The sequence below is a fragment of the Streptomyces sp. NBC_00376 genome (genome assembly GCF_036077095.1).
Taxonomy (GTDB): Bacteria; Actinomycetota; Actinomycetes; order Streptomycetales; family Streptomycetaceae; genus Streptomyces.
In genome coordinates this window covers 860538-918061 of record NZ_CP107960.1, presented here as the reverse complement: position 1 = coordinate 918061, position 57524 = coordinate 860538, and the positions used below count along the sequence as shown (strand labels likewise).

Here is a 57524-nt window from a genome sequence, read left to right as displayed (position 1 = left end):
CTCGTCGTGTTCATTGCCACGGCCGCTCTCGTCGGCACGGCAGCGGGAACGGCTGCTCGGCGCACGCACCAGGCCGTACGTGCGACATCCGAGGCGAGGGCGCTGAGCCGCCTGGCCGCCGCCATGATGCGTGGCCAGGATCTGACGGAATTGGTGGAGCAGATCCGGGAGAATTTCGGTCTCAGTGCGATCAGCCTGCTCGAAAGGGATCCGGAAGCATCTCCCGCGCCCCGTTGGTACGTGGTCGCCAGCGCAGGGGAGCGGCCACCGGAAAAACCCTATGAGGCGGATGCGGAAAGCCCCGTCGACGACAACCTCACGCTGGCCGTGCGTGGGTCAGGGCTGAGTACGGAGGACCAACGCGTCCTCGCTGCATGCGCCGCCGAACTGGGGCTGGCACATGCCCGAGGGCGGATCGCCGGATGTTCCGACGGCACGGACATCCTTGCCGACGCCGAACGGACCCGGGCATCCCTGCTTCTCGCGGCGGGGCGCGATCTGCGTGCTCCGCTGCATACGGCCGAAGAAGCGCTCGTGCGCCTGCGGAGCCGACGCTCCGGCGAGACTGTCTCGGAGGAGGCACAGTTGTTGGACTCTGCACGCGCGGCGGTGCACCGTGCGGCGCAGCTGGTCACTGATCTCGACGATGTGAGCCGTCTGCATGCCGGGGCACTCGATCTCTACCTCCGCCCGGTCGACCTCAACGAGATGCTGGCCGCCGCCTTGGACGACCTGGGGCCCGGCGGCCACTCGATCACCCTGCGCCTGCCGGAACAGCTGCCCGACGTGATCGCCGACGCCGCTCTCCTCACCCGTGCCCTGACCGCCCTCGGGGCCGATGCATTGCGTCACAGCCCGTCGGACCGGCCCCCCGTCATCACCGCCGAGGTACAGATCGGCCGCGTGAGGATTCGGGTGGAGGACGGCACGCCCGACCGGGGCCCGGAACTGAGCCCCGAGGCCTTTCGGGCTCCGGGCCCCAGGGCCGACAGCCTGGCTGTGCGGCTGTCGCGCGACTTGGCCGAGGCCATGGACGGGACCCTGGAGACGGCCGCGGAGAGCCGCGGCTTCTCGGTGATGCTCACTCTTCCGGGTTCCGCGCCCGGCGGCTCCACGACATCCGGCCGCAACGAGTGAATCCACGCACTCCACGGTCATCCCATCGGCGCACAGGGCTGCAAAGCAATTCCGACGCCAACTGATATACCGTCAGAACGGTATGGATCTCGTTTTCCGGATCAACTCCATATGCCGGCCGGGAGGGCCCGGAATTCACGTCCCTCATGACTCTGCGGGGTGCTTCGCGCATGTCGGACATCGCGTACATCGGCCTCACGGTAGTCGTGTTCGCCCTTCTCGGCCTGGCCGCCAAGGGGGTCGGGCGCCTGTGAGCGTGGAAGACATCGTCGGCCTGGCCGTTGCCGCGTGCCTCGTGATCTACCTGGTCATCTGCCTGATCTTCCCCGAGAAGTTCTAGGAGAAATCCCGGATGGACGACACCCTCGCGGGCTGGCTCCAGGTACTTGCCCTGGTGGTTGCGCTAGGTCTTTCATTCCGCCCGCTGGGCGGCTACATGGCCCGCGTCCTGACTGCTGATCACCATTGGCGGGCCGAACGCTTCATCTACCGGGCAGGCGGAGTGAACGGCGACGCCGACCAGAAGTGGTCGGTCTACCTGCGGAGCATCCTGGCCTTCTCGGCCGTGTCGGTGCTGTTCCTGTACGCGTTTCTGCGCCTGCAGAACCATCTCCTGCTGTCCCTGGGAATGAAGCCGGTTTCCACGGACCAGTCGTTCAACACCGCGGCATCCTTCGTCACCAATACCAACTGGCAGTCGTATTCCGGTGAGTCGGCGATGGGGCACCTGGTCCAGATGGCGGGCCTCACGGTGCAGAACTTCGTATCCGCGGCCGTGGGTATCGCCGTCGTCGCCACACTGATCCGGGGCTTCAACCGGAAGAAGACCGATCGCGTCGGAAATTTCTGGGTGGACCTGACACGGATCGTGCTTCGCGTTCTGCTGCCGCTGGCTTTCGTCTTCGCGATCGTTCTGGTGGCTGCCGGTGCCGTTCAGAATTTCCACGGAATCCATGACATCACCACCATCGCGGGCGGGCACCAGGGCCTGCCCGGAGGCCCCGTCGCCTCCCAGGAGTCCATCAAGGAACTGGGCACCAACGGCGGTGGTTTCTACAACGCGAACTCCGCGCACCCCTTCGAGAATCCCAACGCCTTCACCAACCTGATCGAGATCTACCTCATGCTGGTCATCGCGTTCTCGCTCCCGCGGACATTCGGGACGATGGTCGGCGACAACCGCCAGGGATACGCCGTCGTCGCCGTGATGGCACTGATCTGGGGCGCGTCGGTCGCCATCGTCACCGCCAACGAGCTGCACAGCGTCAGCAGCACCGCCGGTCACGCGGCCGGCGGAATGATGGAGGGCAAGGAGACGCGGTTCGGGATCTGGGCCTCGGCCCTGTTCGCCGTGTCGACCACCCTCACGTCGTGCGGAGCGGTCAACTCCTCCCACGACTCGTACACGCCGGGCGGCGGCGGAATGACGATCTTCAACATGATGCTGGGGGAGATCGCGCCCGGCGGCGCCGGATCCGGGCTCTACGGAATCCTGATCCTGGCGATCGTCGCGGTCTTCGTCGCCGGTCTGATGGTCGGCCGGACACCCGAGTACCTGGGCAAGAAGCTCCGGGGCCGGGAGATGAAGTTCGCCTCGCTCTACATCCTGACCACGCCCGTGGTCGCGCTGGTGGGCGCGGGGCTGGCGATGGCGCTCCCGGGTGAGCGGGCGGCCATGCTCAATTCCGGTCCGCACGGCTTCTCCGAGGTCCTGTACGCCTTCGCGTCGGCCGCGAACAACAACGGCTCGGCGTTCGCAGGGCTGAGCGCGAACACCGTCTGGTACAACACCACACTCGGTGTGGTCATGCTCGTCGGCAGGTTCCTGCCGATGGTGTTCGTCCTGGCGCTCGCCGGCTCTCTCGCAGAACAACAACCCGTTCCGGTCACCGCGGGCACCCTGCCCACCCACCGGCCGCAGTTCGTCGGGCTGTTGACCGCAGTGATCCTCATCGTTGTCGGGCTGACCTACTTTCCCGCGCTCGCGCTCGGCCCCCTCGCGGAAGGCCTGCACTGATGACCACGACCGCCACTCCCGCTCCCACCCCGCCGGGCGCCGGACGCCAGCAGCACCGGGTCTCGGGCGGACTGCTCGATCCCAGGCAGCTCCTGACATCCTTCCCCGACGCCCTGCGCAAGCTGGATCCGCGAGTGATGGTCCACAACCCCGTCATGTTCGTGGTGGAGGTCGGGGCGGCGCTGACCACGCTTTCGGCCATCAAGGAGCCCAGTGTCTTCGCCTGGGTGATCACGGGGTGGCTCTGGCTGACATCCGTCTTCGCCAACCTCGCCGAAGCAGTGGCCGAGGGACGAGGAAAGGCCCAGGCGGAGACGCTCCGCCGGGCCAGGACGACGACCATGGCCCGTCGTCTCACCGGCTGGCAGCCGGGCGCGGCCGACGCCGCGGAGCAGGAAGTTCCGGGCGTCGCTCTCCGTCTGGGCGATCATGTCGTCGTCGAGGCCGGGCAGACCATCCCCGGCGACGGAGACGTGGTCGAGGGCATCGCCAGCGTCGACGAATCGGCCATCACGGGAGAGTCGGCGCCGGTGATCCGCGAGTCCGGTGGCGACCGGTCGGCCGTCACGGGCGGTACCAAAGTGCTCTCGGACCGGATCGTCGTGAAGATCACCTCGAAGCCGGGGGAGACCTTCATCGACCGGATGATCGCACTCGTGGAGGGGGCCGCACGGCAGAAGACACCGAACGAGATCGCGCTCGACATCCTGCTGGCATCCCTCACGATCATCTTCCTGATCGCGGTGGCGACCCTGCAGCCCTTCGCCATCTTCGCCGGGGCGGAGCAGACCATCGTCGTCCTTGTCTCCCTCGTGGTGGCCCTCATCCCCACGACGATCGGTGCGCTGCTCTCGGCGATCGGCATCGCGGGCATGGACCGGCTCGTGCAGCGCAACGTGCTGGCGATGTCCGGGCGCGCGGTGGAGGCCGCGGGCGACGTCAACACCCTCCTGCTCGACAAGACCGGCACCATCACCCTCGGCAACCGTCAGGCCGCCGAGTTCCTTCCGGTGAACGGGGTGAGCACCGAGGAACTCGCGGACGCCTCCCAGCTGTCGTCGATCGCCGACGAGACCCCCGAGGGCCGCTCGATCGTCGTCCTCGCCAAGCAGCAGTACGCCCTACGAGGCCGTGGCGAGGGAGAACTGGCCCAGGCACGGTTCGTACCCTTCACCGCCCAGAGCCGGATGAGCGGTGTCGACCTCAACGACCCTCAGGCGAACCTGTCTCTGCGCAAGGGAGCGGCGACGGCCGTGATGCGCTGGGTCCGTGACAACGGCGGCCACCCCACGGCAGAGGTCGGCGGCATCGTCGACGGCATCTCCGCGAGCGGAGGCACCCCGCTGGTCGTCGGCGAAGTGACCCGGCACGGCGATGAACGCGGCGCCCGGGTCCTGGGCGTCATCCACCTCAAGGACGTGGTCAAGGAGGGCATGCGGGAGCGGTTCGACGAGCTGCGCCGGATGGGTATCCGTACGGTCATGATCACCGGCGACAACCCGCTGACCGCGAAGGCCATCGCCGATGAGGCAGGAGTGGACGACTTCCTCGCCGAGGCCACGCCCGAGGACAAGATGGCCCTCATCAAGCGGGAGCAGGCGGGCGGCAAGCTCGTCGCGATGACCGGCGACGGCACGAACGACGCCCCGGCGCTCGCCCAGGCGGATGTCGGCGTGGCCATGAACACCGGCACCTCGGCCGCCAAGGAGGCCGGGAACATGGTGGACCTGGACTCCAACCCCACGAAGCTGATCGAGATCGTCGAGATCGGCAAGCAGCTGCTCATCACGCGTGGTGCGCTGACGACGTTCTCGATCGCCAACGACGTCGCGAAGTACTTCGCGATCATCCCCGCGATGTTCGCCGTGGTCCATCCCGGCCTGGACAAGCTCAACATCATGCGACTGCACAGCCCGACCTCGGCGATCGCCTCGGCGATCGTCTTCAACGCACTGATCATCATCGCCCTGATTCCGCTGGCACTGCGGGGCGTGCGCTACCGGCCGTCCTCCGCAGCGACACTGCTCAGCCGCAACATCTGGATGTACGGGCTCGGCGGGCTGGTACTGCCCTTCGTGGGCATCAAGCTGCTCGACCTCCTCATCCAGTTCATCCCCGGCCTGCGCTGACAGACGGCCCGACGAGAGAAGAAGGCGATCCCAGGGTGCGCACCCACCTTCCCCCGGCACTCCGGCACCATCTGACCGCCCTGCGGATACTGCTGGCCTTCACCGTGATCACCGGCATCGCCTATCCGCTGCTCGTCGCCGGCATCTCCCAGGCCGCGCTCTCCCACCAGGCCAACGGCTCCCTGCTGAAGACGAACGGCACGCCGGTGGCCTCCAGCCTGATCGGCCAGAACTTCTCCCTGCCCAAGAAGAATCCCCAGGACGAGACAGAGACACTGCGCCCCGACCCCAAGTGGTTCCAGCCCCGCCCGTCCGCCGGCGGCTACGATCCCACGGCCTCCGGTGCTTCCAATCTGGGCCCGAACAACACCGACCTGATCAGGACCGTCAGGGAACGCCGCGCCGCCGTCGCCGCCTTCGACGGCGCCCGTCCCGAGTCCGTCCCGGTGGACGCCGTCACCGCCAGCGGCTCGGGACTCGACCCGGCGATCTCCCCGGCGTACGCCTACGAACAGGTGAACCGCGTCGCGAAGGCCCGCCACCTGGCGCCCAACAAGGTCCGGAAACTGGTCGCCCGACACGTCCAGGGTCGTGTTCTCGGTTTTCTGGGTCAGGAACGCGTCAATGTCGTCGAGCTCAACCACGATCTGACCAGGCTGGCGTGACCAGAATGTGGGGGTGCCGATGTGAGGGCGGCCGAGGCGAGGGGCGTGACGTGGACGTGGGAGCCATGGCCGTACTTGCGGGGATCACCGCGTTCGGCGGGATGCTCGCCGTCCTCGCGGGGGCCTATGGCCTGCACCAGGCACGGCGGGTGAGAGAGACCGGCGTGCGTGTCCAGGCGCTGGTCAAGCGACGCCCGGGAGCGGCTCATGAGGAGTCGGCCCCACCGCAGCCGCTCCTCCAGTTCGTGACGGAGGACGACAGGGTGATGGAAGTCGTCTCTCCCGTTCCCGCCACCCGGCGGCACCCGCTCAATCATGGTGACAACGTGCTTGTCTCCTACGATCCGGCCGACCCGCGGAACGTCGTGGTCCACGGCTGGGACCGCTCGGGCCTTGAACGCGCCTTCATCGCCGGGGGTGTCCTCTTCGTGCTGCTCTCGGTCGCACTGCTTCTCGTCGCGATCGCGAGTCGGTGACGGCCCGCGGGGCTGCGCGCCGTCAGGCGTGGGCGCGACCGGTCGCGTCGAGCTCTGCCCCGACCTGGTTGGCCAGGGTCACGGCGACCAGGCGCGCGGCGAGCGGGGGCGCCGCTCCGGGCCTGGGCTGCAGCATGAACCGGCCGTAGAAGTGTCCGTTGTGGAAGACCCGCAGTTCCAGCTCCTCGCGGGGCAGGCCGTCGCGGTCCGCATCCCAGCACCGGTCGCCCCAGGCGATGGTGCCGTCCTCCTCCAGGCGAGGCGGGCGTCCTATGAGGGTGCCGTATTCGAAGCGGCAGCCGCTCAGCCCGAGCAGCCCCACGAGCTGCCGGCCCACATGGTCGATCACGGTGTGCGGGTCGGTGCTCGTCTCGGCCAGCCGGGCAGCGTGGTGGATCTGCGCCAGATAGTCGTCGTCGGTGAGGGCGATCACCTTCAGTTCCCGGGACCGGGCCGCCAGCTGGGAGATGACGATGCCGACGACGAGGAACAGCACGGCAGTGATGACGTCGGCGGGGTCGGCGATGGTGAATTGTCCGTAGGGGCGGGTGATGAAGAAGTCGAACCACACTGCTGCGGACAGGGCTGTGAGCGCACCGGCCAGGCGATTTCCCAGGGCGGCCACGGCAACCACGGCGACGACGAGTACCAGGACCGTGTTGGTGTCGGACATGTCGGCCCGGAAGGGCACCAGCACCGCGCACACGGCCGGCGGCAGCGCGAGGGCGGCCCCGACCGCCACCTGGCCTCTGGTGAGGTACTTGAGCATGAGCCCCACCTCCACCTCAGGTGTAACCGGGACGGACGCTCCCGTGTCCGATTTCCGTCCGGCTTTGATGCGGCCTTGATGACGCGGGTGCTGGTGGACGCCCCGATCGGACTGGACCAGCCCTGAGCCTTTCGCGGTGGTACAACGCTTCGCCGCTGGTCAGCGGCAGGAACGAACTCGACGACCTGCTGTTCGGGCATGGATCCCTGTATGAGGGACTCGCGTCCGAAGGGGGTGCAGGGATGGCCGTCGTCAATTGTGCGTCAAGGACCGGACGTGAGGGATCAAGGGGCCGCCAACGGGGACGTCCGGGCCGGTAGGGGCGGGAACAGCGTAGTTGCGTGCCCCGGGGCGGCGTGCCGAGTACCCCGGTCCCGCCGAAGGGGTCCGGCACCCGGTATGCGAGTCGGACCGGCGTACGGGATGCGCAGAAAGCACGTGCTGTCCGGGGCATAAGGCCGCTCGACGCTGAATCCGCCGCGAGGAGATCCGATCAGGGCCGCCCCGCACCCGAATCAGATGGTGCCTCTCATGATCCAGGTCCAGCCGAACAGCCTCTCCGCACTCGCCGGGTGGTTTCCTGCCAGGACAGCAGGACTCGCCACCCTGGCCGAAAACGTTCTCGGTGCCGGAATCGGCAGTTGGTGGGCGGACAGCGTGCTCCGTCCACAGGTTGTTGCCGTGAGCTGTGCGAACCACGTACTCCTGCGCGGCGATCCGTACGCTCTTGCCCCGGGTTCTCTCGCACCTTTCGGCGGCAGCCTCGTGGAGGCGCCGTCCCGTTTCCTGAGGGTCCTGGGCTCCTCCTTCGACAGGATCGTGCCGCCCGGCTCACCGAACGGCTCAAGGCCGAGGCCGTCTGCCGGGACTGGGCGCCGTTTTCGCTGGAACCGGCGCCTGGACCCCGGAACCGCTGGTGCTACTTCGGCCTCGCGTACGCGCGTAGCCGCTCCTCGCGGCTTGTCAGACAGCAGCTCGCACAGCGCACCGCCTCCGCGCTCGTGTAGTACAGACAGCAGGTGTTGCGCAGATAGACCAGCCGCTCCGGGCCGTCCGGCGCTCGCCGGACCCTTGCGACCTCGCCCAGCGTCGCGAGTCCGCCGGGGGCGGTGTCCACGAACTGCCACCAGCGGGCAGCCAGCAGATCCACCTGGTCGCCGTACGCGCACAGCGCCGTGGCGCAGCCATGGGCGATCCCTCCACTCAACTGCCTGGCTCCGGCGCGGGTACGACGGTGCAACGCATCGGCGATGGGCAGCAGATGCCCGTCGAGCACGGTGCGGTGCAGCAGCCGTACGGAGCCCTCCCCGGCCCGGGGCGCCAACAGCCGGGCACTGCGCACCCGGACTCCGCCGATCCCGTGCGCGGCGGGGAGCACCAGGACGTTGCCGGACCGCATGTCCGGGACCTCGTCGTACAGCGCCCAATGGAGCACGGCGGCGGCAGTGACCCAGCCCGCGTACACCGCCATCAGGGTCAGGGCGGTCGCATGGCCGGTGCGGTGGCCGCTGCCTGTGCGTTCACGCTCCAGCAGCGTGGACAGCTCCTCGCCCGCCGGATCGGCCAGTCGGTCGGCTGCCAGCCACCGCCCGGCTTCGCTCGCGGGCGGTTCGCCTTCGGTGACCTGCCAGCGTGGTCCGTGTGGCAAGGGCGTCCAGACGGAGGAAGTGTCGTCACTCATGACAGCGGGAGGTAGACGACGTTGGGGGAGCCGGTGACCGGGTGGACGCCGATCCGGGAGCGTATCCCGTAGACCTCGGCCAGCAGCTCTTCCGTCAGTACCGCGTGCGGGGAACCGGACGCCACCAGCCGTCCGGCGCTGAGGACGAACAGCCGGTCACAGTAGGAGGCAGCCAGGTTGAGGTCGTGCAGCACCAGCAGATTGGTGGTGCCCAGGGTCCTCACCAGGCCGAGGATCTCCAGCTGATAGCGGATGTCCAGATGGTTCGTGGGTTCGTCGAGCGCCAGCAGCCCCGGTTCCTGGACCAGGGCGCGGGCGATCAGGGCCCGTTGCCGTTCCCCGCCGGACAGTTCTTCGAACCGTCGGTCGGCCAGGGGCGCCGCGCCGACGCGCTGGAGCGACTGGTCTATGCGGCGGGCGTCGTCGGCGTCGTCCTGCTCCCAGAACCGTTTGTGCGGGCTTCGGCCCATCGCCACGATCTGGCGCACGGTCAGGCCGAAGGTGCCGGGGCTGTCCTGCGGTACGACGGCGACGCGGCGGGCCCGTTCCTTCACACCGAGGGTTGCGGCGTCCGCTCCGTCCAGCAGGACCCGACCCGTTGCGGGTCGCAGGGCGCCGTACACACAGCGCAGGAAGGTGGTCTTGCCGCTGCCGTTCGGCCCGACCAGGCCGACGGTCTCGCCGGGGGCGGCGTCCAGCGTGACCGCGTCGAGCAGGGTACGGCCGGCCACCTTGTAGCCGATCCCGTCGGCGGCGAGCGCCGTCGGGGACGATGCCGGGCTCATCCGGTGATCCCTTCGGTACGGCTGGAGCGGCGCAGCAGCCAGAGGAAGAACGGGCCGCCCACCAGGGCGGTGACCACCCCGGCGGGGATCTCCCGGGGAGCCGCCACCGTCCGCGCCAGCAGATCGGCCAGCAGCAGGAAGACCGCCCCGCCGAGCGCGGTCACCGGCAGCAGCCTGCGGTGAGACGCGCCGACGATCAACCGAGCGGCATGCGGGACCATCAGGCCGACGAAGCCGATTGCCCCGCTGTAGGCGACCAGCACCCCGATGATCAGCGACACCAGCACGAAGACCCCGCCCCGGAAACGGCCGGGGTCCAGGCCGAGGCTGCGGGCCCCTTCCTCCCCGGTAAGCAGCAGATCCAGCGGACGGGCCAGGCTGATCAGGAGCACGGCCCCGATGCACAGGACCACTGCGGGCAGGGCCAGTTGGTCCCATCGGGCGCCGCCCAGGCCGCCCAGGGTCCAGAACATGATCTCCCGCACATGCTCGGCCCGGGAGGACAGCACCAGGATCAGGCTGGTGAAAGCGGACAGCACGTACTGGATCGCCACCCCGGCCAGGATCAGCCGGCCCGTCGTCATGGTGCCGCCGCGCCGGGCCATCGCGTAGACGGCGACCAGCGCGGTCATGGATCCGGCGAACGCTGCGAGGGGCAGTGCCACGTCGGTGGCCACCCCGGCGCCGACCCCCAGCACGACCACCACGGCGGCGCCCGCCGACGCCCCGGACGAGGCGCCCAGCAGAAACGGATCGGCCAACGGGTTGCGCACCAACGCCTGGAGCACCGCGCCCGACAGCGCCAGACCGGCACCGACGACGGCCCCGAGCAGCACCCTGGGCAGCCGTACCTCCCACACGATCGTCGGGAACGCACCGGAGCGTTCACCGCCCAGGACCGTACTCAATACCTCGCCCGGCGGAATCCGTACCGGGCCGAGCACCAGACCGGCCACCGCCGCCGCGAGCAGCAGCACCGTGAGGGCGCCGATCACGACGGGGGTCGAGCGGAGGACGGACTTCGGGCCGGGGCGGGCGGACCCCGCGCTCACGGAGTGCCGGGGTGCAGCTGCCCGGCCAGGTCCTGTACGGCGTCGGCGACCCGGACACCGAGCACGGCCGAGGACAGCGGGAGTACCGCGAACTTCTTGTTCTTGATCGCCGGCACGTCCGCGAGTGCCGGGTCGTTCAGCAGCCGCTTCTTCTTGGCCTCGACCGTGGTGCCTCCGTAGTCGTAGATCACGGCCACCTCGGGCTTGCGCTTGATGACCTGCTCCCAGGACACGTCGCCGAAGGTGGCGTCGAGGTCCGCGAAGACGTTCCGGCCCCCGGCGAGCCGGACGATCTCATTGCCGATGCCCTTGCCGCCCGCCGTGAACGCGGAGCTGTCGCCGGAGTCGTACACGAACACCGAGGGATGTGCGGAGCCCTTGAGTTCTGTTTCGACCGTCGTGATCTTCTGTCGTTCCTCGGCGATCAGCTTCTTGCCGCGCTCCGGTACGCCGAAGGTCCTGGCGACTTCGGTGATCTCGGTGGCGAGCTGGTCGATGCCGACCTTGCCCTTGGTGCAGTTCTCGATGTTCAGCCGGGTGTTGATGCCGTCCTTCTGGAGACCCGCCCGGTCCTGGCCCTTGGTCTTGTCGAAGGCGCTGCTGTACCCGCCGTAGACGAAGTCGGGGTTGGCGCCGAGCAGCACCTCCTTGGAGGGGTACTCCTTCGCGAGCACCTTGGTCTTGTCGTACGCGGACCGGTACTCCGGCAGGATGCTGTCGTCCAGGTAGGCGGTCCCGGCCAGCCGGTCCTGGAGCCCGAGGGCCAGCATGATCTCGGTGACGTGCTGGTTCATGGTGACGACCCGCTTCGGCGGGGCGTCGAAGGTCGTCTTCGTACCGCAATTGGTGACGGTGTAGGGGAAACCGTCGGCGACCGGTGCGGCCTCTGCCTTGGCTTCGCCGCCGGTGCCGCAGCCGGTGAGAGGCAGCAGAAGCAGGGGTATGAGCGCGAGGGGTACACGGCGTATCGGGGGCATGACCGAGCCTTTCCGGGGGATGTCCTCGTCCCCTGGGTCGTACGAGAAGGCGGCGCGGTCAGTATCTGGCTTCCGGGCTGTTGCAGCCCGGTCACAGTGGCGGGACCGTACCGGATTCACACCGGTTTCCTGACGCGCGTCGCCTGAGTTTTCGGAGCTCATTCTGTCAGACCGCGTATTCCGCAGGTCATGCCCATTGCGCTGTCGGCCTTGGGCGGCCCCGGACACCGACATCCGCGACGACGATCGGCACTGCGGACGGGTTCCGCCCGGACCGGCGGGCTCGCCCGCCCCTGAAGGGCGCCATCCTTACCTACTGGACGTGGGACAGACACGGCTCGCCACGGAAAGTTCGTCGAGGCCCGGCCGGTTCTGGACATCGAGCACGTGGGTGCAGAGGTTTTCAGGCCGTTGCCGTGAGGCCCGGACACCGCCGCTGGAGGACTGAGAGGTACCGCTCTACCGGTTTCTGGACGCCTACTCCCCCGCTGACGCAGAAGAGGACGGTGGTCGCGCCATCGCCCGCAGCGGTTGTTGTCTGTCGGCAGAAGCGGCTCCAGACGTCGCCACTCCGCCTCTGTCAGATCTCCCCGACCAGTCATACGAGAGCCAACGAATCAGTGGGCGGCATGGGTGCGCGGTCAGCAGCTGCGATGCCACCACGCCAACTCCGGTTCTGCCATCAGCTCGTGATGCGTTCGACCGAGGAGCACCGCGTCTCAAGCGTGTTGCGAAAGTGTGTGCGGCGGCGGACGTGGCGTAGTACTTCTGGGGAGACACAGAGACACGTTTGTTCTCACTTGGAGTCGTCGATGGCCGTTCGCCGTGTTGTGCCCAACATTCAGTCGGAGGCCGCGCAGGAGAGCCGGGAGTTCTATGGCCTGCTGGGCTTCGAAGAGGTCATGAACCACGGCTGGATCATGACGCTCGCCTCCGCGTCCGCCCCGGCAGCGCAGATCAGCGTCATGACCAGTGACAAGACCGCGCCCGTCACCCCCGACATGAGTGTCGAGGTGGACGACGTGGATGCGGCTCATGCGGTCATGCGGGACAGCGGCGCGGAGATCGTGCACCCCTTGCAGGATGAGGAGTGGGGCGTGCGGCGGTTCTTCGTCCGCGACCCCAGCGGAAGGGTGGTCAACGTGCTGGGCCACCGCTGAAGGCCTCCGCACCTTGGGCGAAAGCGCAGGTCGCAGCCAGTCGTTGGTGGCCGCGATAAGGACGGTGGCCTCATAGCGGACCGCGAGTTTGTCGTATCTCGTGGCCACGGCCCGGTGGCGCTTGAGGCGGTTGATGCCGCACTCGACCGCGTGCCGAGCCCGGTAACCGATCTTGTCGAACTTCGGTGGGCGGCCGCCTCGTGAGCCGCGCTTCTTGCGGTCAGCTTTGCGGGTGTTGGTCAGCTTTCGACTTCGGTTTTGTCGCCGCCCCAGAGGGTGTGGAAGGCGCCGTTGCGGTCGATGCGGTGGTAGGTGTGTGCGCCGAAGTAGTCGCGCTGGCCTTGAGTGAGGGCGGCGGGGAGGCGCTCGGCGCGCAGGGAGTCGTAGTAGGCGAGGGTGGCGGCGAAGGCGGGGGTGGGGACGCCCTGGGCAGTGGCGGTGGCGATCACGGTGCGCCAGTCGTTCTGTGCGGCGGCGATTTCCTCGGCGAAGCTCTTGTCCGAGAGGAGGCTTGCCATCTGAGGCTGGGTTTCGTAGGCGCTGGTGATCCTGTCGAGAAACGCGGCCCGGATGATGCATCCGCCGCGCCAGATCGCGGCGACCTTCCCGAGGTTGATGTCCCAATCGTATTGCTCGCTGCCGGCCGCGATCTCGTGGAAGCCCTGGGTATAGGCGACGATCTTCGAGGCATACAGTGCCTGCTCGACCTGGTCGGCGAATGCCGCCGCCTTGTCCTCACCGAGCTTGCGGGCGGTCGGTCCTGCGAGGTGGCGTGAGGCATCACGGAGGGCGGCGTGGCCGGAGACGGAGCGGGCGAAGACGGCCTCGGCGATGCCGGAGACAGGAACACCCAGATCGAGGGCGACCTGTACTGTCCAACGACCGGTGCCCTTCTGCTCCGCCTGGTCGAGCACAACATCCACGAAGGGCTTACCGGTCGCCGCATCGACATGTGAGAGCACTTCTGCGGTGATCTCGATGAGGTAGGAGTCCAGGCGCCCGGTGTTCCAGGCGCGGAAGATGTCCGCGATCTGCGCGGGGGAGTATCCGGCCACGTCGCGGAGCAGCTGGTAGGCCTCGCCGATGAGCTGCATGTCCGCGTACTCGATGCCATTATGCGTCATTTTTACAAAGTGTCCGGCGCCGTCAGGACCGATGTGCGTGACACACGGGGCGCCGTCCTTGGCCTTCGCGGAGATCTTTTCCAGCATCGGCCCAAGCGAGTCATAAGATTCTCTGCTGCCGCCTGGCATGATGCTCGGTCCGTTGAGTGCGCCTTCTTCGCCGCCGGAGACGCCGGTGCCGACGAAGTGGATGCCCTGCTCGCGCAACTCGCGCTCTCGGCGGCGCGTGTCTGCGAAGTGCGCGTTGCCTCCGTCGATGATGACATCGCCGGGCTCCAAGAGAGGCGTGAACTCCGCGATCACTGCGTCCGTGGCCTCTCCGGCCTTCACCATGACGACCAGACGTCGTGGTCTTTCCAGGGCTGCCACGAATTCCTCGGCACTCTCGGTCGCGATGAAATCACCCTCACTGCCAAACCGTTCGACGAGTTCGTGGGTGCGAGCCACCGTGCGGTTGTGTACAGCAACGGTGTATCCGTTGCGTGCGAAATTCCGGGCCAGATTGCGTCCCATGACGGCAAGTCCCGTGACACCGATCTGCGCTGTGCTGCTCATTGCGGCTCTGCCTGCTTCCGGTTTCGTGGTCTTCGGCAGTTCGGCCGGCCACCATGATGGAACGGGCTACTGAGCTTACGAGGTACAGACGATCGCGGACTGGGAGGCTGTCATGGTGTCGCAAATGATCCCCGGATGGTCGTTCGCGCTCTGTGGTACGACCGTTTGGTCCATGCGGAGCGGGCCCCGGCGGTGTCACATTCAGGCCTGGTGCGGAGACGCACAGCCAGCGCGTGTCATAGCACCGCGTAGTGGTGATCTCTGAGGGTGAATCGCACGGCGGTGTCGCGCTCGCGGGCTGGCCGGTGCCCGCCTGGATCGTCCAGCCCCTCGTAGTTCGTCGGCTGCGTATTTCATGGTAAGGGCGGTTTGGCGCGGCCGAGGAGTGCGGATATAGCTTTCTTCGAACCAAGTGAGGAGAAGGCGAATGGAGCGCTGTTACATCGGAGTCGCCAGCGCAGCGGTCTATCTGGACATGACGGGACGTTGGATGTACCGAAGAGTCCCGAAGGCGCGGCATCCTCAGGTACTACTTCGGGGGGCAAACTGAAGTTCAAGGTGGCCGACCTCGACCGGTGGGCCCAACAGCAGAAGACCGCATGAAGGGCCGGGCGCAAGCCCGGCCCTTCATCTTCAAGCTTTTCATATTCCCTCGTTGAGGAGCCGAGCCGCCCGACCTGCCGAGGCCGGCATGAGGTGGCGGTAGATCCTGAAAGTCACGTTGATGTTGCCGTGCCCCATCCACTCTGCGACGTCGGTGATCGGAACACCCTTGGACAGGCAGTTCGAGGCGAAGAAGTGTCGCAGTGAATACTGAGCACCCGTGAGCATGGCCCTGAACTGCGGCTTCGCCAAACTATGCGACGTTGTGGACCATCTTCACGAAGTGGTCGGCCCCGTCGGGACCGATGTGGGTGGTGCATGGGGTGCCGTCCTTCGCCTTGCCGGCGATCCTCTCCAGCAGCGGCCCCGGCGACTCGTACGACTCGGCCGAACCGCCCGGCATGATGCTCGGCCCGTTCAGCGCGCCCTCCTCGCCGCCCGAGATGCCGACACCGACGAAGTGGATCCCGCGCCGGCGCAGCTCCTTCTCCCGCCTGCGGGTGTCACCGAAGTGGGCGTTGCCGTCGTCGATGATGACGTCGCCTTCTTCGAGGAGCGGGGCGAACTCCTGGATCACGGCATCGGTGGGATCGCCTGCCTTCACCACGATGACGAGCCTACGCGGACTTTCCAGCGCCGCGACGAACTCCTGCGGGGTGTGCGCGGGAACGAAGGAGCCCTCGTCGCCGAACTCCTCGACCAGCGCGTCCGCCTTCGCGGTCGTCCGGTTGTGCACCGCGACCGTGAATCCGTTGAGGGCGAGGTTGCGGCCCATGACCGCGAGCCCTGTGACGCCGATGTGTGCAGTGCCGCTCATCTGTGTGCTCGGCAATCTGTCCGGGGGATGCCAGGAGCTTCAGGGATGCCGGGATCTTCAGTATGGATACGGGGCGCGGGAACGGTCTGTCCGGCATCGTCCGGATGGCGGAACCTGTGTATATTAGGTAACTGCCTAGGTTGCCTAGGCGCGATGGCGGAGGTGGCGGATGGTTCGGGCGGGACTCACGACCGAACGAGTGGTGGAGGCGGCGGCCGATCTGGCCGACTCCATCGGCTTCGACAAGGTCACGATCTCCGCGCTGGCCCGCGGCTTCGGGGTCAAGGACGCCAGTCTGTATTCGCACGTCAGGAATCTGCACGATCTGCGCACCCGGGTTGCGCTGCTGGCCGCCGGGGAGTTCATCGACCGCATCTCCGCCGCCGTCGCGGGCCGGGCCGGGAAGGACGCCCTGGTCGGGTTCGCCGACGCCTACCGGGCCTTCGCGCTGGAGCGGCCAGGGAGGTACGAGGCCACGCAGATGCGGGTCGACCCCGAGATCGTCGCGCAGTCCACCGCGTACCACCGCACCATCGAGACCACGGGCGCGATGCTGCGCGCCTACGGCCTGGGTGAGCCCGATCTCACGGACGCGGTGCGGCTGTTGCGCAGCACCTTCCACGGCTACTGCGCCCTGGAGGCGAGCGGCGGCTTCGGTGCGCCCCGCGACGTACAGGCGTCCTGGGAGCGGTCCGTCGAGGCCCTGCACTTCCTGCTGGAGCACTGGTCTTCCGCGACGGACGGGAAGACGGACGAGGGCGAGAACGGACATGGCTGACCACATGGACGGTCGCGGCGGGGTGCGGGCCGCTGGGCCGACAGCCCTCGGGACGTAACCACCGACTGCGATCATGTCCGCAAACATCACTTCCAGCACCTTTGAATTGACTTGTGTTGCTGGTGAGTTGGAAATAATTCACGTAGTCCTCGTGCCAAAGGTCTGGTGTCGGACCATGCGGGGCGCCACTCTGTCCTCGGCGTCACAACGACGCATCCGAATCCGGCGGAGGCAGGCAGATGACACCGATCACCCGAAGGGGTTTTGTGGCGCTCGGCGCGGGCGTGGCGGCGGGGGTCGCCATGCCCCCGGTGGCCGCGGGCGCCGCGGTCCGGACGGGCACGGCGAGCGGCAACGCGGCGACCGGCACCATCAAGGACGTCCGCCATGTCGTGGTGCTGATGCAGGAGAACCGCAGTTTCGACCACTACTTCGGCAGACTCAAGGGCGTACGCGGCTTCTCCGACCGCTCCGGGATAGCTCTCAGCGGCGGGCGCACCGTCTTCGATCAGCCCAACGGCACGGGTCGGCAGCACCCTTGGAAGCTCAGCTCCACACCGGCCGCGGGCGGCGCCGATCCCGAGACGCTCGCCCAGTGCAACGGCGATCTGCCGCACAGCTGGACGTCGCAGCACTCGGCCTGGAACAAGGGCCGGATGGACAACTGGGTCGCGGGCGTGGGGAATGTGCGCACGCTCGGCTGTCTCGACCGCTCGGACATCCCCTTCCACTACGCGCTCGCCGACAACTACACGGTCTGCGACGCGTACTTCAGCTCGGCGCTGAGCGCGACCGGCCCGAACCGCACCTTCCTGTGGAGCGGCAAGGTGGATGCGTCCAGCAAGGACGGCGGTGACGAGTCCGGGCTCACCTGGGAGACGTACGCCGAGGCGCTCCAGCGGGCCGGTGTGTCGTGGCGCGTCTACCAGAACGCCGACGACAACTACGGCGACAACGGCCTCGCCTACTTCCGGAAGTTCGAGAAAGCACCCGAGGGCGACCCGTTGCACGACCTCGGGATGGCGTCGGTGAAGAAGGTGACCGGCTCCACCCCCGACGACATCGCCGCCGCCATCAAGGCCGACGTGGTGGCCGACACCCTGCCGCAGGTGTCCTGGGTCGTCGCCAACCAGGCCTTCTCCGAACACCCCTACGCCCCGCCCGGCGACGGAGCGCACTTCGTCGACCTCGTGTACCGGGCACTCGCCGCCGACCAGGACGTCTTCGACTCCACGGTGCTCTTCCTCAACTACGACGAGAACGACGGCTTCTTCGACCACGTGCCACCGCCGTCGCCGCCCGCCGGGACCGAGGGCGAATTCCTCGACGGGGTGCCCATCGGCCTCGGCTTCCGTGTTCCGATGATCGTCATGTCGCCCTGGACACGCGGTGGCTGGGTCTCCTCCGAAGTCTTCGACCACACCTCCGTACTCCGCTTCCTGGAGACCTGGACCACGGCCATCGGGAAGCCGGCGCCCTGTCCCAACATCAGCGCGTGGCGGCGCAAGGTCAGCGGCGACCTCACCGGCGTGTTCGACTTCGCCCATCCGGTCAACGGTGTGCCGTCCGGCCTGCCGGCCACCCCGGTGATCGGGCTGAGCACCTGCGGCCCCCTGCCCAACCCCGTACCGCAGGACAACGCGCTGCCCGCGCAGGAGCCCGGCACCCGGTCCGCCCGTGCGCTGCCGTACCAGCCCGGCGGCGACCTGGACCGGCTGGAGTTCGGTGCCGCGGGAGCCATCAAGGCCTGGCTGACCATGACCAACCGGGGCGCGCCCGCGACCCGCGCCGCACACTTCTCGGTGCACCCCAACGCCTACCGCTCGACGGTGCCGTGGCAGTACACCGTGGACGCGGGCGGCACCGCCACGGACTTCTTCAGCATCGGTACGGGCAACGGCGACGGCAAGTACGACCTCACCATGGCCGGACCCAACAGATTCCTGCGCCGGTTCACCGGCGACGCCACCGCCGCGGGCAAGTCCTGTGAGGTGGCGGCCCGTTACGAGAACGCGCCGGACACCGGCAAGCCCGCCCTGTGGTTCACCTTCACCAACACCTCGGCCAGCGCCGTCACGTTCACCGTCACGTCCGGGCAGTACCGCGGCGACGGCCCCTGGACCTACACCGTCCCGGCAGGCGGCAGCAAGGAGGACTACTTCAACGCGGTTGCGCTGACCAAGGGCTGGTACGACTTCACGGTCAGGACCAGCGGCGACGCCTCCTGGTCGCGGCGGTACACCGGACACACCGGACACATCGAGACCGGCACGGCGAGCGTCAGCGGCTGAGACTGAAGGCACGCGAATGCCGGGGTGGCCGGATCAGGCCACCCCGGCATTCGTGTGTACCGGGTATACGGGCACTGGGTGTACTGCGTGCGCCGGTCGTCAGCCCGCGAAGACGGTGTCGTACTGATCGGGAATCACACTGCCGTCACCACGGAGCACGGGCCGGGAGGTCCCGTCCGACGCGGTGTAGCCGGTGGTGGCACACGGATAGACGCCGTTCAGCCGTCCCTTCGGCCCGATGAACATGGGGTTGACCAGCCATTTGCCGTCCGCGTCGTCGTAGGAACGGCACATCAGCTCGGCCTTGTTGCGGTTGAGGACCAGCCGCAGACCGGTCGCGTCACGAAGCATCGACACATCCGTGTCGGAGTCCCCGGCGGCGAACACCGGCCGCATCGAGGGGGCCTGCACCCGGGAGGCGGCGTCACCGCGCACGCCGAAGATCTCCTTGTTGATCCAGCAGCGCTTGCCGTCGATGTAGGTGATCTGCGAGTCGGCGCCGGGGCGCGCGGTGCCGCAGGCGCTCAGATGCGAAGTGTAGCGGCCCCGCTCGGTGGTGGACCGGATCCCGATCACGTTCCCGGGTGCGACATCGACACCGCGCGCCCAGACGTCGACCACGGGCTGCGGCGAAGCGGAGACGATCCAGACGTCGAATCCGGCCCGGCGCAGTGTGCGGATCAGGTCGCGCTGCTGCTCGTAGTAGCGGACGTAGCCGGTGGCGTCGGTGGTACTGCCGACCTGCTGGGTGGCGCCCACGGGGGCGGCCAGGTTCTCGGTGCGCGCCGCCGCGGCGAAGGAACGCACCTGTGCGGCCGTCCAGCCGTGGGTGAGCTGTGCCAGCCAGGCGTACGAGGGTTCCATCGTGCGCCGGTCGTACCCGGCGAAGGCGTCCTGCCCCGAGGTGGTGGTGGCCTCGCTGTAGACCGAGAGGATCTCGTCGGCGCAGGCCGCGTCGGTCGCGGTCGGCAGGGTGCGGTCAAGGCCGGTGCCGTCCGGGCAGGCGGCGCGCAGTGAATCGGCCGCCGAGTCCGTGAGGTAGCGGCTGGTGGTGCGCCAGTCGCCGCGATCGGGCTGCCGGATCCGGGAGTTGCGCAGCAACCAGAACATGGTGGCGTCGCCGACATCGTTCTTGATGACAGTGTTGTCCCAGTCGAAGACCGCCACCGGCGCGGCACGGCCGTCGCGGTGGAGCGGCGAGCAGCTCCCGTAGCGGTCGATGAGCCGCTGGATACGAGCCTGGTTGGCCCCGTACCAGCCGGTCGACACGGTCAGCTGCGGGCAGGGACGGCCGGATCCCGGGCGGTCGTGGGCTCCGGCAGGTGCGGTGACGGTGGCCAGGGTCGCCGTCAGCGCGAGCGCGGTGACGGCCAGCCGCGCGGCGGAGCGCCGGGCGGACCGGAGTGCGGGACGGAGTACGGGCACGCTGGGGACACTCCTGTGGTGTGAGCGGTCGCCGCGGACGGGGGACGGGACGGGCGGGGCGCCCCGTCCCCCGTCCGCACCGGCCTAGAGCGGTGTGACGTAGGCGCCGGTGAGCCCGCCGTCGACCAGGAAGTCGGTGGCGTTGACGAAGGAGGAGTCGTCGCTGGCCAGGAAGGCCACGGCGGCCGCCATCTCGGTGGGTTCGGCGAACCGGCCGACCGGGATGTGCACCAGCCTGCGGGCGGCCCGCTCCGGATCCTTGGCGAACAGCTCCTGGAGGAGCGGGGTGTTGACCGGGCCGGGGCACAGCGCGTTGACCCGGATGCCCTCCCGAGCGAACTGCACACCGAGTTCACGCGACATGGCCAGCACGCCGCCCTTGGAGGCCGTGTAGGAGATCTGCGAGGTGGCGGCGCCCATCCGGGCCACGAAGGAGGCCGTGTTGATGATGGAGCCCTTGCCCTGGCGCCGCATGTACGGGATGGCCGCCTTGCAGCACAGGTACACGGAGGTGAGGTTGACCTCCTGCACCCGCCGCCAGGCTTCGAGGCCGGTCTCCAGGATCGAGTCGTCCTCGGGAGGCGAGATCCCCGCGTTGTTGAACGCGATGTCGACCGAGCCGTAGGTGTCGAAGGCGGCCTTGAACAGGGCCTCGACCTGCTCGGCGTCCGTGACGTCGGTACGTACGAAGAGGCCGTCGACCTCCTCGGCGGCGGCCTTGCCGCTCGCCTCGTCCACATCGGCGCAGACCACGTGCGCGCCCTCGGCGGCCAGGCGCCGGACGGTGGCCAGTCCGATGCCGCTCCCGGCTCCGGTGACAACGGCGGTGCGGCCGACCAGGCGGCGGCAGACAGCGGTGGTGTCGGTCATGGTGCTCAGGCCTCCGTGCTGATGAAGATGTTCTTGGTTTCGGTGAAGGCGGCGAGTGCGTCGGGGCCGAGCTCGCGGCCCAGTCCGGACTGTTTGTAACCGCCGAAGGGGGTGGCGTAGCGGACGCTGGAGTGCGAGTTGACCGAGAGGTTTCCGGCCCGCAGTCCTTGGCCGACCCGCAGGGCACGGGCCACGTCACGCGTCCAGACCGACCCGGCCAGACCGTACTCCGTGGCGTTCGCCAGCCGTACGGCGTCCGCCTCGTCGTCGAACGGCAGCACCACGGCGACCGGCCCGAAGACCTCGTCGACGGCGACCGGGGCATCCGGGGACACCCCGGCGAGGACGGTCGGCGGGTACCAGAACCCGGGTCCGTCGGGCGCCGAGCCCAGGATCGTCCGGACGCCGTCGGGCAGGACGTCCACGAATCCGCTCACGCGATCCCGCTGGACGGCCGAGATCAGCGGACCCATCTGGGTCTTCTCGTCCGAGGGATCGCCGACCACCACGGCGGCGACGGCCGGTGCCAGCAGGTCGAGGAAGCGGTCGTGGGCCGAGCGCTCGACCAGGATGCGGGTTCGGGCGCAGCAGTCCTGGCCTGCGTTGTCCAGGAAGGACATCGGGGCGGCGGCCGCCGCGGCCTCCAGGTCGGCGTCGGCGAAGACGACGTTGGGGCTCTTGCCGCCGAGCTCCAGGGTGAGGCGCTTCACGCGTTCGGCGCAGCGGGTCATGATGTGCTTGCCGGTCCGAGTGGAGCCGGTGAAGACGATCTTGGCCACGCCGGGGTGGTCCACCAGGGCACCGCCGGCCACCGGCCCCTCGCCCGGCAGCACCTGGAACAGTCCGCCGGGCAGCCCGGCCTCCAGGGCCAGTTCGGCCAGGCGCAGCGCGGTCAGCGGGGTGGTCTCGGCGGGCTTGAGCAGGACGGCGTTGCCGGCGGCGAGCGCCGGGGCCGCGCCCCAGGCCGCGATCGGCATCGGGAAGTTCCAGGGGGCGATGACCCCGATGACGCCGAGCGGTTCCAGGAGGGTGAAGTCGATGCCGCCGGCGACCGGGATCTGCCGGCCCATCAGGCGTTCGACGCCACCCGCGCAGTAGTCGAGGAGGTCGCGGACATTGCCCGCCTCCCAGCGGGCGTTGCCGATGGTGTGTCCGGCCTCCCGGACCTCCAGCAGGGCCAGTTCCTCGATGTGTTCGTCGACGGTGGCGGCGAACCGGCGCAGTAGCCGGGCGCGGTCGGCGGGGGCCGCCGCGGCCCAGACGCGCTGGGCGGTGGCGGCGCGGGCGACGGCCGCGTCGACATCGGCGGCGGTGGCGGCCGGGACGGTGGCGATGATCTCGGCGGTGGCCGGGTTCAGGACGTCCAGGCTGTGCGGTGCTGACTGGTGGGACACGTACGGGCCTCGATCGGGGGTGAGGGACGTGAAGGGCAGTGAGGGGGTGAGGCGTGCGAGGGGGGAGTGCGGGACGGGACGGAGGTCACAGGCGCTCGAAGGAGCGGCGCAGCTCCCAGTCGGTCACGGCGGCGTCGTAGGCGGCGAGTTCGACACGCGCCATGTTGAGATAGTGCGCGACGACCTCCTCGCCGAACGCCTCCTTGGCGATGGGGCTTGCCTCCCACAGGTCGGCGGCCTCGCGCAGGGTGGTCGGCACCTGCTCGTACTCGGAGGTGTAGGCGTTGCCCGTGCAGACCTCCGGCAGCGCCAGCTCGTGCTCCACGCCGTACAGCCCAGCGGCGACCAGTCCGGCGGTGGCGAGGTACGGATTGACGTCCCCGCCGGGCAGCCGGTTCTCGAAGCGGCGGGAGCGGCCGTGGCCGACCACGCGCAGGGAGCAGGTGCGGTTGTCGTGGCCCCAGGCGACGGCGGTCGGCGCGAAGGAGCCGGGCTGGAACCGCTTGTAGGAGTTGATGTTCGGTGCGTACAGCAGGGAGAAGTCACGCAGGGCGGCGAGCTGTCCGGCGAGGAAGTGCCGCATCAGATCGGACATGCCGTCCGGGCCAGCACCCGACATCGCGTTGTCGCCGTTGTCGTCGGTGAGCGAGAGGTGGATGTGACAGGAGTTGCCCTCGCGCTCGTCGTACTTGGCCATGAAGGTGAGCGAGACGCCCTCCTGCGCGGCGATCTCCTTGGCGCCCGTCTTGTAGATCGCGTGCTGGTCGCAGGTGACCAGCGCCTCGTCGTAGCGGAAGGCGATCTCGTGCTGGCCGAGGTTGCACTCACCCTTGGCCGACTCGACGGTCAGCCCGGCCGCCTGCATCTCGTTGCGGATGCGGCGCAGCAGGGGCTCGACGCGTCCGGTGCCGAGGATGGAGTAGTCGATGTTGTACTGATTGGCCGGGGTCAGCCCGCGGTAGCCGCGGTCCCAGGCCTGCTCGTAGGTGTCCTTGAAGACGATGAACTCCAGCTCCGTGCCCACCTGGGCGCGGTAGCCGAGGCCGGCCAGCCGGTCCAGCTGCCGGCGCAGCACCTGGCGCGGGGCGGCGACGACCGGGCCGCCGTCGTTCCAGGCGAGGTCGGCGACGAGCATTGCGGTGCCCTCGTGCCAGGGCAGCAGGCGCAGGGTTTTGAGGTCCGGGACCATGGCGAAGTCGCCGTAGCCCCGCTCCCAGGAGGACATCGCGTAGCCGTCGACGGTGTTCATGTCGGTGTCGACGGCCAGCAGATAGTTGCAGCCCTCGGTACCGTGCTCCAGAACCTCGTCGAGGAAGAAACCGGCGGCGAACCGCTTGCCCTGGAGCCGGCCCTGCATATCGGGAAAGGCCAGGACGACGGTGTCGATGGCCCCGTTCGCGACGAGCGAGCGCAGCTCCTCGACGGCGAGCGGGGGTTTGCGGTCTGCCACGGGATTCCTCCTTGGGTGCACCGAGATCCATAAGGTATGACAGGAAACCATTGCTTGGGAAGAGGGTCCGGCCGGTGGTGGCGAATCCTCGCCGGAGAGGGGCCCGGTGCACTTGTCGCGAGCAAGGCGCACACGCGTAACCACTGTTTAACGCGCGCCCCTTGCGTTTCACCTGGCGTTCCATAAAGGTGTGCCGGTGAACCTTTGAGCGTGAACCATTGCCTTCGAACCTTTGCCCGCGAACGGTTGCCCACGAACTTTGACGCGCCCTTTCGCCTGCCACGCCTCGACGCAGCGCCGTCGACACACATCTGGAGCGCCCCATGGCCCAGGGAACCGACACACCCACCAGCCCACCCGGCGGCACGGCCGGCGTGGTGACCGGCGAGGACGAGTGCCTGCACCGCCGTACGCTGCGCCGGGGCAGTGCGGGCTGGCTCCTGCTGACCGGACTCGGCGTCGCCTACGTGGTGTCCGGCGACTACTCCGGCTGGAACATCGGCCTGTCCAAGGGCGGATTCGGCGGGCTCGCCGCGGCCACCGTGCTGATGGGCCTGATGTACGCGTGCCTCGTCTTCGCGCTGGCCGAACTCTCCGCCATCCTGCCCACCGCGGGCGGCGGTTACGGCTTCGCGCGACGCGCCCTGGGCACCTGGGGCGGCTTCCTGACCGGTACGGCCATTCTCATCGAGTACATCCTCGCCCCCGCCGCCATCTCGCTGTTCATCGGTGACTACGTCGAATCCCTCGGCCTGTTCGGGCTCACCTCCGGCTGGCCCGTCTACCTCGCCTGCTTCGCGGTCTTCATCGGGATCCACCTCTGGGGTGTCGGCGAGGCGCTCCGGTTCAGCCTGATCGTGACCGCCGTCGCCGTGGCCGCCCTGCTGATCTTCGCCATCGGCGCGTTCACCGATTTCGACGCCGACCGCCTCAACGACATCCCGGTGGACACCGGCGCGCTCGGCTCCTCGTCCTGGCTGCCCTTCGGACTGCTCGGCATCTGGGCCGCCTTCCCCTTCGGCATGTGGTTCTTCCTGGGCGTCGAGGGCGTGCCGCTCGCCGCCGAGGAGGCCAAGGACCCGGTCAGGTCGATGCCGAGGGCACTGGCCATCTCGCTGACCGTGCTGGTGGGCCTCGCGGTGCTCACCTTCCTCTCCGCCACCGGCGCACAGGGTGCCAGGGCCATTCAGGAGGCGGGCAACCCTCTCGTGGTCGCGCTGGAGGGCAAGGGCGGCCCCACCGGCCTGAGCCGCTTCGTCAACTATGCGGGCCTGGCGGGCCTGGTGGCCTCGTTCTTCTCGCTGATCTTCGCCGGCTCCCGCCAGCTGTTCGCGCTCTCCCGGGCCGGCTACCTGCCGCGCTTCCTCTCGCTGACCAACCGTCGCAAGTCCCTCTACCTCGGCCTGCTGATCCCCGGCGCGATCGGCTTCACACTGGCCGCCTGGATCGGCAACGGCGGCAGGATGCTGAACGTCGCCGTATTCGGCGCCACCATCAGCTACTCGTTGATGGCGCTCTCCCACATCGTGCTGCGCCGGCGCGAACCGCACCTCGAACGGCCCTACCGGACGCCCGGCGGCGCGTTCACCTCGTCCGTGGCCTTCGTGCTGGCATGCTCGGCCCTGGTGGCGACCTTCCTGGTGGACCGGGACGCCGCGTTCATCGCGCTCGGCGTGTACGTGGTGGCGCTGGCCTACTTCGCCTTCTACAGCCGTCACCGCCTCGTCGCGAGCGCCCCGGAGGAGGAGTTCGCCGCACTGGCGGCGGCCGAGGCCGAACTGTCCCGGGACTGAACAGGACCTGGGGGCAAGGGCGTCGCGGACACGCCCGCACCGCCGCTGCCGCACCCGCACCCGCACGCGGCAGCGGCGGCACCACGACCGAACAGCGAACCAATTGGAGGAGGCGGCCATGACCCGGCCCGTCATCGGTATCAGCACCTATCAGGAACCGGCCCGGTGGGGTGTCTGGGACACGCAGGCCGTCCTGCTGCCCGCCGTCTACCCGCGCCTGGTGCGGGCGGTCGGCGGCCTGGTGGTGATGCTGCCGCCCGACGACACCACCGAGGCGGCCCGGGAGGCCGTGGCGGCACTGGACGGTGTGGTGATCGCAGGCGGCGCCGATGTCGAACCGGACCGGTACGGCGAGTCGCCCGACCCCCGCACCGGTCCGCCGGCACGTGAACGCGACGCGTGGGAAATCGCGCTGATCGAGGCGGCGATCGACCGGCGCGTCCCGCTGCTCGGCATCTGCCGTGGCATGCAACTGCTCAACGTCGCGCTCGGCGGCACCCTGCACCAGCACCTGGACGGGCACACCGGCGGCCCCGGCGTCTTCTGCGAACACCCCGTCACTCCCGTTCCCGGCACGGCGTACGCGGCAGCCGTTGCGGAACCGGACGTGGTACCCGCCTACCACCACCAGGCCGTGGACCGCCTGGGAACCGGCCTCGTCGCGAGCGCCCACGCGCCCGACGGCACCGTGGAGGCCGTCGAACTCACCGGCCACGACAGTCTGGTGCTGGGGGTCCAGTGGCACCCCGAGATGGGCCAGGACACCCGGGTCATGGCCGCACTCGTGGACGCGGCGGCCCGGCGCCGCGCCGGCATATTCGTACCCTGACAGCTCGTCGTCGGCGGGACCGCCGGGTCGGCGGTGACGGGTGAGTCCGGCCGCTCTCTTGTCACCGCCCTTTGCCTGCACATAAGTTGGGCGCTTGCGACGTGTCCTACTGTCAGTGGGGGAGCCAAGCCATGGCCGCGAACGGACGGCACCGCAGATATCAGCCCAGCCGGATCAACCGTGCCTCGCTCACGGTCACCGCGGGCGGTGCGGGCCTCGCGCTCCCGCTCATCGCGGCAGCCTCGGCGGGCGCCGCGTCGACGGACGTGTGGGAGAAGGTCGCCGCATGCGAGTCGACCGGTGACTGGCACATCAACAGCGGCAACGGCTACTTCGGCGGACTGCAGTTCACCCGGTCCACCTGGGCGGCGCACGGAGGCACGGTCTACGCCCCGCGCGCCGATCTGGCCACCCGGGACGAGCAGATCTCCATCGCCGAGAAGGTGCTCGACGCGCAGGGACCCGGCGCGTGGCCGGGCTGCTCGACCATGGCCGGGCTGACCAACGGCGGGGACACCGCCGACATCAACCCGCAGTCGCAGCGCACCAGTCATGTGAAGGCTCCGGACCGGACCGCCCCGGGCAGGACCGTCTCCGGCGAGTCCACGGCGAAGCGGACCTCCGCCCCCGCCACGCCGACGACAGTGCCCGGCAAGCGCGAGTCGTACACCGTGGCACGCGGCGACTCGCTCTCCGCGATCGCGGCGACCGAGCGCGTCCGGGGCGGCTGGCAGCACCTCTACGCGCAGAACCGCGAGGTCGTGGGAGACGACCCCGACCTCATCCTGCCCGGGCAGCGCCTGAGCCTGGACACGGCCCGGTCGCCGAGGACGGGCCCAGCCGCGCAGGCGAAGCCGAAGGCCGTGCCGAAGCCCCGGAAGTCCACCGCACCGCAGCGGTCGGCAGCCCCGGAGCGCCCGAAGGCGAAGGCCCAGGACCAGGCCGCCGAACCGAAACAGCAAGCGGCCGCCTCCCGGCACCAGACGGTGAAGCCCCGCCCGACCACCGCAGCACCCAAGCCGCACCACAGCACCGCGAAGCCGAAGCCCCAGCCGAAGAAGACCGAGAGCCACCGGCCGAAGCCGCGCGCGGAGCAGCACGCCGGTCTCGTCGCCCCCGTCGCGGCCGGCATCGGCACCCCGTACCACCAGTCCGGCTCCTGGGCAAGCGGTTACCACACCGGGGTCGACTTCCCCGTCCCGACCGGTACGTCGATCAGGGCGGTGGCCTCCGGCACGGTCGTCTCGGCGGGCTGGGGCGGGGCGTACGGCTACCAGGTCGTCATCCGGCACAGCGACGGCAAGTACAGCCAGTACGCGCACCTGTCCGCGCTGCACGTGCGCGAGGGCCGCCACGTCTCGGCGGGCCAGCGGATCGCGCGCTCGGGCTCCACCGGGAACGTCACGGGCCCGCACCTGCACTTCGAGATCCGCACCGGTCCCGGCTACGGATCGGACATCGACCCGCTGGCCTACCTCAGGGCGGGCGGCGTCAGGGTCTGAACGGCCCCCTGGGATTCGGCCCCGTCACCGGGTTCGGCAGGGCCCGCGGACGAGCGGCTCTGCTCCTCGGTGCCCGGGTACGGCGACAAGCCGAACGTCACCCGGCCCAGGCACTCCAGCGGCATCAGCACCGGCAGCGGACGCGGTGCACAGAACGTGTCCCGGACCGCCTCGACGGTCCCGGCGGGCGTCGAAGGGCCGACTGAAGCGGCAGGCTCTGCCGGTACGGGCCCGGAGAGCACCGCGGTCCCCGGTGCGAGGGCCGGGCGGACCGGTTCCGCCGCGGGTTCCGCCGCCCCCGCGCCACCGGCTCCCGCTCCCGCTTCCGCACTCGCCACGTCCGCAGCGTCCGGGAGCGCGCCGTTTGCCGTCTGCGCGGCCCGGTGCTCCGTGCCCAGCCGCTCCGTCGTGAGCAGGATCAGGCCGCCCGCCGCGACCACCGCACAGGCCAGCGCGAGCATGGTCCCGGTCGTGCCGTACCGGAAGTGCTCGCCGAACATCGTGATGCCCACGACCGCCGCTATCACCGGGTTCACCACGGTCACCGTCGCCAGCGGTGCGGTCAGTCCGGCACCCCGGTACGCGGCCTGGGAGAGCAGCAGCCCGGTGGCCGCGAAACCGGCGATCGCCAGCAGTGCCGGCAGACCTTCCGTCACCGCGCCGGACGTCCATCCCACCGCCACCGTCTTCACGAAGACCGAGGCGATCCCGAACGCGATGCCCGCCGCACCGGCCAGGACCACGCTCCGTACCACCGGCCGGTGCACGCCCGTGGAGACCAGGGCGAGCAGCGCGACCGCGCCGAGCGTCGCACCGGCGACGATCAGCTGATCCCGGCCGTTCAGGGCGTGCGACCCGGCGTTCCCCGTGAGCGCGAGCAGGCCCGCCAGACCGACGGTCGCCATGATCGCGCCCCGCCACGCGGTGGCTCCCGCCCGGCGGCGTACGAAGAGCGCCGCCATCGGCAGGGCGAAGACGATGGTCAGCGCACCGAGCGGCTGGACGAGACTGAGCGGGCCGTAGGCCAGCGCCACGACATGGAGCACCGCGCCCCCGCCGTTCAGCGCCACGGCGGCCCACCAGACGCGGTTGCGAAGCGGTGCCAGCGAGTGGCCGTCGCCGGTCGCCACGCGCTCCTGGACGATCGCCCCGGCCGCGTAGGCGACCGCGGAGACCAGTGACAGCAGCACAGACAGCGCAAGGGAACTCATGTACACCACGATGTCCCTTCGACGCGGCTGCGTCGTCGTCCTTGAGACGGCGATTCGGCGTACTGCCTCAGTAGTACGGCCGTGGTCCCAGTGTCCTCCTACGGAGGGTAGTTCTCCCTCGGAGGGCTTAGAGTCCTCACCTCGCAGGGTTACGGCGAACGCCGGGAGGGAGCAGGTGCGATGGACGGGTTCGCAGCGGCCTCGTTGGGAGGATTCTTCGCGCTGCGCACCACCGCGCCACCCGACGGAGAACATGGTCCACTGGCAGGGCTGTACGCGGGGGAACAGGCCCCGCTCACGGGCCGGATCGACACGGTCGCAGCCCGGCTGGGCACCTCCGAGCGCAGAGTGGCCGCCTCGATCGCGCACTTGGGGCTGGCCTCCCGGCTCTGGTCGGTCGCACTCGGACCGGCGGCGCTGACCGGCAGCTTCCCCGCCCTCTCGCCCGGCGCCCTTCACTGGGACCCGCGGCCCCCGGCCCCCGACGACCTGTGGCTGGACGGCACCGAGTCACTGCCCGGCACCGCCTGCCGGATCCGCGAAGCCGTCCAGTACGGCCACCTCGTACCCCTGGCCGAGGCGGTCCACCGGGACGGTCCGCTGTCCGACCGGCTACTGTGGGGCAACGCCGGGTCCGCCCTGGCCGGAGCCCTGCGCCAGCTCCTTGCCTGGGCACGTACGCACCGCCGCCCCGACGCGGCGGCGCGGGCCCGCGCACTGGCCGCCGAGCTCTTCGACCACCCGGACCTCCGGGACACCGGCGCCCCGCACGACGCGGCATTCCGCCGACGCAGTTGCTGCCTGTACTACCGCACACCGGCCAGCGGTCTGTGCGGGGACTGCGTCTTCGAGCGCGGCTGAGCCAGCGCCGCCTGGTGCGCTCCCTGCGGCGAGGAACGCAGCGAGGACGTCCTGCGGTTGAGGACGTCCTGCGGTTGTGCACACGGCTCAGTGCCCGGTACGGGAAGGCGCAGGCGTACTGCTACGGGGCCCAGGGCGACGGCTCCGCCTGGCTCGTCGCCGAACGGGGCACGGTGCTCCGGCGGTACTGCGAGACAGGCGAGGGCGAGGACGAACTGCTGACGCCGGGCGAGCCGTTGCCGTTCGAAAGGGCGCGCCGCGCCGAGCTCGGCCTGAACCCCGAATGGGATTGGGCGCAGGAGTCCGACGAGGACGAGGAGGACTGGAGGACGGCCGCGTTCGACCTCGCACCGGAGCCGGCGAGGGCCCTCGGCGTCAGCCCGCTCGACATCGGGCCGGACACCCGCGCACGCGGCACCGGCGTTGTCGCTCTGACCCCCTACGGCGTGGCCCGGTCCGTGACCACGGGCGCGTACCGCATCTGAGGGCCGGACATGGTCGTGGGGCGGGCGGCGTCCCGCCCGCCCCACAGCTCAGCTGCTCAGCTGCTCAGCTGCTCAGTTCGAACTCGGCCCGGATGCGCTTGCCCACCGGCACCCGCTCCGCGGTCAGCCGGTCGCACAACGCCACCACGATCTCCATGCCGTGGCCGCCGGGGCGCGTCGGGTCGGGCGAGTAGAACAGCGGCAGGGCGGTGCTGGAGTCGTACACCGTGACGCTGACGCGCTCCGCGTTGCCCTCCAGCTCCAGCAGATAGGGGCCCTGGCTGTACCGGTCGGCGTTGGTGACCAGCTCGCTCACCGCCAGCAGCAGATCGCTGCGGGTGTGCTCACCGAACACCGCGAGCCACTCGGCGGCCAGCCGGACCAGGAAACGATCGGCCAGCGCCCGTGCCTGCGCGATGCAGCCGGGCTCGCCGTCGAACACCTCGGCGCTGTGCAGAACCTCCGTGGACCGGTCCGGGCAGGGGCAGCCGGCCGGTCGCGAGGTGACCTGTTCGTTCATGTGCTCCAGCCAGGGTGACGCAGGGGTGTTCGGTGACAGCTTCTCGACGTCCGCCTACCCGCGACGAACGGTCCCACTCCGGGAAGAATCCGGCTGATCTCAGCCATGGCCGGGCCGCCCGGCCGCCGGGTCCGCGACGAGCGGTTCCGCCGCGGAGCGCGCGGGCGCGGCGGCGACCGGCAGTGTGAAACGGATCCGGGTGCCTTCGGAGGTCTCCTCGTCCAGCCAGATCCGGCCCCCGTGGAACTCCACGATCTTCCGGCAGATCGCCAGACCGATGCCTGTCCCCTCGTACTCGTCCCTGCCGTGCAGACGCTGGAAGATGACGAACACCTTCTGCGCGAACTCCGGGGCGATGCCGATGCCGTTGTCCGACACGCACAGGTGCCAGTCCTCGCCCTCCCGGACGAAGCCGACCGTGATCCGGCACGGCACGTCCGGCCGGCGGAACTTCACCGCGTTGCCGATCAGGTTCTGCCAGACCATGGAGAGCGCCGTGGCGTCCCCGGTCACCTCGGGCAGCGGGGACTCGCGTACGACCGTGGCGCCGGACTCCTCGACGACCAGCGCGAGATCGGCCAGTGCCCGGTCGAGCGTCCGGTCGAGGCCGACCGGCTTCCACTTGTCGTGCACCCGTCCCACGCGGGAGAAGGCGAGCAGGTCGTCGATCAGCACCTGCATCCGGGTCGCACCGTCCACCGCGTAGTCGATGTACTGCCGGGCCCGGTCGTCGAGCGAGGCCGCGGCCCGCTTCTCCAGGAGGCGGCAGAACGAGGCGACCTTGCGCAGCGGCTCCTGAAGATCGTGCGAGGCGACATAGGCGAACTGCTCCAGCTCCGCGTTGGACCGGCGCAGTTCCTGGGCCTGCTCCGCCAGCAGCTGCTCGCGCTCCTGGGATTCGGCGAGCTCCCCGACGATACGGCGGCGCATGTCCTCGACGGCCGCCGCGACCGCCCGCACGTCCGACGGTCCGCCGACCTCGATCCGGTTGCGGAACGCCCCCGAGCGGACCGTGTCGGAGGCGGCGGCCAGCCGGCTCAGCGGCCGTCCCACCATCCGGTGCAGCAGCAGCCCCAGCGCCACCACGGCCGCCAGGAAACCCACGACCAACGCGATGAACACCCGGTCCCGGGTGGTGCGGGCGGTGCCCAGATCGGCGCGGGCCCGGTCGCGCGCCGCATCGAGATGGGCCTGCTGGGTCCGGTACAGCCGCCGCAGCGTGTCGAACTCGGTGTTGCTCCGCCGGATCGGGGCGGAGGACTCGGAGGCCGGACCGTCCCGGCGGACCGCGGCGATCAGCGGCTCGGCGTGCCGGCCGCGCCACTCCCGCGCGGCTGCGGCGATCCGGTCGAGGTCGTCGGCGAAGGGCTGCTCGTTCCCGACGAGCGCGCGGACCCGGGCCAGCCGGAGGCTCTCGTCCCGCCTCCCCTCCTCGTAGGGCCGGAGGAAGGCCGAATCGCCGGTGAGCGCGAAGCCGCGGACCCCGGTCTCCTGGTCCAGCAGGGCGTTCTGCAACTGGAAGGACGAGGAGCGGGCGGGCTGGATGCGGTCCACCAGCTCGGTGGTGCGGTCTGATATCCGGGACTGCACCAGGCCGCCGACGACCGCACCGGAGCAGACGATCAGCACGAAGACGGCGAGTATCAGATGCACCCAGCGCTGGACGGAGAGGCGCGAGGCCAGACCGGGCCGGGTCTCCGGCGACGCGTCGCGGCCGCTCATCGCGGGCCGCTCCGTCCCCAGCCAAGGTGGAGCACGGCGACGTCGTCCGCGAGACCGCCGTACGGGGACGCCGCCCGAGCGGCCTCGTCGACCAGGGTGTCGACGAAGTCACGGGCCGCCAGCGCCCCGTGCCGCCGGGCCATGGCGAGCAGCCCCTCCTCGCCCAGCCGGGAGCCCGGCCCCGAACGCCCCTCGAAGAGCCCGTCGGTGAACAGCACGAGGCGGCCGTCCCCGGGCAGCGGCAGCTCCGAGGCGCTCCACCGCTCGGTCCCCGTTCCCGGCACCAGACCCAGCGCCATCCCGGGCTCGGGCTCCTCCCAGCTCACCCGGGCACCGCTGCGCAGCAGCAGCCCCGGGTGCCCGGCCCGAACCACCCGCACCCGGCGCCGGTCCGGGGCGAAGGCCAGTGAGGTGACGGTCGCGAAGACATGGGGGTCGGAGCGCTCGGCGACCAGGATCTCCTCCAGCAGCCGGACCTGTTCGAGCTGGCCGGTCGCGCACAGCACCGCCGTACGCCACGCCACCCGCAGACAGACCCCCAGAGCCGCCTCCGCCGCCCCGTGCCCCGACACATCGCCGATCACCGCGTGCACCGTGCCGTCGGACGTCTCCACCACGTCGTAGAAGTCCCCGCTGAGCAGGGCGTGCGCCCGGCCGGGCTCGTACCGCGCGACCGCCTCGAAGGAGTCGTCGAGCAGCAGGGGCACGGGCAGCAGACCGCGTTCGAGGCGAGCGTTCTCCTGCGCCATCAGCCGGTTGGCGCGCAGGGCCGCCGCCGCCCGCTCGACCTGTTTGCGCTGGAGGGCGTACCGGACCGAGCGGCCCAGCGCCTCCGGATCGAGCCGTCCCTTGACGAGGTAGTCCTGGGCGCCGGTGGCCACGGCCGACAGGCCCGTATCGGACTCCGCCCGGCCGGTCAGCACCACGATGGCCGCGTCCGGAGCCGACTCGACGAGCTGGGTGACGGCGTCCAGACCGAACACGTCGGGCAGATGCAGATCGAGCAGCACACAGCACGGGGTCCGGCTCCCGGCCAGGAAACGGCGCGCCTCCGCCAGCGTCTTGCACCAGGTCAGCGCGGAGTCCAGCTCGCTGTCCGCGAGCATCTCCTCCACCAGGAGCGCATCGCCGGCGTCGTCCTCGACCAGCAGGATCACGGCATCGACGTCCCACACCGAGCCATTGCCGACCGGGGGAGGACCCGGCTGTACGGGGATGGCGTCCGAACGCGCGGGTCTGGCCGGAGAGCTGCCCGCGGGGAGCCCGGTCACACTGCACCCCCTCGTACGTACGGCACGGCTCGCCCCGGCCGTATGGCAGCGAAGCATATGTGACCGTCTTGTGGAGGAGACGTCGGGGCGCCGGGCGGCAGGCGGCCGCCCGCATCCGCGCCGAACGCGAGAGTGAACGCGGGCGCGAAGTCGCGTGACATGTTCCGCGACATCTCCCGCGACATGTCACGCGAACGGAGCAGCATCCGGTGCATGGCAGACTTGATCGGGGCGTTCGGCCCGGCAGGAGCAGGTACGGCGGTCGGCGCCACGAGAGACGGACGGCAGAGGAACGGCAATGACGGTGACAGAGGACAGCCCGGGGCTCGCTCCCGGAACTGAGGAGTTCGGTCCCGGTATCGACCCGGAGCGGCTGGCCGTCTGCCTGAGCGTGCTCGACGAACTCGACACCATCGAGATCGACCACCCCGACGCCATCGCCGTGCGCCGTGCCACGGCCGGTATCTACCGGACGGTGAAGCAGCGCCGCCGCCAGGAGCGCCGCGCCGCCAAGACCGCGCACGACAAGGCGGTCACCGAGGCCACCGCGACCGGCTCGGCCGACCGGATCGACGACGAGACGCAGGGCGTCCTGCCGTCCTCGTCCGCCCGCGCCGAGATCGCGGGAGTGCTCCAGCGGCCCCGCTCCTGCTACATCTGCAAGACCCGTTACGTCGAGGTGGACGCCTTCTACCACCAGCTCTGCCAGCCGTGCGCGAAGGAGAACCGCGCGCGCCGCGACGCCCGCACCGACCTCACCGGCCGGCGCGCGCTGCTGACCGGCGGCCGGGCGAAGATCGGCATGTACATCGCGCTGCGGCTGCTGCGCGACGGGGCGCACACCACCATCACCACTCGCTTCCCCAACGACGCGATCCGCCGCTTCAAGGCGATGCCGGACAGCGACGAGTGGATCCACCGACTGAAGATCGTCGGCATCGACCTGCGCGACCCCGCCCAGGTCGTCGCGCTCGCCGACTCGGTCGCCGCCGAGGGCCCGCTGGACATCCTGATCAACAACGCGGCGCAGACGGTGCGCCGCTCCGCCAACGCGTACAGCGAACTGGTCAACGCCGAGTCGGCGCCGCTCCCGGCGGGCGAGCTGCCCGCCGCCGAGGTCATCGGCACCTTCGGCAGCGGCACCGTCGACCGGGTCGCGGCCCTGCCGGCCGCCCGCAAGGAGGGCCTGAGCGCGCAGGACGTGACCGAGCTCGCGCTGGTGACCGGCTCCGCGTCGCTGGAGCGGATCGCCGCCGGGACGGCGATCGACGCGGGCGGACTGGTGCCCGACCTGCACGACACCAACAGCTGGATCCAGACCGTCGAGGAGGTCGAGCCGATCGAGCTGCTGGAAGTCCAGCTCTGCAACTCCACCGCCCCGTTCATCCTGATCAGCCGGCTCCGCCCGGCCATGGCGGCGACGGCCGCCAAGCGCGCCTACGTGGTCAACGTCTCCGCGATGGAGGGCGTGTTCAGCCGCGGTTACAAGGGCGCGGGCCACCCGCACACCAACATGGCCAAGGCCGCCCTGAACATGCTCACCCGGACCAGCGCCCAGGAGATGTTCGAGAAGGACGGCATCCTGATGACCGCCGTCGACACCGGCTGGATCACCGACGAGCGCCCGCACCCCGACAAGATCCGTCTCGCCGAGGAGGGCTTCCACGCCCCGCTCGACCTGGTCGACGGCGCCGCCCGCGTCTACGACCCGATCGTGCGCGGCGAGGACGGCGAGGATCTGTACGGCTGCTTCCTCAAGGACTACGCACCCGCCAACTGGTAGTCGCGCGATGACGCATCGTGCGTGAGCCGGGCCGGGCCCGGTCGGGATTCGCTCCCGACCGGGCCTTTTGCGTGTTCGGTGGCCGAAAGTGACCTAGAGCACACGTTCCATCGAGCGCGAAGGCGCTCATTTGGTTACCCTGATGTGAACGGACGTAATCGAGGAGTCCACAAACCTTCCTCGACCGTCCCGGGACAGGCTTTCAACCAAGTCGCCGTCCCGCCCCGTACCCGGCGCCACCGCGACCGAACTGTTCTTGCCCCTGCCCACCACGGGCAGCCGATCCCCGGTAATGAGGCCGGAACGTCGGCGATGCCCGGGGCTACGCGACACAAAGGAGTGCGCGGTGACGACACCGGAACTGACGAAGCACGAGAAGCGACCGGCCGAACGGCACGGAGAGCGGGCCCGCAGGCCCGAGAAGCTCCGGAACATCGAGGTCTGGGCCAGGTCCGCACCGATCCGGCTGGCCGGCTACGAGGACGACCTCGCCGAGCCGCACATCCTGCCCGGCATCGACTGACCCCGCTTCACCCTCCCGGCGCCACCACACCCGAGCTCCGGACCGCATCGCGCGGTCCGGAGCTCGGCCGGTCGGGGCGTGCGCCGTTCACAGGGCCGCCCGCGCCACGGCCGCCCCGGCGAACGACAGCCCGACGCCCGCGCCGACGGTGAGCACCAGATATCCGGCCGCCATGGCCAGCCGACGGGCCGACGTCAGGGTCAGCAGCTCGTACGAGAACGTCGACCAGGTCGACAGCGCACCGCAGAAACCGGTGGCGAGGAGCAGCTGGAGCCGGGGCCCAAGCTCCCCGTCGGTCACCGCCTCGGAGAGGAAGCCGAGGAACAGCGCCGCGCCCGCGTTGGCCGCGAAGGTCCCCCACGGGAACGCAGTGTGGAGGCGGAACTTGGCGTCGACACCGAGCAGATAGCGCAGCGGAGCGCCGAAGAGTCCGCCGACGAGCACGAGCAGCCAGTCGGTCATCGGGTGCCGTTCTGGTCCGCGTAGCCGCGTCCGAGGGCCAGATGCGCGGCGAAGGCGCCCGCCGTCACGGCGGCCAGCGCCGCGACGACCGTCAGCAGCAGACAGCCAACCGCGTATCCGGGCTGCCCGTTCTCGAAGAGCTGCCCCACATTGTCCGTGTAGTGGGAGAACGTGGTGAAGCCGCCTAGGAACCCAGTGCCCAGCAGCGGACTGATCAGCCGGGGCGCCCCGGGAAACCGCCGCTTCAGCGTGACCATGAGGACACCCATGAGGAAGCAGCCCACGGTGTTGATCAGCAGAATCTTCCAGGGGAACGCCGAGGCGCCGGTCGGCCAGATTCGCTCGGCGCCATAGCGGGCCACGGTCCCTGCGGCGCCGCCGATCGCGACGGCCGCCACGACGGCCGGCTGCGCCCCGGGGTGGTGATCGGGGTGGGTGTGGTGATGCAGTCGCATCCTGGGGGACATCCGGCGAACCTAACCAGCCCGCCCCAGCAGACCCGCGCAGCGCGCGCGGCGGCGTACTTCCGGGCTCGAACGGCGCAACGGAACACCGCACGGCGAGAAGAGCCGCCCGGCATATGCGTGGATGGCAGTGAGCCGATCCCCGCCCCTCTCCGCGCCATCAACGAGAGCGGCCCCTCTCCGCCGAGACGCTAGAGCCTCCCTTGCCCATCGCCGAGCCGGCCGTCGTCCGGAAACTCGAAGGCCGGCAACCGACGGCCTTCCTCCTGGCCTCGGTGCGCGGAGTCGGGCAGGTGGACCTCCAACCGGGCATCTGGACCGGCGCGTTCATCCTCGCCGGGCTGGGGCGGCCGGCTGGCAGACCGGACTCTTCGCCACCCTGGGCACCGTCATCTCGACGCTGACCGCCTACGCGCTCGGCATCGACCGTTCCGGCATCGCCCTCGGCCTCCACGGGTACTCCGGCTGCCTCACCGGCATCCAGCGGGTGCTGCGCTACCTGGCGAAGGTCACGATCAACCCGGCCATCGCCACCGGTATCTCCGACCACGTCGGCTCGATCGAGAAGGGCAAGATCGCCGACATCGTGCTCTGGCCCATCCACTCCTTCGGGGCCAAGCCGAAGATGGTGATCAAGGGCGGCATCATCTCCTGGGCGCAGATGGGCGACCCCAACGCCTCGCTGCCGACCCCGCAGCCGGTGATCTACCGGCCGATGTTCGGGCAGTACGGCAAGGCCTTGCCGACGACCCATGTCACCTTCATGTCCCAGGCCGGCATCGCCGCCGGGGTCCCGGCCGAACTGGGCCTGGAACGCAAGGTGCTGCCGGTCAGCCGCACCCGGACCATCGGCAAGCACAACATGATCCGCAACGACGCGCTGCCGGACATCAAGGTCGACCCGGAGACGTTCAAGGTCACGCTCAACGGCAAGGTCGCCACCATCGACCCGGCCGAGGAACTGCCCCTCAACCACCTGTTCTTCCTCGCCTAGGCCGATGTACCGCGACGAGAACGACCTCCCGGGCGAAGCCGACCGGGCGCCTGGCGCGGCCACCGCCGTAACACCGGCGTCCGAGTCCGCGCTCGGGCCGCTGCTGGTCAGCCTCCAGCTGACCGACTCGGCGTTCCCGAGCGGCTTCTACACGCTGTCGCACAGCCTGGAGGGATTCGCCCAGGCCGGGGCGGTCGACCGGGAGAGCCTTCCGCTGCTGCTGGAAGACCTGCTGCTGCACGGCGTCGGGCCGGCCGACGCCACCGCGCTCGCGCTCGCCCACCGGGCGACCCGGGCAGGCGACGCGGCGGCCGTCGTCCGTGTCGACGAGCACCTGTTCGCCACCAAGCTGGGGCGCGAGATGCGCCAGGCGGCCACCCGGACGGGCCGGCAGCTTCTCGACCTCGCCGCCGAGGTGTTCGACCGCCCGGAGATCACCGAGCACTTCCACCGTGTCGTACGCCGTGAGTCCCCCGGGACCCAGGCCGTGGCCGCGGGCGTCATCCACGCGGCGGCCGGGGTCCCGGTCCGCCAGGCGGTCGCCTCGGACCTGTTCGCGTTCTGCGCCAGCTTCTCGGGCGCCGCACTGCGGCTGCGGCTCACCGACCACCGGGGGGCGCAGACCCTGCTGCGGGGCGCCGCACCCGTCATCGAGGCGGGCGTGGAGGCGGCGCTGCGGCGCGAACTCGCCGACGTCGGCGCCACCGTCTTTGCCTCGGACATCATGTCGGGCCGTCATGAACGCGCTGAGGCCCGCCTGTTCGCCAGTTGATCCATCCACACCCCCCCACGAGCCAGGGAGCACCATGGACGACAACGTATTGCGGGTCGGCATCGGCGGACCGGTCGGGTCCGGCAAGACCGCGCTCATCGAAGCGCTGGTGCCGGTGCTGATCGAGCGCGGCCACCGCCCCTCCGTCATCACCAACGACATCTACACGCAGGAGGACGCCCAGCACATCCGCCGCACCCTCGACGGAGTCCTCGAACCTGAGCGCGTCGTCGGCGTCGAGACGGGGGCCTGCCCGCACACCGCCGTACGCGACGACCCCACGATGAACCTGGCTGCCGGTGCCGAGATGCTGGAGCGCTTCCCCGACACCGACACGCTGCTCTACGAGTCCGGCGGCGACAACCTCACACTCACCTTCAGCCCCGCCCTGGTCGACCTGTTCATCTTCGTTCTGGACACCGCCGAGGGCGAGAAGATGCCACGCAAGCGCGGTCCGGGCATCACCGACTCCGATCTGCTCGTCATCAACAAGATCGACATCGCCAAGTACGTACGCACCGACATCGGCGTCATGGAGTCCGACGCCCACCGGGTCCGCGACAACCGCCCCGTCGTCCTCACCGACTGCCTCACCGGCATCGGCGTCGAGGACGTCGTGGGCTTCCTCGAATCGCGCCGAAAGGCGCTGATCTGAGGTGCGCCCCACCCCGTCCGCAGACCCCGGCTCGTCGCCGCCCCGGCCGGACCGGCTGGCCCCCGGCTACTACACCGCGGTCCGCGTCCCCCCGGACGTGGCGGCCCTGGCCTCCGTGCCGGACACGCTCGGGCCCGGTTCCCCGGCCAAGGTCGGCATCCTCGATCTGGCCTTCGCGGTACGGGGCGGGCGCACCGAACTCGTGGAGCGCTACCAGAAGACCCCGTTGCAGATCATGCGGCCGCTCTGGATCGACCCGGCGACACCCGGCATGAGTTACGTCTATCTGATGGCGACCGGCGGCGGCATCGCCCAGGCCGACCGCTACCGGATGGACTTCCGCTGCGGGCCCGGGACCGAGGTGCATCTGACCACCCAGGCGGCCACCAAGGTCTTCCGCATGGAGCACGACTACGCGAGCCAGCGCGTGCACATCGCGGCGGACGAGGGTGCCTACGTGGAGTATCTGCCGGACCCGCTGATCCCGTTCAAGGACTCGCGGTTCTACCAGTGCACCGAGGTCACGGTCGCCCCCGGCGCCACCGTGGTCCTCGGCGACACCCTGACCGCCGGGCGGCTCGCCCGCGGCGAGCGCCACGCGTACCGGGTCCTCGCCACCGATCTGCGCATCGCCCGGCCCGACGGCACCCTTCTTGCCATCGACACCCTGCGCCTGACCCCCGGCGCCGGGGCGCGCGGCAACGGCGTCGTGGGCCCCGGTGTGTTCGCCGGGTACGACCACGTTGCCTCGCTCTTCGTCGTCACCGACCGAGCCCCGGCCACCGGGATCGCCGACACCCTCCACGAGGCGCTGGCCGGGCTCGGCGTCCTGTACGGAGTCAGCGTGCTGCCCCACGACTGCGGCGCCTGGGTCCGGCTCCTGGGCGACAGCCCCGTCGGGGTCGCCGCCGCGCGCAACACGGCCTGGGACGCCGTGCGCCGACTGCTCACCGGCCATCCGGCCCCCGCACTGCGCAAGCCCTGACGTACTGCCGCCCACACCACCGACCACACCCCTGCGAGGTATCCGTCGATGAATACCGCTCCCGCGCCGATGCCGGCCGCGTACGACTCCGGCGACACCGCATGGCTGCTCGCCTCCACAGCCATGGTGCTGCTGATGACGCCGGGGCTGGCGTTCTTCTACGGCGGCATGGTGCGCACCCAGCACATCCTGATGGTGATCAAGATGAGCTTCGCCGCGCTCGCCTTCGGCACCCTCGTCTGGTGGGTGATCGGCTACTCGCTGGCGTTCGGCCCGGACGTCGGCGGCGCCGGACTCATCGGCAACCTCGACCACGTGTTCATGCGCGGCATCGAGCTGAACACACTGACTGGCCACGTCCCCACCTACGTCTTCAGCACGTTCCAGATGGGCTTCGCGATCATCACGGTCGCGCTGATCAGCGGCTCGATCGCCGACCGCGCCACCATGAAGGGCTGGCTCGTCTTCGTCGTCCTGTGGCTGCTGATCGTCTACATCCCACTGGCCCACTGGGTGTTCGACCAGGGTGGATCGTCAAGCACCTCGGCGCGCTGGACTTCGCCGGCGGTCTGCCGGTGGAACTCAACTCCGGGGTCGCCGGGCTCGCCGTCGCACTCGTGCTGCGGGCGCCGCGCGACTTCGCCCGCCGCGAGGAGCGGCCCAACAACATTCCGCTCGTCGTGATCGGTGTCGGGCTGCTCTGGTTCGGCTGGTTCGGCTTCAACTCCGGCTCGGCGCTCAGCGACCAGGGCACCGCGGCCGCGGCGTTCATCAACACCCAGCTCGGCGCGGCGGGTGCCATGGTCACCTGGCCGCTGGTCGAGAAGTGGCGGACCGGCACGGTCACCGCCATGGGCGTCGTGTCCTCCGCCGTCGCCGGCATGGTCGCCATCACCCCCGCCTGCGGTGAGATCAACACGCTCGGTGCGGTCATCACCGGACTGGTGGTCGGGGCGGTCTGCGCCTTCGCCATCACGCTCAAGTACCGCTTCGACGTGGACGACACCCTCGACGTGGTGGGCGTGCACGGTGTCGGGGGTCTGATCGGCCTGATCATGGTCGGTCTGTTCGCCACCGCACGGATCAGCGGTGAGAAGGGGCTCTTCTACGGCGGCGGCTGGGGGCTGCTGGGCAAGCAGCTCGTCGCCATCGTCTGCGTGATCGCGTTCTCCTTCATCCTCACCTGGGTCATCGCGAAGGCGGTCGATCTGACCGTGGGCTTCCGCGCGGCGGACGAGTACGACAGCGTTCCTGGCACGGACCGGGAACGCGCCTACGACTTCCAGACCGCCGAGCGTCTCGGTGCCCTGGTCTCCGGCAAGGCCGTGACCAGCGACGACGAACTCGTCAGACAGATCACCAAGCTGCTGCGGGCCCGGGAGGAGTCCAAGTGATGGGCGTCGCCCCGGCAGCGGGGCGGCCCGGGAGCTCAGGACCGCCGGGCCGGGCCGGTCCGGGCGGGGCCGAGCGAGACCGGGGGCATGAACTCCCGCACATGGGTCCGGTGCCACCAGCGCCCGGTGGCCCGCAGCTCCCGCCAGGTGGTGTAGCGGTAGTGGTACACCCTGGCGCGGACATGCGTCGGAGGAGCGTCGGGGAACGGGTTGTGGCGCAGCAGCCGCAGGGTGTCCCGGTCGTTCTCCAGCAGCCGCTCCACGAACGGGCCGAACCAGGGGTGGGCGTACGCGGGGGAGAGCGCCGCGAACCACATCAGCCAGTCCAGCCGCAGATGGTACGGGGCGAACTGGCGGGGCATCCGGCGCGGATCGCCCGGTTTGCCGCGGAAGCCGTACTCCCGCCAGACGGTGCCGTCGTGGAGCTCCCGCGCGTCCGTGCCCTCGACCACCACCTCCAGCCGGACCCGGCTGATGCTGCCGAACGCGCCGTAGGTGTTGACCAGGTGCAACGGGTCGAACGAGCGGTTCATCACCTGACGGCGGGAGACCAGATTGAGCGCCGGGCGGTAGCTGAGGAACAGGACCAGCGCGGTAACCGCGATGACGACGATCTCGTACCAGAGCGGCGGCGCGGACTGGGCGGGCGGCGCGGTGAACAGGGACCAGTCGACGGCGGACAGGGCCAGGGTGATCGTCACCCAGTTCAGCCAGGCGAAGTTCCCCGAGACGACCAGCCACAGCTGGGTGACGATCATCAGCCCCGCGGCGGCGCTCGCCACCGGCTGCGGAGTGAAGAGGAGCACCGGAACCAGGAGCTGGGTGACATGGTTGGCCGCGACCTCGGCCCGGTGGACAGGTTTGGGCAGTCGGTGGAAGAACCAGCTCAGCGGCCCCGGCATCGGCTGGGTCTCGTGGTGGAAGTACAGGCAGGTGAGCTTGCGCCAGCACTCGTCGCCGCGGATCTTGATCAGCCCGGCACCGAACTCCACCCGGAACAGCACCCAGCGCAGCAGCCACAGCACCAGCACCGGGGGAGCGGTGTGCGCGTTGCCGAGGAAGACGGCGAGGAAGCCGGTCTCCAGCAGCAGCGACTCCCAGCCGAAGCCGTACCAGGTCTGGCCGACCTGGACGATCGAGAGGTACAGCGCCCAGGGCAGCGCCCAGAGCAGCATCGCCGCCCAGAGCGGAACATACGAGTCCGCGCCCACGAGCAGGGCGACGGCCAGCGCGCAGCCGGTCCAGGCGACGAGCGCGAAGAAGCGGTCGGAGTAGTGGAGCCGGAAGAGCCCGGGGCCGTCGCGCCAGTCGGTGCGGCGCAGGAAATCGGGCACCGGCAGCATGCCCCGTTCGCCGATCAGCGCCCGGAACTGGAGCGCGGCGGTGAGGAATGCGAACAGGTAGACAGCGGCCAGCGCCCGCTGGAAGATCAGCCGGCTGAGCCAGTACCCGTCTGCGGTGAACCACTCCATCACCTCCAGTATCGGCGATTCAGCCCCGCCCGCCGCGTTCCTCGTCCACGATGCGGCGGAGCGTGCTGCCCAGCCGCCGGGCGTACCACCGCTGGAGCACCGGGACGACGGGCCCCGCGAGCCGGGTGTACCAGGCGGCCGGGCGGCTGAACGCCGTGACGGTGAACCACACCGTCCCGTCGTCGGCCAGCTCCACCACGAAGGACTCCTCGCCGCGCTCCGGGTGCCGGGTCTCGGTCCCGTAGGCGAACCCGACGCGGTCCTGCTCGTACGCGGTCCAGACGACCTGGCAGGGCGCGGCGAACCGGAGCGGGCCGACACCCAGCGACACCCGGACGCGCACCCCGTCGCCGGCGCGGGGAGCCGACGCGTCGACCCTGGCCCCGCTGGTGCGGTGCATGCGCCATTCGGTGACCGCCGCGCCTGCCGCCCGGAGGTCGGCCCGGCCGCGCCCGACCCTGGCCCGGTGGTGGAGGTGGTGGTATCCGGCGGGCAGCGGTCCGAGGAGGGTGGCGCCGGCCTCGGGATAGCTGAGGCTGCTCATGCGGTCCTGCTTTCTTCGTGGTCGGTGCGATCGCGGAGCCGCTGCCAGGCGAGCACCGAGCAGAGCGCGAAGCCCAGTGCGTTGCCGAGGCCGTGGGTGGCGGCCATCCAGGTCAGTGTGGGGTGCGGGAGTCCGGTGGCCTCGCCGAGTGCCCAGCTCAGTGCGAGCACCATGGTGACGGCGAGCACGGCGGACGAGACGGCGAGCAGGGCCCGGGTGACCAGGTCCCGCTGCCCGGTACGGACCGACCGCCAGGTGAGGAGGGCGACGGTCCACATCCCCGAGGTCAGCACGGCGGCTCCCGCGAGCTCGGCCCAGTCCCCGATGAAGTAGCCGATCAGGACGAGCAGGGTGCCCAGCGGCACGCTCAGCGCGGCGAACCTTCCCGCGCGGCTGTCGGTGATCCGGCAGACGAGCCCCGCGACCAGCGCGGCGGCGAATCCGGCGAAGTGGAAGTGCGGCACGGTCAGCGCGAGGATGCCGAGCCCGAAGCCGAAGAGAGTGTGCCCCGAGCGTTCGGCGACCAGGGCCGTGGCGGCGATCGAAGGCGTGACCAGGGCGGTGAGCAGGGCGGTCTCGGCCGGTGCCCGGGACGTCGGGAGGTCGCGGAGCCGGAGCAGCCGGGGCGGGACGTGCAGGGCGAGCAGTGCGGCGCCGAGTGCGTAACAGACCGCCAGGGCGGTGGCGGCCGTGCCGCGCGGCAGCCAGAGCGAGACGGCGCCGGGAACGGCGAAGAGCGGCCACAGGCGCCGCATCCGGTCCAGCCCGGCCGCACCGGTCAGCCGCAGCCCCGCGGGGACCACCACCAGCATGCCCAGCATCACGATCGAATTGACCAGCACGGACATCGCCGCCCCCCGACTTGAACGCGTTCAACTGTGCTCGGCGCAGACTCTACGAGCTTTCTTGAACGCGTTCAAGGGGGGTGTGGGGCCGAGGTCGCTTCAGTGGCGAGTGGTGTACGGTGCCGGCCTCACAGGGCTCCCCGGCGCCACTCCCGTACCAGCAGATAGCCCAGGTACACGCCTCCGACAGCCATCGTGTAGATGCCTACCGGCAGGTTGTCGAAGAGCGGCAACTGCTGGGCGCAGAGATCCGCGAGCACCAGCAGCAGCGCACCGGTCAGCGCCGACAGCGCCAGGTGCGGGCCGGAGACCCGGGTGATCCGCCTGGCGATCTGCGGGGCCGTCAGCGAGATGAACGCGATGGGGCCGGCGACGCTGACCGCCCCCGCCGAGAGCACGATCGCCAGCAGCACGGCGGCCGTCTTCGTACGGCGGGGCTCGGAGCCGAGCGCGGCCGCGATGTCGTCGCCCATCTCCCCGATGTCCAGCCGCCGCGACACCAGCGCGGTGAGCGGGGCCGTCACCAGCAGCACCAGCCAGATCGTGGTCGCGTCCTCCCAGGACCGCGCCGACAGGCTGCCGTTGACGTAGGCGGTGAGGACGGCGGCGCGGTCCCGCTCCATGGCGTAGACGACGTACTGGGTGATCGCGGTGCCGATCGCGGCGACCCCGATCCCCGCGATGACCAGCCGCGCCGGGTTGCGGAACCCGGTCCCGGTCGACACATACACCAGCGCCATGGCGAGGAGGGCGCCGAGCAGTGCGCCGAGCGCCACCGGCACGGTGTCCGGGAACAGCAGCGCCGAGATCGCGGCGCCCGCCCCGGCCCCGGACGCCAGCCCGATCACATCGGGGCTGCCCAGCGGATTGCGGGTGACGGACTGGAACAGCGCCCCGGAGAGCCCGAGCGCCGCACCGGTGCCCACGGCGACCGTCAGCCGGGGACCGCGCAGCCGCTCCAGCACGAACGCGTCCTTGCCCTCGGCCCCGCCGGTCACCGCCCCGGCCAGGTCGGCGAGCGGAATGCCGAGCCGACCGAGCGACAACGTGGCGACGGCGCCCGCCAGCAGCAGCACCAGCAGCACGAGGGCCGTCAGCACCGACACCCGCCGGACCGGAACGGCCACCCTCCCGCCGGCCCTGATCACCTTCCGGGGCGAAGCGGTGCGGACCGCGGCCTGATGCGACGTCATGCGTTGCCCCTCATCCTGCGTACGGCGACGAGCAGTGCCGGCGCCCCGATGAACGCGGTCACCACACCGACCATCAGCTCCTGCGGGCGCATGACCACCCGGCCCACGACATCCGCGAGGAGCAGCAGCGCCGGACCGGCCAGCGCCGAGAAAAGGATCTGCATGCGGAAGTCGACACCGACCACGGCCCGCACCACATGCGGAACGGCCAGTCCGACGAAGGCGATCGGACCGACCGCCGCCGTCGCGGCCGCGCTCAGCAGCGTGGCCGCGAACAGCCCGCCCGCCCGCACCAGCGCCGGATTCGCCCCCAGGGACGCCGCCGTCGAGTCGCCGAGCGCGAGTGCGTTGAGGCCGGGAGCGAGCACCGCTGCGATCACCAGACCGGCCACGGCGAATGGCAGGACCGACCAGAAGACATCGAAGTCCCGCCCGCCGAGCGCCCCGACGACCCAGTACCGGTAGCTGTCGAACACCTGCGGGCGGCTCAGCGTCACCGCCTGGATGAACGCCATCAGCACGGCGGAGAGCACCGCGCCGGCGAGCACCAGCCGGATGAGGCCGCTGCCCGAACCCGCCGACCCGATCGCATGGACGAGCAGACCCGCGAGCAACGCACCGGGCAGCGCCCACCACATGGTGTCCGTGCTGCCCGAGGCCCCCAGGAACGCCGTCGCGGCGACGATGCTCGCGGAGGCACCCGCGTTGATCCCGAGGAGCCCGGGATCGGCCAGCGGATTGCGGGTCACCCCCTGCATGAGGGTGCCCGCGACGGCGAGGCAGAGACCGGCCAGCACACCGAGCGCGGTGCGCGGATAGCGGCTCTCGACGATGGTGGTGACATTCGGGTCCGCGCTGCCGGACAGGACGTGCAGCACATCGCCGAACGAGGTGGTACGGCTGCCGAACATGACGCTCGCGAGGACGGCGAGCACCAGGACGGCGACTGCGATGACGACGGAGAACGCCCGCCGAGCGGTGCCGGCCCGTGAGGTACCGGCACCGCTCGGCGGTGCGTGCGTGGTGATGGCCATGGGGGTGGTGGTCCGCCTCAGCCCTTGGCGGCGGACTCGACGGCCTTGTCGATCAGCGGCAGGTAACGGTCGATCACCCACGGCACGGTGAGCGGGTTGATGATCGAGGAGGCGGTGACGAAGGAGTTGTCCTTGCCGGCCACCACGGCGCCGCTCTTGACCGCCGGGATCGCCGCGTACAGAGGCTGCGCCTCGATCTCCTTGCGGGCCTTGTCGTCCATGTAGAACGTGAAGACCAGGTCGCTGTCCTTCAGCTTCTCGGCGTTCTCCAGGCCGATGAGCGCCGAGTCGGTGCCCTTGGTCTCCTTGAAGGTGTTCACCACCGGGTCGACCGTGAGGCCGAGCGAGGAGACCATCTTGACGCGCTGCTCATCGGGCTTGAAGACACCGAGGGTGCCGGGGCCGGTGTTGTAGATGTACGAGAACTTGTAGTTCTTGTACTCCGGCCGGGTCGCCGCCGCGTCGGACAGCTGCTTCTCGATCTTCGAGGTGAGCGTCTTCGCCTCGTCCGGCTGTCCCAGCGCCTTGGCGATGATCTCGATCTGCTGGTCCCAGTCCGTGCTCCACGGCAGATCGGGATAGGCGACGGTGGGGGCGATGTCCTTGAGGATGTCGTAGTCCTTCTGCGTGATCCCGGACCACGGCGCGAGGATGACGTCCGGCTCCAGCTCGGTGATCGCCTCGAAGTCGATGTCCTCACCGCCCGTGAACTGGGTCGGCAGCTTGTCGCCGGACTGCTTCACCGCGTCGTGGATCCAGGGCAGATAGCCCGTCTTGTCGCTTCCCCACTCGTACTTCTCGATGCCCACCGGGGTGTGGCCGAGCGCGATGGCGGTCTCGGCGGAGCCCTGGCCGAGGGTGACGACCCGTTCGGGCTGTTCCTTGATCTCCGCGGTGCCGAGCGCGCTCTTGATGGAGACGGGGAACGCGCCGCCGTTCTTCCCGGACGCGCCGGACGCCTCCTTGCCGTCGTCGCTCGACGAGCAGCCGCCGAGGGCGAGAGTGAGCGCTGCGGCGGCGGCAGTTGCGGCGAGCGTCCGGCGACGCGCGCGGGTGAACCGGGACATGGATGTTCCTCATGTTTGAACGGATGGAGCAGCGGGTCCCCGCGACCGCGTGAGGGCATGCCGAATGAGCGGCCGTACGGGGGTACGACGGGCGGCCCCGATGCAGATTGCAAGGAGTTAGGCAAGCCTAAGCTAAGTCTTTGTGTGGCGGCAACCGGCCCCCTGGGGGGCGCTTCCGGGTCCTCTCGCGCGGATTCGCGCCGCCCCCGGGGCTCGATCGAGTTGCCGCTTTGGTCCAGACCTATTGACGGAAGGTCCGGGTCTCCCTAGCGTGTGGTGAGCCGTGAAATGTGAGACCGCATTCCGCTGGGTTTGTCAGGCGCATGTCATTCACGTGCCAACTCGCCCCGCGCCGGGCCGCCTCGGGCAGCAGCGCCGCCCCGGCGGCGCCGGCCGCGACAGGAAGGGAACTGAGCATGTTCGGTCGGACATCGCGCCTGCTGGGGGTCGGCCTCGCGGCGGCATGTGTCGTACAGCTGCTGGTGGGTGCGGAGTCGAGCGTCGCGCAGGACGAGACCTGCGCGGTCAAGTCGAAGCCCTCCGGAAAGGTTCTCCAGGGGTACTGGGAGAACTGGGACGGCGCCTCCAACGGGGTGCACCCGCCGCTCGGCTGGATACCGGTCACCGACGGCCGGATCGCGCAGCACGGCTACAACGTGATCAACGCGGCCTTCCCGGTCATCCTCTCGGACGGCACCGTCCTGTGGGAGGACGGGATGGACTTCACCGTGAAGGTCCCGACCCCGGCCGAGATGTGCCGGGCGAAGGAGTCCGGACTCACCACCCTGATGTCCATCGGCGGCGCGGCCGCCGGCATCGACCTCAACTCCACCGCCGTCGCCGACCGGTTCGTCGAGACGATCGTGCCGATCCTGAAGAAGTACAACTTCGACGGCATCGACATCGACATCGAGACCGGCCTGACCGGCAGCGGCAACATCAACCAGCTGTCGGCCTCGCAGTCCAACCTCATCCGCATCATCGACGGCGTGCTCGCGCGGATGCCCTCGAACTTCGGGCTGACGATGGCGCCGGAGACGGCCTATGTCACCGGCGGGAGCATCACCTACGGCTCGATCTGGGGCGCGTACCTGCCCATCGTGAAGAAGTACGCGGACAACGGGCGTCTGTGGTGGCTGAACATGCAGTACTACAACGGCAGCATGTACGGGTGCGCCGGGGACTCGTACTCCGCTGGCACGGTCGAGGGGTTCAAGGCCCAGACCGACTGTCTGGACAAGGGGCTCGTCATCCAGGGCACCACCATCAAGGTCCCGTACGACAAGCAGGTTCCGGGGCTGCCGGCCCAGCCGGGCGCGGGTGGCGGTCACATGACGACCGGCCAGGTGTCACAGGCCTGGAACCACTACGGCAACGCCCTCAAGGGCCTGATGACCTGGTCGCTCAACTGGGACGGCTCGAAGGGCTGGACCTTCGGCGACAACGTCAAGTCACTGCAGGGCCGCTGAGGCGCCGCGGCACCCCCTGTGCGACCGGGCGGCTCCGTCGAGGTGGACGGAGCCGCCCTTCCGGCCGGCCGTGACATCGGCCGGCCGGTACGCCGTGCGGTCAGGAACGGGGCTCGGAGGCGTCCAGCATGGCTTCGCGCTCCACGACCTTGATCCGCTCGCGGCCCTGCTCCTCGCCCAGGGCCTTCTCGTGCGCGTCCAGGCGGTACCAGCCCTCGCGGGTGGTGTAACGGACGCCGCGCTCCTCCAGGAAGGCGGTGACGGCCTCCGGCTCGGGCCGGACCGGCGCGGGCAGCCGGCCCTCGGCCTGGTCCTCCAGCAGGCAGGCCACGGTCTCGTTGGCGTCGCCCTTGGTGTGGCCGATCAGGCCGATCGGGCCGCGCTTGATCCAGCCCGTGACGTAGACCGAGGGCATGTGCTCCCCGCCGTCGACGACGCGTCCGGCGGCGTGCGGGACTGTGCCGGAGATCACGTCGAACGGGAGCTTCGGGAGTTCCTGCGAGTAGTAGCCGACCGCGCGGTAGACGCTCTGCACGTCCCAGTCGGTGAAGTCACCGGTGCCCTTGACGTTGCCGGTGCCGTCCAGTTCGGTGCGCTCGGTGCGCAGGCCGACGACCCGGCCGTCCTCGCCGAGGATCTCCACCGGGGACTCGAAGAAGTGCAGGAACAGCTTGTGCGGCCGGTCGCCGACATCGCGGATGGCCCAGTTCTCCAGCGTGGAGGCGACCATGTTGGCCTGCTTGTTGCTCCGCCGGGTCTCGATCGAACCCGCGTCGTACTCGATGTCCTCGGGGTTGACGATGACCTCGATGTTCGGCGAGTGGTCCAGCTCCCGCAGCTCCATCGGGCTGAACTTGGCCTGCGCGGGGCCCCGGCGTCCGAAGACGTGCACTTCGAGGGCCTTGTTGGCCTTGAGGCCGTCGTAGACGTTGGCGGGGATCTCGGTCGGCAGCAGCTCGTCCGCGGTCTTGGCGAGGATGCGGGCCACGTCCAGGGCCACGTTGCCCACGCCGAGGACGGCCACCTTCTCCGCCTTCAGCGGCCAGGTGCGGGCGACGTCGGGGTGGCCGTCGTACCAGGAGACGAAGTCGGCGGCGCCGTGGGAACCGTCCAGGGTGCTGCCGGGGATGTCGAGCGCGCGGTCCGCGTCGGCGCCGGTGGAGAAGATCACGGCGTCGTAGAAGGACCGCAGATCGTCCAGGTCGATGTCGTTGGGGTAGTCGACGTTGCCGAACAGCCGGAGCTGCGGCTTGTCGAGAACCTGGTGGAGTGCCTGGACAATGCCCTTGATCCGCGGGTGGTCCGGGGCCACTCCGTAACGGATCAGGCCGAAGGGGGCGGGCATCCGCTCGAACAGGTCGATCGAAACACCCGGTTCCTGGGCGGCCTCGGATTTCAGCAGCGCGTCCGCTGCGTAGATGCCGGCGGGGCCGGCTCCGACTATGGCGACGCGGACGGGGCGGGTCATCAGGTGCTGGTCCTTAGAACGTGCTGATGCGGGCAGTGCAGCTCAGGGTAAAGGTAAGGCTGGGCTTACCGTGCTCCACGGAACACCGTATCCGTTGCCGGTCCGCGGCCTCGGGGCGGTTCGCCCTACGAGACGTCCGGCCCCTCCGTGCGGTGCTCGAAATGGCGTGAAGTGCACTCGGGTGGCGCGAGCGCGGGATTCGCCCGGCCGTGCGGGGTTCGCTCGAAGAATCGGACAAATGATGGCAGAGTGACCCACATGGATGATCGGGTAGCGGGTGCCCTGTCACTCCCGGACGACTGGCCCGCCCACCCGGATCTCAGCCTCGCCCTGAACCGTATGGGCAGCTTCGACTGGGACCTGGACAGCGGCCTCATGCACATGGACCGGCCCGCGCTCGACGTGTTCGACCTGAGGGTGGAGGAGTACGACAACCGGCCGGAGACGCTGGGGCTGCGGGTGCCGCCGGACGAGGGTGTCCGGCTCGACGCCATGGTCGCGCAGGCGCTCAAGCGGGGGCAGAGCAATTACGGGGCGTACTTCAGGATCAGGCGGCGCGACGGCAGCCTCCGCTGGACCCACACCCAGGGCTTCATCCGGCGGGACGGCACCGGCCGCCCGCACCGCATCATCGGCATCGTCCGCGACGCGACCCAGGAGCTGGTCGACTCCACCGCCCGTCGCGAACTGGACACGGAGCGGCGCCGCCGCACCAGCCTGGTGGACGGCACCACGGCCGCGCTGGCCCACGCCCGCACCGTCGGCGACGTCATCGAAGTGCTGAAGAACTCCCAGGGGCTGGCGCATCTCGGCGCGACCAGCCTGGTCATGGGGCTGATAGAGGCCGGACGCATCCATCTGGTGGCCGACGGACCGGAGGACTCCTTCGTGCCCGGCACCCGGTACACCCGGACGGACGAGCAGTACCCGATGAGCGAGGTCGTGCGCACTCTCACCCCCCGCTTCATCGAGTCCGCCACCGACTTCGCCACCTCCTACCCGATCCTGTGGCCCCACATCAGCCACCTCGGCATCACCTCGGCCGCCTATCTGCCGCTGATCGCCCAGGCCCGCCCCATCGGCGCGCTCGGCCTGCTCTACAGCGACAAGGACGGCTTCACCGGCGACGAACGCAATCTGCTGGTCGCGCTCGGCAGCTCCATCGCGCAGAGCCTGCAACGGGCCATGCTGTACGAGCAGGAACACGACCTCGCCGAGGGCCTCCAGCAGGCCATGCTGCCGCGCAGGATCCCGGACGTGCCGGGGGCGCAGATCGCCGTCCGGTACCGCTCGGCCCGGTTGGGCCGGGACATCGGGGGCGACTGGTACGACGTCATTCCGCTGCCCGGCGGCCGGGTCGGGGCCGTCATCGGGGATGTGCAGGGCCACGACACCCACGCGGCGGCCGTCATGGGGCAGCTGCGCATCGTGCTGCGCGCCTACGCGGCCGAGGGGCACAGCCCCGCCACCGTGATGGCGCGGGCCTCGGTCTTCCTGCACGAGCTGGACACGGACCGCTTCGCGACCTGCACCTACGCCGAGGCCGATCTGACGACCGGGGTGGTGCAACTGGTCCGGGCCGGCCATGTCGACCCGCTGGTGCGCGAGAGCGACGGCAGCTGCCGCAGGCTTCCCGCGGAGGGCGGGCTGCCGCTGGGGCTCTCGGCCGAGTTCGGGCGGCTCGAATACCCGGTCAGCACCGTGGAGCTGGACCCCGGCCAGACCCTGGTGATGTTCACCGACGGGCTGGTGGAGATGCCGGGCGCCGATCTCGACGAGGGCATCCAGCTGCTGACGGCCATGGTGCGCAACGGTCCGCGGGACCTCCAGCGGCTGGCCGACCGGCTCTGCGAGGAGGTCGACGAGCGCGGCGGCGAGGACGACGTCGCCGTCCTGATGCTGCGCCGCAAGGCCGCCCACGCGCCCCAGCCCGGCGGCCGCCTCCAGCAGCACGTCGCGCAGAGCGACCCGGAGGCGCTGAGCTCCGCGCGCCACATGATCCGAGCAGCGGTGCGGGCCTGGGGCGCCAAGGCGCGCGCCGACGAGGTCGAGCTGGCCGCCGACGAGCTGATCACCAACGCGCTCATGCACACCGACGGCGGGGCCATCGTCACCATCCGGGTGCTCACCGGCCCCGAGCGGCGGCTGCGGGTCGACGTCGAGGACCGCTCCAGCGCGCTGCCCAGACGCCGGGACGCGGGGGAGGCCGGGGTGTCCGGGAGGGGGCTGATGCTGGTGGACCGGCTGGCGGACCTGTGGGGCGTGGAGTCCCGGGGCAGTGGCAAGTGTGTCTGGTGCGAATTCGTCATCCCGGCACACGAGTGACAGAAACGCACTTCTTTACCTGATAGTAACGGAACGTAACATGTCTGTACTTGACCGTAACCGATCACGAGCGATTGACTGCGACTCCACAAGTCTTTGGCGACTCCGTCAGTCCTTGTCTTCGACAACATGAGGATCCGTTGGGAACTGAGCTGCTGGCCCCCCTCGATCTTGCCTTCTGGCACCTCGAATCCGATGCCCACCCGATGCACCTCGGCGCGCTCGCCGTCTTCTCCCCGGCCCCCGGCCCGGCGCACGGCGCCGACGCGGTGACCGTGCTCGAACTGCTGGGCGCACGCGCCGCCGCCATTCCCCGGCTGCGGATGCGGGTCAGGGACGTACTGCTGCCCGTCGGCGGTGCGGCCTGGTTCGTCGACAAGGACTTCGACGTCCACCGGCACATCGGGCGGGTGTGGCTGACCGGTGCGGAGGCGCGGGACGAGGACGGCGGTTTCATGGCGGGTGCCACCCGGCTCGCCGGTGAACTGATGGAGCGGCCGCTCGAACGGGGGCTGCCGCCCTGGCAGATGTACGTGATCGGCGGCGCCGACGGCGGCCCCTTCGCGGTGCTCGTCAAACTCCACCACGCGCTGGCCGACGGCATGCGCGCGGTCGCCATCGGCGCCGGGATCTTCGACGAGATCGCCGCCGTCGGCCGGACCCGCGCCGGAACCCCCGCCGGCCGGGCGCGCGCCGTACCGCCCCGCTCCTGGATGCCCGGCCCGCGCCAGGTCGCCGGTTTCGCGCTCGGCCGGATCGAGGATCTCGGGCGGGCGTTCGGCGTCGGTGCCTCCATGGTGCGGGCCAGCCGCCTCGATCCGCGCGGCACGCCCGCGCTCACCGCGAGCTCCAGCGGCACCCGGCGGCTGGCCACCGCGGACCTGGACCTCGAAGCCGTCCAGCGGATCCGCCGCGCCGCGGGCGGCACGACCAACGACGTCCTGCTCGCGATCGTCGCCGGGGCGCTGCGCCGCTGGATGCGCGAGCGCGGCGAACCACTGCCCGTCGAGGACCCGCGTGCCCTGGTGCCGGTCTCCCGGCGCAGGCCGGGCCAGGCCGCGGCGACCGGGAACAAGCTCTCCGCCTATCTGCTCGGGCTCCCGGTCGGCGAACCCGACCCGTGGCGGCGGCTCGCCGTCGTCCGCGCCGCCATGGACCGCAACAAGGCCGCGGGTCCCTTCCGCGGCGCCGGCGCGGTCGCCGTGCTCGCCGACCAACTTCCCTCGCTGGCCCACCGCTTCGGTGCGCCGATCGCCGGGAACGCCGCCAGGATGCTCTTCGACGTCCTGGTCACCAGCGTGCCCCTGCCGCGCTCGGCGCTCTCGCTCGGCGGCTGCCCGCTGCGCGCCGTCTACCCGATGGCGCCGCTCGCCCGCGGCCAGTCCCTCGCCGTCGCGCTGTCCACGTACGGCGGTCGGGTGCGGGTAGGCCTGGTCGCCGACGGCAAGGCGCTGCCCGATCTGGACAGGGTGGCACGCTGTGCCGACGACGAGCTGGCCGAGCTGCTCGCGTTGCTGCCGACGCACTGAGTTGACGCCCGCCCGGGACCGGCCACGGAAACGTTGCCCCCGATCGGTCATAGATCGGACAGGTATCCAGGAAAGTGCCACAATCAGTGGCCGCTGAGGTGTTGACGTGCCCAAGTGATCCGATGAATATTCGCTGTGTGCAGGAAGCGATCATCGGGGAGGGCGGCGGAAGCATGCGGCGCAACAGGCTGGGAAGCAGCGCGGTCGAGGTCACCGAGCTGTCCTTCGGGGCGGCGGCCATCGGCAATCTCTTCACCGCCGTCGACCCGGCACGGGCGGCCGCCGCGGTCGACGCCGCCTGGGACGAGGGCGTCCGCTACTTCGACACCGCGCCGCACTACGGACTCGGCCTCTCCGAACGGCGGCTGGGCGAGGCCCTGCGCTCCCGGCCCCGCGACTCGTACGTGCTGTCCACCAAGGTGGGGCGGGTGCTCGACCCGCTGCCCGCCGACGCCACCGGCTCCGGCTACAACGCCGACGGCCTCTCCGAGGGCTTCGCCGTACCCGCCACCCACCGCCGACGCTGGGACTTCAGCGCCGACGGCGTACGCCGCAGCATCGAGGACAGCCTGGAGCGACTCGGGCTCGACCGTATCGACATCGCCTATCTGCACGACCCCGACGACCACGCGCGGGCCGCGTTCGACGAGGCGTACCCGGCACTGGAGAGGCTGCGCGCCCAGGGCGTCGTCGGCGCCATCGGCGCCGGGATGAACCAGACCGCGATGCTGACCCGGTTCCTGCGCGACACCGACGTCGACGTGGTGCTCTGCGCCGGGCGCTACACCCTCCTCGACCAGTCCGCGCTCGACGAGCTGCTGCCCGAGGCGGCCGCCCGGGGCCGCAGCGTGGTCGTCGGCGGGGTCTTCAACTCCGGGCTGCTCGCAGACCCGCGCCCCGGCGCCACGTACGACTACACGGCCGCGCCCCTCACCCTCCTGGACCGGGCCCTGCGGATCAAGGCCGTCACGGAGGGCCACGGCGTCCCGCTGCGGGCCGCCGCCCTCCACTACCCGCTCGCCCACCCGGCCGTCGCCACGGTCCTCGTGGGCACCCGCTCCCCGGACGAGGTGCGCGACGCCGCCGCCCTGCTCCGCCGCGAGATCCCGGACGAGCTCTGGGACGAGCTGCGCGCCGAGGGCCTGCTGACCGAGAACGGACACTGACATGAGAATCGCCCTGCACACCAAGGTCCGCGCCGACCGCATCGAGGAGTACGAGGCCGCGCACCGCGAGGTCCCGGCGGAGCTCACCGCCGCGATCCGCGCGGCGGGCGCCACGTCCTGGACGATCTGGCGCAGCGGCACCGACCTCTTCCACGTCATCGACTGCGAGGACTACGCCGCACTCCTCGCCGAGCTGGAGCAGCTCCCCGTCAACATCGCCTGGCAGGCCAGGATGGACGAACTGCTCGACGTCGCGCACGACTACTCGGCCGACGGCGCCGCAGCCGGGCTCCCGGTCGCCTGGGAGCTGTGACATGACCGGTCAGGAACGGATCGTCGACGCCCACCACCATGTGTGGGACCTCTCGGTACGCGACCAGGACTGGATCACCGGCGAAGAACTCGCCCCGCTCCGGCGGAACTTCACCCTGGCCGACCTGGAACCCGAGGCGCGCGCCGCCGGGGTGCGCGCCACCGTCCTCGTCCAGACCGTAACCGTCGCGGCGGAGACCCCCGAGTTCCTGGCACTCGCCCACGACAACGACCTCGTCGCGGGCGTCGTCGGCTGGTGCGACCTCACGGCGCCGGACGTCGCCGACACCCTGGCCCACTTGCGTGAACTGCCCGGCGGTGACCGGCTCGTCGGCATCCGCCACCAGGTCCAGGGCGAGCCCGACCCCGGCTGGCTGCTGCGCCCCGAGGTCCTGCGCGGACTGCGTGCCGTCGCCGACGCCGGGCTCGTCTACGATCTCGTCGTACAGGCCCGCCAACTGCCCGCCACCGTCCAGGTGGCGGCGCTGCTGCCCGAGCTGGCCTTCGTGCTCGACCACGCCGGCAAGCCTCCCGTCGCCGCAGGTGAGTTGAGCCCCTGGGCGGACGACATCAGGGCGCTGGCCGCCCGCCCCAACACCGTCTGCAAACTCTCCGGCCTGGTCACCGAGGCCGATGTGCGCTCCTGGAGCGTGCGCGACCTGCGCCCGTACGCCGACACCGTCCTCGACGCCTTCGGCCCCGACCGGCTGATGTTCGGC

49 protein-coding genes, 4 pseudogenes and 1 riboswitch (2 of these 54 cut by a window edge) are annotated in these 57524 nt (G+C 70.2%); of the genes and pseudogenes, 28 read left to right on the top strand and 25 right to left on the bottom strand.

Going from position 1 to position 57524, the window contains the following annotated elements; translation table 11 throughout:
* The 6 genes from OG842_RS04320 to OG842_RS04295 form a co-directional block, all read left to right on the top strand.
* Window positions 1-1137, top strand: the 3' end of a protein-coding gene (locus OG842_RS04320) for a DUF4118 domain-containing protein (protein WP_266727581.1). Its footprint begins 1383 nt before the window's first position; the window shows 1137 of its 2520 coding nt (coding positions 1384-2520); its start codon lies off the left edge, out of view; it ends in the stop codon at window positions 1135-1137.
* Between the two features lie 250 nt (window positions 1138-1387).
* Window positions 1388-1477, top strand: a complete 90-nt coding sequence (kdpF, locus tag OG842_RS04315) for a K(+)-transporting ATPase subunit F (protein WP_266727580.1) — start codon at window positions 1388-1390, stop codon at window positions 1475-1477.
* A 12-nt stretch (window positions 1478-1489) separates the two neighbouring features.
* Window positions 1490-3154, top strand: coding sequence for a potassium-transporting ATPase subunit KdpA (kdpA, locus tag OG842_RS04310; protein ID WP_266727579.1), 1665 nt, complete (start codon window positions 1490-1492; stop codon window positions 3152-3154).
* Window positions 3154-5283, top strand: a complete 2130-nt coding sequence (gene kdpB / locus OG842_RS04305; RefSeq protein WP_266727578.1) for a potassium-transporting ATPase subunit KdpB — start codon at window positions 3154-3156, stop codon at window positions 5281-5283. The genes kdpA and kdpB overlap by 1 nt, the downstream gene beginning before the upstream one ends.
* 35 nt (window positions 5284-5318) lie before the next feature.
* Window positions 5319-5948: a potassium-transporting ATPase subunit KdpC gene (kdpC, locus tag OG842_RS04300; protein ID WP_266727576.1), complete on the top strand. Its 630-nt coding sequence runs from the start codon at window positions 5319-5321 to the stop codon at window positions 5946-5948.
* A 50-nt stretch (window positions 5949-5998) separates the two neighbouring features.
* A complete protein-coding gene (locus tag OG842_RS04295; protein WP_266727574.1) occupies window positions 5999-6424 on the top strand; it encodes a DUF3592 domain-containing protein in 426 nt (141 codons plus the stop codon).
* A gap of 22 nt (window positions 6425-6446) precedes the next feature.
* Here the strand turns inward: OG842_RS04295 and OG842_RS04290 are convergent, their stop codons facing one another.
* From OG842_RS04290 to OG842_RS04270, 5 genes are all read right to left on the bottom strand, one after another.
* Window positions 6447-7193, bottom strand: a complete 747-nt coding sequence (locus OG842_RS04290) for a DUF4118 domain-containing protein (protein ID WP_266727572.1) — start codon at window positions 7191-7193, stop codon at window positions 6447-6449.
* Window positions 7194-8112: 919 nt separating this feature from the next.
* Window positions 8113-8874, bottom strand: a complete 762-nt coding sequence (locus tag OG842_RS04285) for a (2Fe-2S)-binding protein (protein ID WP_266727570.1) — start codon at window positions 8872-8874, stop codon at window positions 8113-8115.
* Entirely contained in the window at window positions 8871-9659 is a 789-nt protein-coding gene (locus OG842_RS04280; protein WP_266727568.1) for an ABC transporter ATP-binding protein, read from the bottom strand. The genes OG842_RS04285 and OG842_RS04280 overlap by 4 nt, the downstream gene beginning before the upstream one ends.
* Window positions 9656-10711: a FecCD family ABC transporter permease gene (locus OG842_RS04275; RefSeq protein WP_266727566.1), complete on the bottom strand. Its 1056-nt coding sequence runs from the start codon at window positions 10709-10711 to the stop codon at window positions 9656-9658. Before OG842_RS04275 ends, OG842_RS04280 begins: the two co-directional genes overlap by 4 nt.
* A complete protein-coding gene (locus OG842_RS04270) occupies window positions 10708-11688 on the bottom strand; it encodes an ABC transporter substrate-binding protein (RefSeq protein ID WP_266727565.1) in 981 nt (326 codons plus the stop codon). Before OG842_RS04270 ends, OG842_RS04275 begins: the two co-directional genes overlap by 4 nt.
* Before the next feature lie 20 nt (window positions 11689-11708).
* Window positions 11709-11845: riboswitch (adenosylcobalamin (AdoCbl) riboswitch) on the bottom strand.
* Between the two features lie 655 nt (window positions 11846-12500).
* Between OG842_RS04270 and OG842_RS04260 the strand changes: the two genes are divergently transcribed.
* Complete coding sequence (locus OG842_RS04260; RefSeq protein WP_266727563.1) at window positions 12501-12848, top strand: VOC family protein; 348 nt, start codon at window positions 12501-12503, stop codon at window positions 12846-12848.
* A gap of 239 nt (window positions 12849-13087) precedes the next feature.
* Here the strand turns inward: OG842_RS04260 and gndA are convergent, their stop codons facing one another.
* The 3 genes and pseudogenes from gndA to OG842_RS04240 all read right to left on the bottom strand — a co-directional run.
* On the bottom strand, window positions 13088-14527 hold the full coding sequence (gndA, locus tag OG842_RS04250) for an NADP-dependent phosphogluconate dehydrogenase (RefSeq protein WP_266727561.1): 1440 nt from the start codon (window positions 14525-14527) through the stop codon (window positions 13088-13090).
* Between the two features lie 642 nt (window positions 14528-15169).
* Window positions 15170-15358: a tyrosine-type recombinase/integrase gene (locus OG842_RS04245; RefSeq protein ID WP_323185795.1), complete on the bottom strand. Its 189-nt coding sequence runs from the start codon at window positions 15356-15358 to the stop codon at window positions 15170-15172.
* Window positions 15359-15392: 34 nt separating this feature from the next.
* Window positions 15393-15947 (bottom strand): annotated as a pseudogene (locus OG842_RS04240) (NAD(P)-binding domain-containing protein); the annotation flags it as partial.
* A 169-nt stretch (window positions 15948-16116) separates the two neighbouring features.
* On the opposite strand from OG842_RS04240, the gene OG842_RS04235 reads away from it, so the two are divergent.
* Together OG842_RS04235 and OG842_RS04230 are read left to right on the top strand one after the other, a co-directional pair.
* Window positions 16117-16725: a TetR/AcrR family transcriptional regulator gene (locus tag OG842_RS04235; RefSeq protein WP_266727559.1), complete on the top strand. Its 609-nt coding sequence runs from the start codon at window positions 16117-16119 to the stop codon at window positions 16723-16725.
* Between the two features lie 239 nt (window positions 16726-16964).
* Entirely contained in the window at window positions 16965-19016 is a 2052-nt protein-coding gene (locus tag OG842_RS04230) for a phosphocholine-specific phospholipase C (protein WP_328512083.1), read from the top strand.
* A gap of 99 nt (window positions 19017-19115) precedes the next feature.
* Here OG842_RS04230 and OG842_RS04225 read toward each other — a convergent pair whose 3' ends face one another.
* From OG842_RS04225 to OG842_RS04210, 4 genes are all read right to left on the bottom strand, one after another.
* Entirely contained in the window at window positions 19116-20441 is a 1326-nt protein-coding gene (locus OG842_RS04225; protein WP_266727555.1) for a haloacid dehalogenase-like hydrolase, read from the bottom strand.
* Between the two features lie 84 nt (window positions 20442-20525).
* On the bottom strand, window positions 20526-21311 hold the full coding sequence (locus OG842_RS04220) for a 3-oxoacyl-ACP reductase (RefSeq protein ID WP_266727553.1): 786 nt from the start codon (window positions 21309-21311) through the stop codon (window positions 20526-20528).
* Between the two features lie 5 nt (window positions 21312-21316).
* The gene (locus tag OG842_RS04215; protein ID WP_266727551.1) at window positions 21317-22705 is read right to left on the bottom strand and encodes an aldehyde dehydrogenase family protein; all 1389 of its coding nucleotides are present in this window, start codon (window positions 22703-22705) and stop codon (window positions 21317-21319) included.
* Between the two features lie 85 nt (window positions 22706-22790).
* Complete coding sequence (locus tag OG842_RS04210; RefSeq protein ID WP_266727549.1) at window positions 22791-24155, bottom strand: glutamine synthetase family protein; 1365 nt, start codon at window positions 24153-24155, stop codon at window positions 22791-22793.
* Between the two features lie 323 nt (window positions 24156-24478).
* Between OG842_RS04210 and eat the strand changes: the two genes are divergently transcribed.
* The 3 genes from eat to OG842_RS04195 all read left to right on the top strand — a co-directional run bounded on the left by eat (window position 24479) and on the right by OG842_RS04195 (window position 28279).
* The gene (eat, locus tag OG842_RS04205; RefSeq protein ID WP_328512082.1) at window positions 24479-25948 is read left to right on the top strand and encodes an ethanolamine permease; all 1470 of its coding nucleotides are present in this window, start codon (window positions 24479-24481) and stop codon (window positions 25946-25948) included.
* Window positions 25949-26066: 118 nt separating this feature from the next.
* Window positions 26067-26777, top strand: a complete 711-nt coding sequence (locus OG842_RS04200; RefSeq protein WP_266727545.1) for a gamma-glutamyl-gamma-aminobutyrate hydrolase family protein — start codon at window positions 26067-26069, stop codon at window positions 26775-26777.
* Window positions 26778-26908: 131 nt separating this feature from the next.
* Window positions 26909-28279 carry a peptidoglycan DD-metalloendopeptidase family protein gene (locus OG842_RS04195; RefSeq protein WP_266727543.1) on the top strand — a complete coding sequence of 457 codons (1371 nt, stop codon included), beginning with the start codon at window positions 26909-26911 and terminating at the stop codon, window positions 28277-28279.
* On the opposite strand, the gene OG842_RS04190 is transcribed toward OG842_RS04195, so the two are convergent.
* A complete protein-coding gene (locus OG842_RS04190) occupies window positions 28249-29499 on the bottom strand; it encodes a DMT family transporter (RefSeq protein WP_266727541.1) in 1251 nt (416 codons plus the stop codon). The two genes, OG842_RS04195 and OG842_RS04190, sit on opposite strands and share 31 nt — an antisense overlap.
* Window positions 29500-29670: 171 nt before the next feature.
* Here OG842_RS04190 and OG842_RS04185 point away from each other — a divergent pair, with 171 nt between their 5' ends.
* Both OG842_RS04185 and OG842_RS04180 read left to right on the top strand, forming a co-directional pair.
* Window positions 29671-30351, top strand: coding sequence for a (2Fe-2S)-binding protein (locus OG842_RS04185; RefSeq protein ID WP_266727539.1), 681 nt, complete (start codon window positions 29671-29673; stop codon window positions 30349-30351).
* Window positions 30352-30425: 74 nt separating this feature from the next.
* Window positions 30426-30836 (top strand): hypothetical protein, encoded by a 411-nt coding sequence (locus tag OG842_RS04180; RefSeq protein ID WP_266727537.1) that lies wholly within the window; start codon window positions 30426-30428, stop codon window positions 30834-30836.
* Window positions 30837-30900: 64 nt separating this feature from the next.
* Here OG842_RS04180 and OG842_RS04175 read toward each other — a convergent pair whose 3' ends face one another.
* The 3 genes from OG842_RS04175 to OG842_RS04165 form a co-directional block, all read right to left on the bottom strand.
* The gene (locus OG842_RS04175) at window positions 30901-31356 is read right to left on the bottom strand and encodes an ATP-binding protein (protein ID WP_266727536.1); all 456 of its coding nucleotides are present in this window, start codon (window positions 31354-31356) and stop codon (window positions 30901-30903) included.
* Between the two features lie 99 nt (window positions 31357-31455).
* Entirely contained in the window at window positions 31456-33078 is a 1623-nt protein-coding gene (locus tag OG842_RS04170; protein ID WP_266727535.1) for a sensor histidine kinase, read from the bottom strand.
* On the bottom strand, window positions 33075-34349 hold the full coding sequence (locus OG842_RS04165) for a PP2C family protein-serine/threonine phosphatase (protein WP_443063965.1): 1275 nt from the start codon (window positions 34347-34349) through the stop codon (window positions 33075-33077). Before OG842_RS04165 ends, OG842_RS04170 begins: the two co-directional genes overlap by 4 nt.
* Window positions 34350-34647: 298 nt before the next feature.
* Between OG842_RS04165 and OG842_RS04160 the strand changes: the two genes are divergently transcribed.
* Together OG842_RS04160 and OG842_RS04155 are read left to right on the top strand one after the other, a co-directional pair.
* A complete protein-coding gene (locus OG842_RS04160; protein ID WP_266727533.1) occupies window positions 34648-36132 on the top strand; it encodes an SDR family NAD(P)-dependent oxidoreductase in 1485 nt (494 codons plus the stop codon).
* Window positions 36133-36478: 346 nt separating this feature from the next.
* On the top strand, window positions 36479-36655 hold the full coding sequence (locus OG842_RS04155; RefSeq protein WP_266727531.1) for a hypothetical protein: 177 nt from the start codon (window positions 36479-36481) through the stop codon (window positions 36653-36655).
* Window positions 36656-36742: 87 nt separating this feature from the next.
* Here OG842_RS04155 and OG842_RS04150 read toward each other — a convergent pair whose 3' ends face one another.
* A complete protein-coding gene (locus OG842_RS04150; RefSeq protein ID WP_266727529.1) occupies window positions 36743-37117 on the bottom strand; it encodes a fluoride efflux transporter FluC in 375 nt (124 codons plus the stop codon).
* Window positions 37114-37584: a fluoride efflux transporter FluC gene (locus tag OG842_RS04145; protein WP_266727527.1), complete on the bottom strand. Its 471-nt coding sequence runs from the start codon at window positions 37582-37584 to the stop codon at window positions 37114-37116. The genes OG842_RS04150 and OG842_RS04145 overlap by 4 nt, the downstream gene beginning before the upstream one ends.
* 121 nt (window positions 37585-37705) lie before the next feature.
* On the opposite strand from OG842_RS04145, the pseudogene OG842_RS04140 reads away from it, so the two are divergent.
* The 6 genes and pseudogenes from OG842_RS04140 to OG842_RS04115 all read left to right on the top strand — a co-directional run.
* Window positions 37706-38014: pseudogene (locus tag OG842_RS04140) on the top strand (hypothetical protein); the annotation flags it as partial.
* Window positions 38015-38062: 48 nt separating this feature from the next.
* Window positions 38063-38575: pseudogene (locus tag OG842_RS04135) on the top strand (amidohydrolase family protein); the annotation flags it as partial.
* Window positions 38576-38579: 4 nt separating this feature from the next.
* Window positions 38580-39347, top strand: a complete 768-nt coding sequence (locus OG842_RS04130) for an urease accessory protein UreF (RefSeq protein ID WP_266727525.1) — start codon at window positions 38580-38582, stop codon at window positions 39345-39347.
* 34 nt (window positions 39348-39381) lie between these two features.
* Window positions 39382-40002, top strand: a complete 621-nt coding sequence (gene ureG / locus OG842_RS04125; RefSeq protein WP_266727523.1) for an urease accessory protein UreG — start codon at window positions 39382-39384, stop codon at window positions 40000-40002.
* A gap of 1 nt (window position 40003) precedes the next feature.
* Window positions 40004-40987 carry an urease accessory protein UreD gene (locus OG842_RS04120; protein WP_401874651.1) on the top strand — a complete coding sequence of 328 codons (984 nt, stop codon included), beginning with the start codon at window positions 40004-40006 and terminating at the stop codon, window positions 40985-40987.
* 48 nt (window positions 40988-41035) lie between these two features.
* Window positions 41036-42381, top strand: a pseudogene (locus tag OG842_RS04115) (ammonium transporter).
* A gap of 35 nt (window positions 42382-42416) precedes the next feature.
* Here OG842_RS04115 and OG842_RS04110 read toward each other — a convergent pair.
* The 6 genes from OG842_RS04110 to OG842_RS04085 all read right to left on the bottom strand — a co-directional run bounded on the left by OG842_RS04110 (window position 42417) and on the right by OG842_RS04085 (window position 48536).
* Window positions 42417-43853, bottom strand: coding sequence for a lipase maturation factor family protein (locus OG842_RS04110; RefSeq protein WP_266727521.1), 1437 nt, complete (start codon window positions 43851-43853; stop codon window positions 42417-42419).
* 19 nt (window positions 43854-43872) lie between these two features.
* On the bottom strand, window positions 43873-44397 hold the full coding sequence (locus OG842_RS04105; protein WP_266727519.1) for a DUF1990 family protein: 525 nt from the start codon (window positions 44395-44397) through the stop codon (window positions 43873-43875).
* Window positions 44394-45245: a YndJ family protein gene (locus tag OG842_RS04100; protein WP_266727517.1), complete on the bottom strand. Its 852-nt coding sequence runs from the start codon at window positions 45243-45245 to the stop codon at window positions 44394-44396. Before OG842_RS04100 ends, OG842_RS04105 begins: the two co-directional genes overlap by 4 nt.
* Window positions 45246-45370: 125 nt before the next feature.
* Complete coding sequence (locus tag OG842_RS04095) at window positions 45371-46435, bottom strand: FecCD family ABC transporter permease (protein WP_266727515.1); 1065 nt, start codon at window positions 46433-46435, stop codon at window positions 45371-45373.
* Window positions 46432-47469, bottom strand: a complete 1038-nt coding sequence (locus tag OG842_RS04090) for a FecCD family ABC transporter permease (protein ID WP_266727513.1) — start codon at window positions 47467-47469, stop codon at window positions 46432-46434. Before OG842_RS04090 ends, OG842_RS04095 begins: the two co-directional genes overlap by 4 nt.
* Before the next feature lie 17 nt (window positions 47470-47486).
* Entirely contained in the window at window positions 47487-48536 is a 1050-nt protein-coding gene (locus OG842_RS04085; protein ID WP_328512081.1) for an iron-siderophore ABC transporter substrate-binding protein, read from the bottom strand.
* A gap of 416 nt (window positions 48537-48952) precedes the next feature.
* Here OG842_RS04085 and OG842_RS04080 point away from each other — a divergent pair, with 416 nt between their 5' ends.
* On the top strand, window positions 48953-50005 hold the full coding sequence (locus OG842_RS04080; RefSeq protein ID WP_266727509.1) for a chitinase: 1053 nt from the start codon (window positions 48953-48955) through the stop codon (window positions 50003-50005).
* A 100-nt stretch (window positions 50006-50105) separates the two neighbouring features.
* On the opposite strand, the gene OG842_RS04075 is transcribed toward OG842_RS04080, so the two are convergent.
* A complete protein-coding gene (locus OG842_RS04075; RefSeq protein ID WP_266727507.1) occupies window positions 50106-51473 on the bottom strand; it encodes an FAD-dependent oxidoreductase in 1368 nt (455 codons plus the stop codon).
* 258 nt (window positions 51474-51731) lie between these two features.
* Here OG842_RS04075 and OG842_RS04070 point away from each other — a divergent pair, with 258 nt between their 5' ends.
* From OG842_RS04070 to OG842_RS04050, 5 genes are all read left to right on the top strand, one after another.
* The gene (locus tag OG842_RS04070) at window positions 51732-53798 is read left to right on the top strand and encodes a SpoIIE family protein phosphatase (RefSeq protein WP_266727505.1); all 2067 of its coding nucleotides are present in this window, start codon (window positions 51732-51734) and stop codon (window positions 53796-53798) included.
* Between the two features lie 140 nt (window positions 53799-53938).
* The gene (locus OG842_RS04065; RefSeq protein WP_266727503.1) at window positions 53939-55327 is read left to right on the top strand and encodes a wax ester/triacylglycerol synthase family O-acyltransferase; all 1389 of its coding nucleotides are present in this window, start codon (window positions 53939-53941) and stop codon (window positions 55325-55327) included.
* Between the two features lie 173 nt (window positions 55328-55500).
* Window positions 55501-56493: an aldo/keto reductase gene (locus OG842_RS04060; protein ID WP_266727501.1), complete on the top strand. Its 993-nt coding sequence runs from the start codon at window positions 55501-55503 to the stop codon at window positions 56491-56493.
* A gap of 1 nt (window position 56494) precedes the next feature.
* Window positions 56495-56806, top strand: coding sequence for an L-rhamnose mutarotase (locus OG842_RS04055; RefSeq protein ID WP_266727499.1), 312 nt, complete (start codon window positions 56495-56497; stop codon window positions 56804-56806).
* A gap of 1 nt (window position 56807) precedes the next feature.
* Window positions 56808-57524 carry the 5' portion of an amidohydrolase family protein gene (locus tag OG842_RS04050; protein WP_266727497.1) on the top strand. The gene runs 138 nt beyond the window's last position, so only the first 717 of its 855 coding nucleotides appear in the window; its start codon is at window positions 56808-56810; the stop codon falls past the right edge of the window.

Bases quoted from the DNA above. Each gene is read 5' to 3' on its own strand.
- kdpA (WP_266727579.1), top strand. From the start codon at position 1,490: ATGGACGACACCCTCGCGGGCTGGCTCCAGGTACTTGCCCTGGTGGTT.
- kdpB (WP_266727578.1), top strand. From the start codon at position 3,154: ATGACCACGACCGCCACTCCCGCTCCCACCCCGCCGGGCGCCGGACGC.
- OG842_RS04290 (WP_266727572.1), bottom strand. From the start codon at position 7,193: ATGCTCAAGTACCTCACCAGAGGCCAGGTGGCGGTCGGGGCCGCCCTC.
- OG842_RS04285 (WP_266727570.1), bottom strand. From the start codon at position 8,874: ATGAGTGACGACACTTCCTCCGTCTGGACGCCCTTGCCACACGGACCA.
- OG842_RS04280 (WP_266727568.1), bottom strand. From the start codon at position 9,659: ATGAGCCCGGCATCGTCCCCGACGGCGCTCGCCGCCGACGGGATCGGC.
- OG842_RS04270 (WP_266727565.1), bottom strand. From the start codon at position 11,688: ATGCCCCCGATACGCCGTGTACCCCTCGCGCTCATACCCCTGCTTCTG.
- OG842_RS04260 (WP_266727563.1), top strand. From the start codon at position 12,501: ATGGCCGTTCGCCGTGTTGTGCCCAACATTCAGTCGGAGGCCGCGCAG.
- gndA (WP_266727561.1), bottom strand. From the start codon at position 14,527: ATGAGCAGCACAGCGCAGATCGGTGTCACGGGACTTGCCGTCATGGGA.
- OG842_RS04245 (WP_323185795.1), bottom strand. From the start codon at position 15,358: ATGCTCACGGGTGCTCAGTATTCACTGCGACACTTCTTCGCCTCGAAC.
- OG842_RS04235 (WP_266727559.1), top strand. From the start codon at position 16,117: ATGGTTCGGGCGGGACTCACGACCGAACGAGTGGTGGAGGCGGCGGCC.
- OG842_RS04230 (WP_328512083.1), top strand. From the start codon at position 16,965: ATGACACCGATCACCCGAAGGGGTTTTGTGGCGCTCGGCGCGGGCGTG.
- OG842_RS04220 (WP_266727553.1), bottom strand. From the start codon at position 21,311: ATGACCGACACCACCGCTGTCTGCCGCCGCCTGGTCGGCCGCACCGCC.
- eat (WP_328512082.1), top strand. From the start codon at position 24,479: ATGGCCCAGGGAACCGACACACCCACCAGCCCACCCGGCGGCACGGCC.
- OG842_RS04200 (WP_266727545.1), top strand. From the start codon at position 26,067: ATGACCCGGCCCGTCATCGGTATCAGCACCTATCAGGAACCGGCCCGG.
- OG842_RS04195 (WP_266727543.1), top strand. From the start codon at position 26,909: ATGGCCGCGAACGGACGGCACCGCAGATATCAGCCCAGCCGGATCAAC.
- OG842_RS04185 (WP_266727539.1), top strand. From the start codon at position 29,671: ATGGACGGGTTCGCAGCGGCCTCGTTGGGAGGATTCTTCGCGCTGCGC.
- OG842_RS04175 (WP_266727536.1), bottom strand. From the start codon at position 31,356: ATGAACGAACAGGTCACCTCGCGACCGGCCGGCTGCCCCTGCCCGGAC.
- OG842_RS04170 (WP_266727535.1), bottom strand. From the start codon at position 33,078: ATGAGCGGCCGCGACGCGTCGCCGGAGACCCGGCCCGGTCTGGCCTCG.
- OG842_RS04160 (WP_266727533.1), top strand. From the start codon at position 34,648: ATGACGGTGACAGAGGACAGCCCGGGGCTCGCTCCCGGAACTGAGGAG.
- OG842_RS04150 (WP_266727529.1), bottom strand. From the start codon at position 37,117: ATGACCGACTGGCTGCTCGTGCTCGTCGGCGGACTCTTCGGCGCTCCG.
- OG842_RS04145 (WP_266727527.1), bottom strand. From the start codon at position 37,584: ATGTCCCCCAGGATGCGACTGCATCACCACACCCACCCCGATCACCAC.
- OG842_RS04130 (WP_266727525.1), top strand. From the start codon at position 38,580: ATGTACCGCGACGAGAACGACCTCCCGGGCGAAGCCGACCGGGCGCCT.
- ureG (WP_266727523.1), top strand. From the start codon at position 39,382: ATGGACGACAACGTATTGCGGGTCGGCATCGGCGGACCGGTCGGGTCC.
- OG842_RS04110 (WP_266727521.1), bottom strand. From the start codon at position 43,853: ATGGAGTGGTTCACCGCAGACGGGTACTGGCTCAGCCGGCTGATCTTC.
- OG842_RS04105 (WP_266727519.1), bottom strand. From the start codon at position 44,397: ATGAGCAGCCTCAGCTATCCCGAGGCCGGCGCCACCCTCCTCGGACCG.
- OG842_RS04100 (WP_266727517.1), bottom strand. From the start codon at position 45,245: ATGTCCGTGCTGGTCAATTCGATCGTGATGCTGGGCATGCTGGTGGTG.
- OG842_RS04095 (WP_266727515.1), bottom strand. From the start codon at position 46,435: ATGACGTCGCATCAGGCCGCGGTCCGCACCGCTTCGCCCCGGAAGGTG.
- OG842_RS04090 (WP_266727513.1), bottom strand. From the start codon at position 47,469: ATGGCCATCACCACGCACGCACCGCCGAGCGGTGCCGGTACCTCACGG.
- OG842_RS04085 (WP_328512081.1), bottom strand. From the start codon at position 48,536: ATGTCCCGGTTCACCCGCGCGCGTCGCCGGACGCTCGCCGCAACTGCC.
- OG842_RS04080 (WP_266727509.1), top strand. From the start codon at position 48,953: ATGTTCGGTCGGACATCGCGCCTGCTGGGGGTCGGCCTCGCGGCGGCA.
- OG842_RS04075 (WP_266727507.1), bottom strand. From the start codon at position 51,473: ATGACCCGCCCCGTCCGCGTCGCCATAGTCGGAGCCGGCCCCGCCGGC.
- OG842_RS04070 (WP_266727505.1), top strand. From the start codon at position 51,732: ATGGATGATCGGGTAGCGGGTGCCCTGTCACTCCCGGACGACTGGCCC.
- OG842_RS04060 (WP_266727501.1), top strand. From the start codon at position 55,501: ATGCGGCGCAACAGGCTGGGAAGCAGCGCGGTCGAGGTCACCGAGCTG.
- OG842_RS04055 (WP_266727499.1), top strand. From the start codon at position 56,495: ATGAGAATCGCCCTGCACACCAAGGTCCGCGCCGACCGCATCGAGGAG.